This is a genomic window from Leptospira abararensis, from assembly GCF_016918735.1.
Taxonomy (GTDB): Bacteria; Spirochaetota; Leptospiria; order Leptospirales; family Leptospiraceae; genus Leptospira_A; species Leptospira_A abararensis.
Genome location: NZ_JAFFPR010000010.1, coordinates 1 through 56602, shown reverse-complemented (window position 1 = coordinate 56602; position 56602 = coordinate 1). Strand labels below are relative to the sequence as shown.

Below are 56602 nucleotides of genomic sequence, written 5' to 3'. Positions count from 1 at the left end.
GATTTTCACTTAGAGGGAATCATGGTAGATGGACCTCATTGGGTGGCGGGTCTAGTTCCCCACCCTAATCGGGCGGGGATACCATTATCCATTCTGTACCCGTAAACCACCTTTCCCATCCCAAATCCCCCTTGACCAAAATCAACTTCCCCGATCTCTTTGCCCCACCAATGAAAAAAATCTTACGTATCTTTACCTTCACCTTTCTTTCCTTAGTGGGCATTCTTGTCGTGTTAGTCACGACTATATATGCGTTAAGCTCAACGCGTATGAACAAAAAGTACGAAGTAAAACCTGTTCCCATTCCCAAGTTTTCGAAACCAGTTGACCTAGCTGAAGGGAAACGTCTTTATCAATCCCGAGGCTGTGGAGATTGCCATGACGTTGATGGAAGTGGAAGAACATTTATAGAAGATCCGGCCCTTGGAACGTTTTCAGGATCTAACCTAACATCGGGTAAAGGAGGGATCCTAATAGAGAGTACTGATGAAGAACTAGCCATTGCCATTCGTCATGGTGTTGGTAAAAATGGGAGGGCATTGTTGTTTATGCCATCTACCGACTTCCAAGGAATCACTAATGCGGATATTGGAAAATTAATCGCTTTCCTTCGTTCTTTGCCTGCTGTAAACAAACCACAAGGAGACCTCAAAGCAGGTCCCCTAGGAAGACTTCTTTTTTTAATCGGAGAAATTCCTATTTTTGTTTCTGCAGAGATCATCAATCACGAAACAATTCATCTAACGAATATTACACCTTCAGTTTCCTTAGATTACGGAAAATATGTTGCCTCCACTTGTACGGGATGCCATGGATTTAGTTTGAAAGGTGGTCCGATCCAAGGAGCTCCGCCTGAATGGCCACCAGCTCAAGATATCAGCAAAAATGGTTTAACACATTACACAGAATCTAGTTTCATTCAAACCATCAGAACCGGAAAACGTCCCGATGGTTCAGAGATGAAATTCCCAATGCCATGGAAAAGTTTAGGCCAATTGACCGATACCGAACTCAAAGCACTTTGGATGTACCTACAAACAATATAGTCTTTCATGACTATATAATTCTCTATCAATAGGTAAGTCCGATCTTCCTACTCTTTGGTAAAACTCAGCTCCGTTCCATCACTAAAATCTTTGATGGTTTGGAACTGAGCCACTGAGTTTCCTTCCATGGATTTGGACAACTCAAACAGAAATCCGCTTGTTTTTAAACTATGACTTCCTGGTGACCAGGTCCCCTTAAATTCTCGAGTCTCTTTTTCATTTAACTTTAATTTTGCGGTAAAGTCTTGGCCAGTTCCGATGATTTCTATGCCCACTTTTTGAGGTCCTGATTTTGGATTCCAATACATAGATGACCAATTCCCAACAAAGGTAGTTGGTAACTCTTCCAAAGACATGGCCCTCTTTTTCACCTGGATCTTTGGCTCATTCCAAAACACAGTGTCCGCGAGCATTACCGGGGGTTCCGATGAGCGCTAAAATCGTTACTCAGCCAGTTGACCTGCTTTCATCCTCACTACTTTTGACTCAATTACTACAATACCTTACTATGCCAAGCACCTCCATCACGAACGGCAAACCCTGATAAAAAGCCACCAATCGGAGGGATTGAACCAATGACATGGTCATGAATTGAATAGGTATTTCCAAAAGAAAAACCGGCGGAAATATTATAGAAGACAAAGGTTCCATCAACATTCGGAACATTAGTAAAGTTTAGGCTGTCTCCTGCATAATTGATTACGAACACTGACTGGTTAGTTGGGTGAGTGTGCGCTTTGGGTGCATATAGATCTGGTAAATCATCTGTTATAAAACTATTGATGGTTGAAATACTATTAGCTAGGGTTCCTAACCCTGATTCAAGTTTTACCATCAAAGCATTGAGTGCATTTGTTATAGAATCTTTTGCACTACCTACAAAAGAAGCAACGAGGTCATCCAAGGATCCAATTTTGATACTAGGAGCAAGTAAACTATTAACGATTGAATTTGGACTTAGCTTTGCTGCATTCATTCTTCTCCAATTTCGGAGATCGGAAAGAACTGTGACGGTACCCGAAATATTTCGAACTGAAGCTAATCGAATATCTTCTGGCTCTGCATTTTCTAGAAAAAGTATATCAAAAGCATTGGATCTATATTTAATCGCATAACCAGTAGAATCAAAATTACCGGATGATGTTTCCAGGAATCTGTGACGAACTACTACGATAGAGTCTGCCTCTGGTCTTGAAATTGGTAGGTTTACTATATCAGAAAATTGGATTCTTCTACCTTCACTATCATAAGCTAGTAATGACGAAATATTGATGGAACCTGGTGATGATCCTGGAGTGACTGCTCCTCCATTAAAAATATTTCCAGAAAAAATATCTGCAAATCGATTGATTATCTCTGTAGCAAGTGAGGAATGTTCTATTAAAAAATCCTGTTGATAAATCGGCTTTCCATTCCATGGCCACTCAATTCCGCTTAACTTTGACATAACACCTCCTTAATAAACTAACCAGTAGCGTTGCAGACTTAGAATGCCATCTGACAACTTTTGACCCTTATAAATATCTCCATCGCCTGGTTCAACAGATGAAAGATCTTCGAGTTCTTCCCAAACTTCATAGTAATTCCCACCAATTGTAGTTTTATTTAACATATTTAAAACATTACGTCTTGTTATACGATCAATTGTAGGTATATAGTAACGAACAGAATAGAAAAAATAATCACGTGATGCACAGATACTTCCAATTGGTCCACCCATCACGAAAAGCGAATCTATAAGCTTTTCTGCTTTGATTTCAGATAAACTTTTTCCAGTGATGGTGCTAATCAGAGATCGCTTTACAGAAATAGAAGCTGCTTTCTGTTTATAGCTATGCTCAAAAAGAATTCTTAGTTTATAGTCAGTATCATTCTCGTTATTTTCGCGGTCTCTTTTGGTGTCATAACGATTCCCCCACCAATCTAATCCTTTTCCAGAAGAACTTGAAAATTTGATTTGGTTGTATAGCCAATTGATTCTGACTAACCGTTCCTGCAAAACCATCAGGAAGGCAAAAAGTATAGAATACCATCGAATAGAGTTATGTTGATCTTTCGACTCTCGAATTGAGCGTCTCTGGTTTCTCCAAACATATTGATCAAAATTGAATGTAAAGCGATCGCTCATTAATATACCGCCATAATTACATCAAATTCAGAGCCTTTATAAGCAATTTGACCGGATCCAACAGGTATATCAGTATCGTTGTCTACATCGCAAGATACGGCATCAGGAAATTGGAGGAGTAATGATTTGAAAGAACTTACGATGAACGATTGCTGATCTTTTAGTTCTGCAAAAAAAGTGTCTATAAGCGTTTGTAATGCTGCAGGTGTAGGGATTGAATCTGCTGAGGCAAAATATAATGAGAAGACTTTATTTATAGGAATTGCACCCGCATTTTCAGGAATCACATGAGCTGCACCTCCAGGATTCATTGCTTCACTGTTGAAATGTTCTGAAACTTCATTAAGTTGAGCAGGTGATAACGCTGTGCCATCAGGCCCTAGTAATAACAACTTTACTACTCCGGGTATTCCGAGTGATTTACTAGATTTAAAAACAACTTTTTCGACGAATGTAAAACCGAGTGCGGTAAGAACATACCAATCAGGTGTCCATTCTTGTGAAGTCGCTCCAATTTGAATTTGTCTTAGTCTTTCCCTTACCGTCGCAAGCCGTTCCCTATCTCGGCCTCCAAAATATGGAATTGTATCTGGATTATAAACCACATCAATTTCGGGAATGTAATCAATATGTTCCGTAATGGTGTTAGGTGTTACATTGCCTTCTATTCCAGGCGTGAGGCATTCACAGATTAATTCAATGGTGTATTTACCAGTCGAATCCATAGGAACCAAAGCAGGTAATAATCCTTCCTGTAAAGTTTGGAAACGGATTTTCTTGTCGGTCGTTGCAACGGTATAGCCAACAGGAATTGGAACTTTATACACCGGCTGAACTGATGAGCCAATTCGAATTCGATGTTTTGCAGAAGTGGCTTCTTTCCATTCATCACCTAAATCATTAAGTGACAAGTGAAGATCTTCTTCCTCCATTGTGGAAGGATGTAGCGCATTTTGAAAGGCTAAGAGGTTTTTGTCTATAAAAAGGAATACTGCGTTTGCCAAAGCGCGCAAAAGGGTTCCTGTTTTTGATAGTGGAGACCGTAAGTCGTGGCCCTTAAATAATTCATTCTCGTCTTCTTCAACATAGCGAATGACTTCTCTTTGAACATTTTCCTTTGTAGTAAAAATTATCATTTAATTTACCTATGAATAAACAGCAGTTCCGACAAGATTTCGTTTAGTGCCTGCTGTCACATCAGCCTGAAGAGAATTCCACTCAGCCAATGTTTTATAACCTAGGTTTCCAGAAGCAGTCCAAGTGATTACTTCTCCCTTCCACTCTCTTGCATCAACCGGATCAGGACTAACAGAAGCCCAAGGCCATGGGGTTGCGTCAATTTGTCCATTAAGCCACAAGCCGTTAACTAAACATTCACAAGGAATTGTCCAGGCACCTAGCATATTAAGACCAACATCTCCTACAAATAAATTCCCCCATCCGTCTCTTGCGAAGTGCACAGTATTTACTGCTGGCACATATGCCCAACCTGCAGGAGTCACAACTCTGTTTTCATAGGAAACATTCTCGTAACCTACTAATGATTTTGTTGTTAGTAACATGCTAGCAAGCATTATACCCAGCCTTTCTTCCAAGAGCCAAGATAGTCAATTTCATCTTTATATATAGTGAGAAGGCTTCTTTTGTTTGCACCTGTATCAGGTGTTTCAAGGGAAGGTATGATTATGTTAGGTGGTAATGTTATTGTTCTTCCGCCAGTCGCATCTTGTTTAAATCGAAACACATAAACATCGCCTTCACTCCCTCCTGAAATTTCTGTAAAGGTAACATTGCCAGAAAGAGTGGCCTTAAATGAACGTTTGACGTTAAGTGAGGTGAGCGATACGGATCCGGAAATACTGCCTAAATCATGGATTGTATTATTCCATTTGTCCTTTTCGGAATCGGATACGAATCTACGCGAAGTAGAATCATTCACTTCAGCTGCAGGAATATTACCTGTATTTCTTTTGCCACCCAAAGCAGAATCAACTTCACTCTTTGTGTATGTATCCGACTTATTCGCTTTACTCAAATTTAAACGAAACACAGTTCCTGCAGAAGCTGGTTTATTCGCGATTTCAGAATCAGTATCGTTTACAATATCGGAAACATTGACTTTCCCTGTGGCATAGGCAGCGAGATCGACTGCATTTTCTTTGATGAGGTTTACGATTTCTTGTAAAGTATCAAGATCCACATCATCGGAAGAAATGATTTCATTTATCGTATGAATCTGATCCGCTAATTGTTTAACCGAGTATGCAGATGCAGCTTTGTTCGTAGCTGTAGATGAATGGCTTGTTAGAATATCCAAGACAGTCAATTGCAAAGCATTAATTACATTACCGAGACCGATCTGTTCTTTTGTAACCGAATGCGGATTACTATTATTTGTTTTATGATCGTTCAGCTGGTTAACAATTTCAGAGTCGTTCGAGATTCTTGCTGTTGCCTCATTATTGATTTCTGCCATCAAATCGTTAGAGAGATGTAAGTCTTCGTTTTCCCTTATCAAAGCTTCTTCTGAAATAGATTGAGTTAATAGCTCTTGAAGAGCACCTGAAAGATTTGTGATCAACGCACTTGTGAATGTAGCTATCTTTTCACTAGACCATGTGGTGTTTAAAGATTGTAGTTCATCTTGAATTAATAATCCAATGTTTTGTAAAATTTCTTCTTCAGCAGTTTCGTTTTCATAACCACCAGGGAACGTGCCAAAAACTTGGCAGTAGATAAAAATAAGAAGTTTTTCTGCAAGGTTTTCTCTAGCCCAAAACTTAGCTCGTTCCTTTAGTCCCTCAACTTCGTGAGTTGGAAGGTTATATTTGATCGCAAACTCTTGGATTTTCATAACGAAAGAGAAACCTCCGCATTTGATTTTGTCCGAAAGTATATTCCGATGGGTTTTTGTTTGTCTTCGTTAGTGACCTCAAGTGTGCGAGTATCGATTATTGGGAAATAATCTAGAACCCGTTGGATATCCGCTAAACGTTCTTGAGAAGAAATCTGATCATCACTTCTTAGAAAGATTCTTTGTCGACTGTAGATTTCAGGAAAGTCTAGATCATCAGCGACGGGCATATCGAAAGCTTCGATTAACATAGAAGAAATAATCTCTCGATCCTTATCTAAAATTTTTATTTCCTTACTCTTTTCTTCAAAGAGAAGATCTTTTGTTATAGGGTCAGTTGCAAAATCCACGTTATTACTCTTTTTCTTCTCTCAAGGATCGCAAGGTCTTTGTTATAAAATCCAAGTTCACTGTCCCTTATGTCCTAACTTTTTACGCACTAACCGAATACTTTAAATTTGTTTTATCAATATCAGATGGTACGGCAGGAAACGGGACAGCCTCTATTGCTCCGGCCATAGCACTTTTTAAAGATGCACCTCCATCAAACGGAGTGATTGTGGATGATTTTATTGCTGTATATAACGAATCAACGCTTGCTCGCACTTCATTCATCCATGTTTTCAATGAAATGGTATTCGGTGCAGTAATGCTGCCTGGTCCAATTGTCACACCAGTTGGTTCGATTTTTACTTCTAGCGGAGTAAGGTTTATTTTAATTCCTGTTTCAGATAACTCGTATTTAAGGATTGAACCAATTTGGCCATTCACCTTATCGATTTGATTGAATCCGATCGCAACAGATCTATCAGAACGATTATCTAGCGCAATTACGAGACACTTACTTCCTACCTTCGGAATAAACGGTGGAAAGAATTGAATGTCATCCTTCGGTGCATCTTTAATGATAACAGTCAATAAACCCGGGTCTCCCGTTACCGAATTTGGCTCTTTTTTTATATTCCTTACGGTAGCAATGGAAGGCCAATGGAATGAGAAATTCGCTAGAAAAATTGTTACTAAGTCATCTTCGAGGCTCATTCTGCACCTTTGAAATCGACAACAGATAGGTGGATGTTTTGGCGATACTTAGCATCTTTCGCAGACCATGTTTTTGTTACTTTTTCTACAAAAACATTTTTGGTACGTTTGGAATCATCTGGATCTTCGAAATGAATAATTTCTGAATGTTTTACAGAAGGGGCTCCAAAGGCTTCGAATTTTCCGACCAATCCCTTTCCGGCAATTTCCTTATAAATTGATTTGGCAAGTTCAGTAGCTTCCTTTTGAGATAAACGATCTACATCTACAAAATGCGGATCCCCTTTACCATATCTACCTTCAAGCGTTCTTCCCGTTTCAGTTTGATAGCTTCGAACTACTATGGTAACATCTTTCCCTTCGCGAGTAGAAACTTCATCCTTTATGATATTATGTGTTAACTTAAATCTTTTCGGGAGTCCAGGACTTAGGACTTTAGTTGGATCTTGTGCATAAAGAATCCCACCGCGAAAAAAGACATCAATTCCTCGTTTGTGTAATTGTTTCGCAGCCCAAGCACCACTTCTTCCATTTGTATCCATTGTGATTTTCACACCAGCGATGGCTGGATCCACTTTGATCGCAGTGCCAGAAGGTGAAATTTGCTGGAGATAACTTTCTATACTTGTATTGTAAAAATTTTTTGTTAGTTTCTTCAACTGCATTGCAAACATACCATCTCTACAAACAATCTCTAACGGCTGTTTTGCAGAAACATCTATTACAATTCCTTCGAATTCCAATATTTCGGATTTTTTTAAGAAGCTACCTTCATACCAAGCATACCAGCGAACATCCTGACCTTTTTTTATCAGTTGGGAATTGTATCCGAGTGCTTTTGGGAGTTTAATACGGAGCTCTGACGCATGTTCTTTCCGGCCTTCGATAAGATCCGCTTCTAAAATCTTATGAAGAGTGATGAGGCCAATCTCTAATCGTTGTTTCATAACGAAGGCCATTTTAGTTTAACCTCATTTGTGCAGCTTGAAACACACGTTTATCCACAAGAGCGGGAATAACAATTTCACCTCCTATTAGATATTTTAGAATTTGAGAATTGTTTGTATCTCGAATTAGATGTTCAAAGTGTTCGGTTTTATAATACTTGGCAGATAAATTCGTATACGTATCATTTTGTGTAACTGTATGAATTTGATTAGCTACTGGCACTGCACGCCTTACAAATAATTTTAAACCTTCGGAAAGATCATCATACCATTTGAATCCTAATTTTGAATTGTAGAAAGCGTTATCTTCCCGTAAGAGAGGCCAAAGTGTCCACTCTCCCCAATAGTAAGCAGCGATTCTTTGTAATGTTTCTCCTTCGGTCACGATATGGACTCTTTCATTGCTTTTTCCAGAGATCATAAAGGATTCTCCAAATCAAAAAACGGATTATCGCTGAGGGCTTCGAGTCTGACAGGCAATTCGTGAGCTCGGTCTTCATCCGGAAGTTCAATTTTTGTGAGTAAAACATTCCAAATCCCTAATGCGTTTAATTTTGGATGAATAACTTCTACTGAATCTAATTGATTCCAAACGGCAAGAATTTGTTTTAGCTCCTTAAAAGCCATCACCTGCAATCCCGTGGGGGAAACATATTCAAACTCAATAGTTAAATGCCAATCGTCATAGCCTACAACTTCTTTCGCAGTTCCAATTGCACCTGGGACTTGCGTGGCAGAATGATTTTTTTGTCTATAGCCAGTTACTTTTGTTCCGCGGGGACAAGTGTATGTTCCTATTTGTAACGGATCCAAATCTCCTGCAGTAAAACCTAAAAATGGACCACCTGGTACTGGATCTAAAAGCATTGAATCTCCTATCTATAAAATGCTGCAATGCGAGCTAACTCGTTTTCGAGACTTTGTCCTGCAAATAGGCCAGCCTCTTTGTAACCTTCTTTGCCTACATTGAATATTGCTTTCCCTACAATATTCTCAATTGTGATTTTAAAACTATTCCCACCGATCGGCTTACTGTTGTTTAGCGGATTGGATACATTTATTTTTGGTGCCTCTAATGCTTTAGAATATTCAGCGGGATTCAAATCCATATTCATTCCACCATTTTGGTGGAGTAGTTTTGCAGTTTGATTCAAACCTGCAGCTTTCAAAACATTATTAGAGGATATTGAAGAAGTGGCTGAGATTGGAACGGGAGAAGCCGTTTGTTTTGCAATCCCCAGATAACCAGATTTATTCAACTCTTCGATCTTAGATTGAACCTCGCCAATTTTTGCCGAGTATTCCTGAAATGCCAAGGATCCGGATTTTAATCCTTTCCTTTGGTTTTCCAAGAGTTCTTTAGTTTGGCCAAGTGTTTCGATTTGAGAACGGAACGCAGAGATTTGACCAAGTTCCGCCTCATCATTTGCCCGTTTGTTTTTTAAAACAGAAAGGGATTCTTCAATTCCTTTATAAGTTTGCGATCCACTCATACCGGCTTTGAGCATGTTTTGGCGTTGTTTTTCTAAGGACTTTATTTTTGAATCCGCCTGTCCAACGTTATACTGTAAATCGATTTCTCGTTTACCGGTTTCGTCAGCGAAATATTTCTTTGTCCAATAGTAAGCTTCACGGATGGCTCCGGTGATAGAGTCCCAGTTGTCAATAATGTGGCCCAATGCAGTGATGGTCCATCCAATTGGGCCACTAAGTGCAAGTAGAACGCTAATTAGTTGTTTGTGCTCTTGCCAGGCTGAACTTACCGATGCTGATATCTCATCCCAATAGTTAATAACCAAAACGACAACTGCGATTAAAGCCACTAACGCAAGGATAACGGCTCCAACCGGATTTGCAGATAAGGCAGCATTGAATGCCCATTGCGCAGCCGTTGCAAAAGAAGTTTTCCCTGACAACACAGCATAAACCATGCCTGTTAGAGTAATACTTGTTCTTTCCACACCGAGTAATGCGATGTTAGTTGTTCTTGCAATGGCCGCAGCTCTAACAGCTGCGATTTGACCAAGCAAGGCAACCTTATTCATTACCCAAGCTCCACTGTTATAAAAAACAGCTCCTGTTTCTAATAAAATGGTTCCGGTATATCTGGTATTTGCAACGGCAGCGGCAGCTTTAATTGCAGTATAAGCTTTCATAAATGAGACGTAAGATACCACTGCTCCTAAAAGGGCAAAAAATGGAGGCAATGCGACCAGGATCCAACCAGCAAAAAATCGAAACTTTTCGCTTTCATTCACAAACTCAATCAAGTGTCCAGTGCCATCGGCAATCATTCCAAGAAAACCGGAAACTGGCCCATCCGTTACACTTGCAAAAGTATCACCTAATGCCTTGATAGAACTTGTAACCCGGTGCCATTGTGCTCCTGTGTTGGCTGTCACTGTTTCAGAAGCTGTTTCAAATGCAGAAAAATCCATTTTATTCACGGTACCACCAAGATAGTTGATATCTTGTTGGAGTTTCCCAACGTGAGGCATTAAGTTAAGAATTGTTTTTACGCCTTCTTCTCCAAATGCTTTGATAAGAGTTGGAAGGTCATTTGTAGCATCGATATCTCCAAACTTTGTATTGATCTCTTGTAATACTGCTGGCATCGACTTGAGTTTACCTGTGGCTTCAGTTGCGCTTAAGCCAATAGATTTCATACCGGGTCCAATCTTTGAAAGGAACGCTCTATAGGCTGTCCCTGCTTCTCCCGGATTCATAACGTTTTGTAATCTTCCTAGAACCGCAGACTGTTCTGTAAATGTAACATTGAGTGAAGCTGCAGCGGATCCTAGGCTATTCATCGCCTGGTTCATCGCAGCTCCATCGGTTCTATACATCCGTGCCGCTTCAGTGATTGTATTTCCGACCATTCGGCCAAAATCGGCATCAGACATACCCGAATACATTGTTTTATATTGGTTGTAAGTCATGCCGAATAACTTAGATAAGTCGGCAAACGATCCTTTGGTTGCGATTGCTGTTTTTTTTACTGATTCTGCAAATTTAGGAAGTGAGTCTGCTTGTAATCCTTCTACTGCAGATTTTAAATCATACATCCCAGTTAGGATTTCTGTTTTATCGATTCCAGTTTCAACTGATAGGTGAGAACCGGCTGCAGAAAGTGATTGCACTTCCTCAATGGAAAATCCTAGTGTTTGGAGTTCTTTTTCTAGCTTGGAAGTTTCCATCCTTGCTGAAATCATATTTTTGGAAAAGCCCAGAGTAGTAGCTGCACCCCAAGCCATGATTTTTCCCCATTTTTGGGAAGTCGCGAAACTGCGGTCTATGGATTTTACTTGGTCTTCTGTTAGTTTAACGGAATTGCGGAGTTCATCCCAGTGGTTTTTTAGATTTTGAATCCCACTGGTCATCCCATCCTTAAGACTGAGAACGACTCCTAGTTCGAATGTTTCCATTGCTCATATACCAATGGAAACACAGTAATCATAAAGTTTGCGAAACTTAATCCGTATGCAAGAATTCGATATGCTTTGTCATCGATCTTCCTTGCGAAGTAAACACCAAAAAAAGGAACGATAAGAGCGAGGCATGCTAGATTTATATTTCTATTGTCCCGTGCAATATTGACATGCAAAGCATGGTTTAACCGTTCCATTCGCTCCTTCTGTTCTTTGTCGTTCATATACGTTAGACTAGCTGTGTTTCCAAATAAAGTCAAGAAGGAAAAGATTTCGCAAGACCCCTGTTAACGCCAGCGGCGATGATATCGGCCAACCTATCCTGAATCCAATTAATGTCTTCGTTCAAGTTGACCAAACCTTCGACGTCCATTACACCTGGCATGGTTTTTCCGGGAAAGAAAACATCATTCAGAACTTGTAACTGTACGTAAGTGGCCTTTAAATCCTCCTTCCGATTTTTTAAAGCTTTTTTGCAGTCACCTCTTGGTTAACCTTTGCAAGCTGAAGAAGTTTTTTCGCGAAAGCACTTGCGAGTCCTGGGCTTCCTGAATTTATCCAATTTTGAAAAACATTTGAATTCGGATAAACAGAGCATTCCGAAATGAATTGCAGATCAGCTTCCGTTCCGGTTAGTTTATCTGATCGTTTTTGAATTTTTTCAAGAATTTCTTTTGAAGGTACTCTCATTAGGGCCGACTTCTCATCCGCCTCTAAGAGGTGAAGCCCGCCTAGTGGTTCTAGAAAACGTTTCACAGTGGTGATTGGTTCCTTATACTCCTCAAGAAATTCTTCCGTAACTGGAATGTATTCCTTTGGAAATAGATCCATCGCTGCTTTAAAATCTGTAACCGAAACTGTTTGTTCTTGGCTTAATTCCATAATTGTTTTACCTCCTAACTATGTGAATGTGATAATTGGGTAACTTGTCACTGCAAGATCCAATTCAACTTCTGAAGTATCATCGGATTCCTTAAAAGACAACGGTACCTTAGTAATTGTAACGGCAGGGATTGTGAGTTTGAAATTCCCATCCTCACTTTCTGCAGATGCTGTAACAGGAAATGGTGGAAGTTTTAATAAATCTCCACCCATAGCAATAGCTGCCTGAAACATATACTTCAACTCAGAAAGTTGAAGCTTTAGTTTTGCCGATCTTTTGTAGCTTTTTACAGACCAAGATACAGGCTCTCCACCTTTTCCAAGCTTAAACGCAACTTCCTTCTCGTAATCTAACGAGAATTCAGAGAACTTAATCAGTTCTCTGCCCATAACGTTTGCTGTAAAATTTTCAAAACTCAAACTCTGTGGTAATACATCACCAGGTTTAACACTCATTTAGTCCTCCTATTGAGTCGCTTGTCCGAATTGGGTCGTCCATTGAATGGCATCCAATCTATCTTTGATGAACATTTTGATTGTTGCCGGTAAAACTTTTTGATTTCCAACCTTCTTGATTTTCCCGAATACAATTTCGTGACCGGAAAGCTCTGATTCGCCTGGTTTCTCCATCGATTCCGAAACTGCTTTATCACAGTATGCCTTCACCGCATCCAATCCGCCAGATCCTGAATTTGTCTCTGTATCCATTTTTAAAAATGGAAGAGATGTTTTGTAAATGATACGTTCGAGTTTATTCTTACGTCTCATTTCTGGAATATTCTTAAAATCTGAATCAGCAGCTGCCATGAGGTTGTCACTTGCGATGAAAACACCTCTTTCATCTGGATACATTTGGAGCATCGTTAAACCGATGCTATCCAGTGGTTTCAAGTAAGTGTTATATGCTCCAATCCAATAGCGAATTCCAATAAAGGTTCTCGATTTATTTTTTTTCACCCAAGCTGCACTTTCGTTTACACGACTAGCGGCAATTCGAGCAGAAAGGAAAGTCGCAGCGTTTCGATAAATTTCATTTGCTTCAGAAATTTCTTTTGCGGCATTCCAACCACCGGCAGACTCAATACCGCCAGCAATGTACCGGCCTTCGGCACTTACTACACAGACATTCTCACTTCTGAAGGAATCCCATTCATCTTGAATTCTCTGGAAGTAAGCAGGAACCGTTTCAGCGACTGGAGAAGTTAGTTTTCCTTCAACTTCAAGAACTGCAAACAGGCGAAATAATTTCTCGTTACGCATTTCCAAAAGCAATTGTCCGATGGCCACCGCAGTTGCGCGATTAACACCTTTTATTACGTGAATGAAGTAGAAGGGGTTATCGGCTTGGTCCAATTGTTTCAATGAATTGACACATTCCAAAACACTAGCCATTGATGCAGAAGGTGCATTGATAATAAATGTCCAAGTATCACCCACTTTAAAAGTATCTGCAGGTGTTGTGGCATTCGTGAAGGTGGCTGATGCTCCAACAGCAAGTGCAATCACTCCACTGAGTGGCAAAATCACAGGAGGCGCAAAATTAACTCCACCGTCTTCTGATTTACGAACCTCTGCAGCTCCGAGTGCTCCTGCTTTCGTAAAACGTAAGACCACTTTTCTAGATCCAGTTGGATTACCGCTGACAGTAGGTGCAACAGCTGAACCTGTGTTTGTTTCAGATGGAATTGCAGGTTCTACTGTTCCAACCGTATCACTAGCAGGTCTACCTGCAAGAACTGGTACGGGAACTTCTCCAGCAGCTTCATCAAATTCTTCGAAATGTTGTTGGAGAGAATCAACAAGTGGCCCTTGTCCAAAATAATCTTTCGCTTCTTGTGTCGAAAAAATTAGTTTGTATTTATTCGGTTCACCTAATTCAGCCTCTCCAATTTTAGCATGGATCCGATCTTCGAATCCTTCCGAATTATTAAGGCCACCACTTTGGTGCGTTGTTGTTACTGAACTTAATGCCATTTACTCTCCTCCTTTTGCGCCGACAAAAAATATGCACTTCATTTTAAGATCCGGTGTTGAGCACCTAACTCTCAAGACGGTAAGGTTTTCCAGTCCTGCTAGTTTTAGCTCTTTTGTTTTTACCCAAACCGCTGAATCATTTAATTCAAATTCAAAAGGAGCGGGTTCATCCTTTTTTACGTTTGCTGATGAACTAGTTTCGGCCCAAACACCATGAACATGCAATAGCTGAATATTTGTTAGTTCAGCAATCGGAAGCTCCTTGGGGCCTGCAGCCTGTGTTAGTTCGATTTTAAAATTGTCCATAGCTTCCTCGCAATCATGCGAAGAAGATACATCCACAATATTTTTTTTGAGTATGGCCCCATCAGGGATCCTTACTAACTGAACGGTCGTTTGAATTTGATAACGATCCATTATTTCCTCTCAATCTGAACAGGTTCTTGAATCTCTAGAGTGACTCCTGCTAACGTCTCTTCTTCTTCTATTGTATAAAGACCATCCTTGAAAATGATTTCAAAGATAAGTTTGTAATAACCGTTTTGTGCTTCAGGATCATCAATCATATTGGTGATTCCTGAACGAATTTCAAACGGTATCTCTTCTGTTGTCTTTGCATTTCGATGGGTTGCAACATACAGCAAACACTGATCAAGCATTCCTCGATCAGATATGGAACTTACTACATCCAGAGATGGATCGCCAAACCAAAAGTCTACGGTATACTTGATTTCTTGTTCAACATTTCTTACTGCATTCTTAAAAAATTTTCCTTCTGGACGAACGATAGTAGACAACCGATGTTTCCTATTTTTCCATTTGCGGTTAGTCGACCCATTGTATTTGATCACCGCACATGGAATTGAATCCTGCAAATCATCAAGTTTTGGAACATATTCAAAAACTTTATCTGCAGGAATAATTGGAGACGGTGTTTGATCAAGCTCTGTATCCAGATCTTCAGGAACCGCAACACAACTGGCAATCATCGATTTGATATAAGCGATATGATGTGCTTTCAATTAAAGATCTCCGAAATTGCCTTTAGATAATTTTCTTTGATTGGCTCAATTGAATCTTTCATAGCAGGGCGAACATGAGGTCTTTCTTTTATCCCACCAGCTTCGTATCCAAACTCTTGGGCACGTGCTTGTGGTGCATTAGTACCAACTTCGTATGTTTCACTGTCATGCTTTCTGATCTCATAACTGGAAGAATATTCACCGTGAGCGATTAGGATCAAAGGAGACAGTCGTTCTCTTTTTTTCCGTGCCTTTGTTTTCTCACTTAACGATGGCCAGCTGGTTGCATATTTTTGACTGCGAATCCCCTTGGTTATATTTGCTTGAAGAATCGCTGCATTCTCCGCTTGCGTTTTCCCCAAGATTTTAGAACCTCTCTTGGCTGCTTTAGCAAGCATTGGCCCAAATGAGTCGGTAACTGACATCATACAGAGTTCCCTCCGGCCTTTGGTTTGTAGATTTCTATCCGTATAACAGAAAATCCATCAAGCTCTTGTGCTGGATGAATTGTAGAGATTAACCAATGTTCATAGGTATTCTTTAGGTTTTCTGGTAAGGCCACTGCTGAACGTAAAATCCTGCATTCCTGCGTGATCAGAATGTCTTTAAGTTCTTCCGTGAGAACTTGACAGATAGCAGAGTATGTTTGACGTTCGCCTACAGATTTGTCTTCATCTGACCGGGTCCAGATCCAATTGCAATCGATACTTCCAATTGGCTTCCAAGTGATATCCTTTTTAGAGTTTAATCCTTGTTTTCCGGCCTGAGTATCCTTAGATAAAATTGTAATAGTTGCATTCGTTGTGCTTCGAAAGCCTCGGTCCAACATTGATCGGATGCTCATATGATTTATGCCACTCCTTCAAAAGGGGTGGGAAGTTTTCCAAAAAGTATTTGGTATGCTTTGTTTCTTAAGCCTGCAGCAATTTCCCCACGTTCTTCCGCACTCATTCGAGAACGTTTGACTTTCGTTCCTTCAGATCCACCAGAGGAAACTTCTTCCGGATTAAAACTGTCGTCATAACCGAATTCTTCCGCGATCTCCGCCTTGATGAGTAAGAGCTCTGCTGTCAAAACTTTTGGACCATATGGTTCTTGTGAAGGAACAGGGAATCCCCAATCCTCAATTTTATTATGGGCAAACAAAGCACAGGTTTCTAAAAATGATTCAAATGGAGAAGGTAAACCTCCTTCTGTTGAATCACTCAAATCCAAATCTTTTCCTCGGACTCGAATTATTTTTTTAAGTTCCTGTACTTTGTGTAACATATCAATTTTTCCTAGCGATGAACTATATTCTTAAAATAGAAAAATCACCATTAGGTGGATGGTGAAACATTAGAAAAACTAGATACGGTTTGTTATATGTTAGGTTTCTTTTCGTTGTTCTATTTGGTTTTCCACCAGATGTTTTTGAAATTTTTAGATTGCTGTAACTCTCAAGAAAGTTCTGATCAAAATCAATTTGATCTAAATTTTTCTCTACGATTCCAGTATGGAAAACCGCAGTTGATTCGATAGAAATCGAATGCACCGCAGTTTTAGATTGTTTGGTTTCTGTTCGATTAGCGAAAATGTTTGCAGTTGCGAACAAAAAAATCGCCAAAAGAATTGTCGTGATTTTTAACTTCATTTCATCCTCCTGTCTAAATGAAATTGCGATCTGGCTATTCGCCAGATACTTCTGTTACTTTTAAGCTTTCTTGTTCTTTTGAGCACAGCTATTTGAGAAAAGCTTTGCGAACTCAAAGTCGTATGAAATCACACTTCCTTGAATTTGCTCTCGGATGAATTTTTCACTTTCAACTAGCTGACCAGCTGCATCTTCAATAAGTTCTAGAGTTAAGTTCTTATTCCAAACAAGAACAGAATCAGCATCCATCTCTTGGTGAGTCTTCCAAACGATTCCAAAGAAACCTGCAACCTCTCCATCTTTTAGGAAACCTTCCAAAACGTTTACAGATTGGAATTGTTTGAAATTCGTTTCATCCGTAAGAATTTTTTCCAAGAATGCTGGATGGACCACTGCGTGAGTATATTCAGCTCCCTTGGTTGGATTCAAAAGTAGATTCACTAGATCGGAATATTTCCAAGTGGAGGTGGCTGTTTCAGTCGCAACGATTGCAGTATTTGCATTTCCGTCACCTTGCTTAATCACTTGCAATGCTCGATGAGTGATTTGTTTAGATAGGTTCCAACCAAATACCTGAAAGATATGTTGCGCTTTTAAAACCTGAAGTCGCTTTAACGCATCATAGGTGAAGTCAATTTCGATACCGACTTTGCGAGTAGAAATTGCGTTTTCCTTTGTTGCGATAACGGCTCGTGGAAATTGGGATCCTTCTTTTGATTTGGCCTTGGCCTTAAGGTCGGATGCATTGATATCAAGGGCCACTGATTTGGCGGAACCTTGGGTAACTCTTGTTTTGACACTATGAGTATCATCGAGTTTAACATCCAATTTCCCAGAGTTCATTCCAAGGTAAATGTTTTGGTTGATAAACTCAGGGAAGAGAACTTTTGACATTGGAGATGCCTTGATGAAATCATCTACAGCGAAATTTGCCTTACCGATTGGAATGTCATTGGCCATCAATTGGCGCTCAAAGGCAGTCAGATCTTTTCCAATTGGATTTGCTGGATCATAACCTGCCTGAACCTCCTTTTGCTCGAGGAATTCATTCATTGACATTCCTTCGGATTTTGCGTCTGCGTAAATGCCAGCGTCTAATTCTAGCTTAACGAGACCTTCTTTTGTTTTTGTGTCTGCCATGTCTTCCTCCTTACAGAATAAATGTGAACTTGCTTGCGCTAGAATCGACGTTGACCACTCGGACGGATAGTCCGCTTGCAGCGACTTTTAGTTTCCCTGCGGCGTCACTCTGAACTGTTATCAACCCAAGTGTTGGTGCCGCACCGGAATACTCAAATTCCAGCATTCCAGCCACTTTCACGGCTGCAATACCAGGTTCAACGGACGAGAGTTGACCAAGGGGAATATCGTTATTGGCAGCTACTCCCACCGTTTTGTTTGCTGAAATTTTTACAGCTTTTCCAACATCAGCTTGAGTGAGTCCACTTTGTTTAAGTGTTATTAGCGTTGGAGGAATGACTCCAACAAGACCTGGGTCAAAAGGATCATCAGATAGTCCCATTACTTTCCTCCTATTTTATAGTTACCGGCGTTCTTTTTGGTTTCTACAGCCGTTTTATCATTTTCGGAAAACTCACTCGATGCCCGAGTTAGCTGGTCCGAACCACAGGATCCACATTTGAGCGGATGTTTCTCTTCAAGCTTTGCGCCGTATTGAGCGCAAAAAGCCTTCACCTGTTCCATGTTTGCAGATTGAATCATTTTTTCGATGATTGGATCTGGTTTGTTTGATGTGAACAACCGATAGGCGGTAAGTGCTTTTTCCACGTAAGACTGCAGTAACTTCTTTGGCTCTTCGAGAAGAGTTACCACTTCAGAAATTTTCGAATCAAATTCGAAAGTCTCAGGAAAAGTTTCTAAACCGAATATCTTAGAAAATTTTGCAGTCGTTGAGACCGCTTGATCTTGTGAAAGTTCAGCGGTTTTGAGTTTCCCGTTTAGGGATTCGATGTTTTGCCCCGCTTGTGAAAGCACAGCCTCTAGTTTTTCTGACGGTAGATCAATAAACTCACCCTCCCCAACGGACAGACCGAGTTTTTTCATATCTACCCCCAGAGTTGTCAAAATAGCGCGTTTAATTTGCGGCATTTCTTCATTCTCCTTAGGGTTTTCTTCTTCAAAATGAGTGCTATTTACAGAATGGAATTTTTTTGCAGTAGGATCAGCACCTGCAGCAACGAGAGAAGTTTCTGGGATTTTTAAGATTTTAGTGGCGATCAAACGAACAATCTGACCGTCCACTTCTTCACCTAATCGCCAATAGAAGCCATCCAAATCAACGTGTGACCGTTTAAATTGAAAGATGATTCCAACGGAATTGGAATCAATCAATGGAGGATCTGTTTGTAAACGTGTTACAATTTCAGGAGCAATGTTCTTAAAAATACGAAACACTGCATCAATTCCATTAACTCCTGTTCTATTTGAAAAAACAGGATCTCTTGTTGCCCCAACGGAATTTCTCACATTTGTTACATGATCAGTATAGATTTTTGTTTTGAAAAGGTTCGTAGCTTTTTCAAGAACGCCTTCCTCGCTAAAATCAACCCACCAACCTGGTATGAGAACCATCGACAACATTCGAAACATAAATTCTGCATATTCATTGGTCTCCGCGATCGGAGAGAACTTTGCAGAGTTTTCGCCTTGTTTGTTTTCGATCTGCGCAACAAGATTGGAACGACACTCTACGCGAGCAGTTCCTGAATTGTGTATCAGTAAACCGTTCTCAAGTTTCGCCCAACCTTCCTCGTTAAATTTTAATGTTTTAGTCTGTGCACTCACAATAGTTAAATTCTATGTGAGCGAGTCTTTGATAAAATAAAAGTACGAAATCTTGGCAGTGACCTCAAGTGTCTCTTATGTCCTAACTTTTTTTGTATTACTTAAGTTTTGAATCGTGGCCTCGACCACAACAGGAACATAGTTGGTTTGCTTTAGTCTCAAGTCGTTTTTTGTTTAAGTAATCCTGTGCTTCCGAAATTAGAATCCGCGTAGACCTTTCAGAAAGCTCATATGCGGGGATATTTCCGCGATCTATCTCTCTATATATGTGTTTGGCACTGACTTCACAAAGACGTGCAAAGTGCGGAACCGTATAAAATAGTTTAGAAGTCTCCTTCGATAGTTTAATTTTTCCTTTAGGTTTATTCATGATCACCTAACGGCCTATCATAAAAAAAATTATTGTCAAACTGATTTTAGAGACATAGAATACTTTTGAGGACAATTAACATGGGTGAGGTAAAAAAACTATCCGCAGAACATTTAAAAAAGATATGGGCCACTGCAAATGAAATTCATATATCGAAAGAACAGCTAAAGCAGATTGTATTTGAATCTGTAAAAGAAGATTCTATTTCAAACTTAACACCCGGCAAGGCCGTACTAGTAGTCGCACGGTTGAACGAACTAAGAAATGAATATTTTTCTAATCGAAAGAAAAGCAAACTGGAACTATTAAGATATAAACTCCAAAAGAGATCTTATTCTCAATTGATTAAAGCAAAAGAAATTTGTAATGAGATCAAAAAAGCGGGAAAAGAATTTGATTTAGACCAGTTTGCACAGCGTCAATATAGCAAACCGTTTGATCTATTAACACGAGCACAAGCGGCAAAACTCATTCAAGCCCTTTTGGTAATTCAGTCCCGTTTGCTCTCGAATTTTTAATATATGCTATTTCTTCGTAATATGGTGGACGATCAAGATTGCAAACCCATTTATATTCTTTTAAAAACAAGTTTAATTTATGGAGAGTTTCGATCCTCAAAGCATCAGTCGCAAACTCTTTATAGAAATGCCGCATACTTCCATCGGGATTCTCAACGTATATTCTAGTAGGATCATTATCCGAAGTTGCTTTTTCTAAAGCTTCATTACGTGGCAATGTACCTAGATTTGGGCAGGCGTTTTCCAATCTGTTTTTATATACAGAAAAATAATTTTTATGCACCCATTCTAAACTACTATTCCAAAGATCATAAACAAGAACGATCGGATTTAGAAACGCTATAAAAACAAATGCGAACATAATAAAATCCTTTTATTGCAACCTAACGAAAATTTAGTTCTAAAAAAATATTAGGTAAAGCAAAAATTCTTAACCTTTCTAGACAAAAACCTTGCCAATTGTCCCTGGGGGAAATTATACTAAACAGATAATTAGGTATGAAAATGTTTGATGTCAAGGAAGACGAATATGAGATTTGGTTGAGTGAAATAGGAGCCAGCCTAGATAGGCTGGTTCACAGTTTAATGACAGAGGATATTTTTTATGAGAAAATTAGAGAGGAAACTGCCAGAGAAATCCTATTCATGTTCAGCCTGAGGAAATAAGAATCCCCAAAGAGATTGAACGTATTTTCCTTTAGGGTAGGGCTTAAATCTCCAACTATCAAAACCAAAGATTGGCTCCACAGCTAAAACCACCGGAATCCAACTCCAAAATCCCCACAAAATAGGAACATCTGCATTTTGATAAAGCCTCATTGGCAACCCCATATAGATTACATATATTGAGTCTTTCATTAGTTCTTCGTCCGTAACGTCTTCAGCTAGTTTTACAAAGTCCATAGTGCTCATAATTAACAAAATCGGTTTATGGCTTGGAACGGCTAGATATTTTTATGGGAATTCTAATAAGATAGGTTAGAAAAAAAGTAGCTGAATCAGCCTCGTTCATTAAACGCCCGCTGATCCAAACTACCTATCTAAATCCCACTACCTAGGTGGGAGGTTTGTATTTGCTTTTATGAATACTTAACTTGAAAGCTTCAAGACCATATTCATGAGCAAATACTCGCCTCTTCAATCCACGGTGGTAGTATGACTTAACGAAGATTATGACATAGTCGTCTTCATTTTTCATCATGTTTCTACCCTCCTTCCTCTTGGCCCCGAGTAGGGCCTAAAGGGGATTAAGGTTTCGTAACCTCGAGACGATAATATTATTGACGAGAAGATTATGTTCGTCTAAATAGTCAGTACACACTAACAATAAATAAGAACGTAACCCCGGGCGCCATAAAACTAAATGCCTCGGCTTTGACCAAAACCGGGGGGAGAGCCTCAAGGTTCCTCTCCTCGGAGTTTTTCGGTTAAAGGCTTTTCTGTTACTCAGCTCACATAAAAAGCGACAAGCACTCTTCTATATTTGCTGCCAAATGCCTATTCTGATTCCAAGGCAAGCCCAAATTTTGTCAATGAGAAAACCCTTAAAAAGAAAGGAAATAAGAGACAGGATACCCCGCAAAAAAAGATAGGTCACTTTAGATATTTTTAAATTATGTCTCGTTAAATTCGATTACCATTTCAGTGACCAATTTCCTATTAAAATTAGGGAAAAATTTGGAATCTATTTTTTGTTTCCCACCAAAAATCGACTTTTCCTTAATGAATTTGAGGAATTCGAATATTTAGCTTACCTCTTCTATATTTGTTAGCTGGTTAAACATCATTCAGCAATGGGATAATTTATTGTTATGTGTTGAGTGTAATTATGTCGCAATGTATAAGTGACATAAGAAGTTATTTTTCTAAGGTTTTAGTCTGTTAGAAAAATAAAAAAATTATTCTTTGCCTAGCAGCTTCTTCACCAAATTTCTCACGATTTCAAGGCCTACTTGATCCGACTTGGCTAGTTCCCGTATCCCTTCAATCGCCTCTGCTAAAACCGGATCGACCTTGGTTTGGAAATGCTGAGCTCTCAACTCTTCTAATTTAGAAATCGAATTATGTATTTCCGCGGTAGTCGGGCGAAACATTTGACCTTCTCCCGCAAGAAGCCAATCGAGATTCACGTTAAATTCCTTGGAAATTTTCGTTAATGTTTCTTGCGATGGCAGATTTTTCCCGTTAATGATCTCGCTTACAAATCCCTGGGACACACCAATCCTAATCGCGAAGTCCTTCTGAGTGAGGGAAAGGGATTTTATGAGCTCTCGAAACCTATTCCCCACCGAACACCTCAAGGTCACAAATAAAAAGAATTGTGACCTTTAAAAAAAATAGCAATTGGCGATAATTTGTGCTTGTCATATTCGTAATTAGCGATATTATCGCTAATAGTTAATTATTGAGTATATCGGCACAGACGGGGGTCAATCCCGAACTTTTGGGGGAAGAAATTTATGAACAAAAAAATTAGTTCAATTTTGGCGGAAATTGGAAAGGAGCAACAGGGAAACGAGAATTGTCGGACGATTGATGATCTGGATTCAGAGATCCATCATCTACCGATAGAACTTGGATCTATCGTGGATGATTACGATGAAGATGCGGACGGCTCAATACTCAGAGAAGCACTCATTTCGAATGCAGCGATGATTGTTGGGATTATTGCTGCCATGGATGAGGCTAACTAACGATGGCTACTACAAAAAAAAGCTATTACATCCCTAAAGCCCTTCGCGAAGATGCGAAGCGAGAAATTAGCTATCGTTATGGTTCTGTATCAAAATGGGCAGAAACATTAGATTTGAATTATAATTATCTAACACAAGTGTTAAATGGTCTAGCACCTTGTTCTGGTAATTACGCAATCTCCTTGGCCAAAGAAGGACTTATACCATCTGACAAAGCGAAGGTGTCCAAGTGAGTTTGGTTGAAAAGTCTCGCGGCCCTAAGCTCCCCCTTAAATTGCAGTTATTTGCTAAACCGGGGAAGAGAGTTAGTGATTTAGCAATGCGAAGTTCAGTAAGTCATAGCTTAATTTCGAAAGTGTTAAATGGCCACAAAACTTCCTCTCGCGTTGATTCGATACTTCAAGCCGAATGGGGTATCACGATAGAAGAAGCACGTTCTATCTATAAAGAACATAGAGAGCGAATGGAAAGCGGAAACCCTGTTACTACTCGCGAGGCGTTCGAATTCAAACAATCGATTAACTACAGACAGGCGCTAAAATCTGGAAAAACTACGAAAACCTGGGAAGAGTACCTCGCGGTAATGGATCAAATTTCTTGGCCTACTTTTCAGTATGCATTTATGCAACGCGGGGTTTCCGCATGAACAGCGAAAAAGATCCGAACGAAATCGTGAGTGCGATTCAGCTTTATCGAAAGCTCTGGCAGAAACTACCTCTATTTGTTAGAGCCACCTTGATTGGAATATCAGTCGCATGGGTGATGTTTGGTTTATATTCGGGTGATTTTTCTTCACAATACTGGGATCAATCTACGAGAGGATCATTTCTATTAACCGTTCAGTTGTTGGTCTTGCTATATTTGTTCATTACTTCAACCACGGAGGATTCCTTATGAATCCTTCTGTTTTAGATACAATAACAAAGAACGCTCGGATTTATTTTGAAACGAACACTGACCGTGGCGAATACACAAACGGTTTTGTGGAAGGATACAAAAGCTTAAAGCAAACTAAGAATTCAGAACCAGCAGACCTTGGTTATGACCATGGAACAAAACAAAGACAGATGGAAGAACGTAAGGCGAAGGAACGCCACAACAAGGGGAAATGAGATGGTGCGAGTTACTGGTTTAGTTTCTGCCTCCTGTAAAATTTCGCCAAAGAATGTTTCGTACACACTCTCTGGTGACTTGCGAACCCAACTTACACTAAAACGCATTCAATTGGTTCGGAAAAATGACCTTCCCCCCTATCAACCATATTTAAAAGATCGAGAGGATCACTTTGGAAAATTTGCAAACTTAGTCTCTCGAATTGGATCGTTAGGTTATGTGATGAAAGATGGTTCAAATAGAGAAATTGCACAACATCTTATTTATCTCGCGGCTCATGCTCTTTCTTGGGCAGAGAATTACGTGGAGGATCTTCCATGACCATTGCTGAACGAATCTCATTTCTGCGAGGAGCACTCTGGCTGAAATATGCAGAGCAAGCGATTAAAGAAATTGGAAGAGGTCGGCAAAACCGCAGCAAGGTACACCGTAGGATTGCAGAACTTGCGATCAACCGCGCTTCGATTGAACAAGCTTTTATTGAAGACATGAACGAGATTGCCGACTTTGCCGAATGGCAGAATGAGAAACTCGTTGAGGAAAGATTAGGTGGAAAAAATAGATGAGCAACAAATCAAAACCTTTTCGACATCGGCATCAAATCAAAAAGCTGAGAGCTCTTATTCTTTGCGGTCTTTCGGAAACTCGATTCAACTCTTTCTGGGATTCACTTCTCGATTTAGAAAAAGAAAGATTTTCGAGCAAAGAGATCGCCTCACTTGCTCAACTAAAAGTAAAAGAACTCCTTCCATTGAGCAAAGCGAAAATGGAGGAGTATGTGAAAAATCAGAATGTGAAAACAAATCAAAAAAATTTTTTGGAGGTGTTCCGATGAGAACACATTTTTACATGCAGCCACCACTGCTTCACTACAAAAAACAAACATTAGTCGATCGAATCCTTTCGTTGGTGATGGGAGAGTGATGTGGGAGAAGTAACAACTAAAACTAGTATATCGCAAAAATCCTCTGCTTTGATGTTGTCGACTATCGGTCGTTCAACTAAGACTCATCCTCTTGAGGTCGCTGTAGGAGAAATTTCAACTCTCTACATGTTTCTTGATGAGAAAGGTTTATTCGGGGAATACGAAGAGTTTAAAAATGGATTGGTTATTTCGTTAAGAATTGAGGGAGAAAATGAGCAAAAACACCAAAAACAACAAAGTAAATAAAGAAAAAAAAACGGAACCTGTGGCCACCAAGGGGAAGAAGACAGACGAGAAGAACTCTAAAGCAAAAGCCAAAGTTTCGGAAGAAACTGTAGAAACCCCGGCTGCTCCGAAAGAGGAATCCCCAAATTCTCTTGCACGTCAAGAGGTTTCTGATTTGAGTACTGACAGACATACGCGACTCAATCAATTGATGCGTACCATCCGAGTTTCTTCGGATATGTTAAAAGCTGCTCAAGAAAATATCATGATTGCGTTACATGAAATCAATCGCGATCAGCTTTTTTTGTTAGCTGAATGCGAAACCATGCAAGCTTTCGTTGAGGAACACACTGAATTCCATTGGTGGAAAGTTTCAAAATACCTTACTGTCGCAGAAAAATTACTCACTTCTGAGGTAAACAAAAAGGTTCTTTCCGGGAGAAGTGAGACTTCGCTCATCAAACTTGTTGAAGGCATGAAGGAAGATAATGCTTTATTTCAGGAAGGTGAAGTCCATTTCCCTGACGGAAGAATTTTGAGTCTTTCTGATTATGAAAAAGAAATCCAGTCCAAACAAAACAAAGAAACAGTTAAACTCCTTAAAGAAAAAAATACCCAAATTTCTAATCTGGAAAAAAAGGTCGAAGACAAGGAAAAAATAAACTCTTCATTTGATTTAAGAATTAAAGAACTTCAGGAAATGTTAAACGATCAGACTCATGAGACCGGCATTCCCCCAGAAGTACGTAAGGCATTTCGGGAAAGAGAAGCTCTTGCAGTAATTTTGAAAAATGCTGTCAACGGAATCCAGGAGCATGCAGATGTTCTTAAAGTCGCCCATGAATCTGAGTTAAACGAACTGGAACATAGCACAGAAAATGGAAAGATAGTAAACATCTTCCTTGTAACTATCCAAGGAATCTACACTTCGGTCTTTGAATCTTGGCAGGATTGTCTTCCTGTTTCTACGGAAAAGGATCTTTCGTGAAACAATTAGATATTGGAATCGTAATGCCCCTTTTTCGGGATTGGAAACTCGCAAGAGAGCGCGGTACCCGTTCCGAGATTGGGCAAATCGTTAAAAGAGCGGTCGATTCCCTTGGTCTAGCGAGACCACAGGTTTACAACATTTTCAACCGACTTTTGGAAGGAGAGTCTATCTTTTCTGTTGCAAAGGTTGAAAGAAAGAAAACTGGATCAAGGCTCGGAGTTGCAGAAATTGCCTTAAGAGAACTTGAGATATACGAGATCACAAAACTCATGTTTGCAGGTGAAGTGCAGCATGAACAAGCAAAGACTGGAACCGGTAAAGATAGAGATCTTCGCACTGTTGGGTTTGCCTTGAATCGAAAGTATGGTAAGTCAATGGAATTCGCCATCGAACAAGCCGAACGATTGGGAACGATTCGTAAGGGAGTTTGGGATCGTTTTAAACTAGGAAGGGCATTAAACGAACGAGGCATAACTCGTAAACAAATGGGGAAACCATTGGCTTCAGTGACCTGGATGGCTACATATGCAAATCAGTTTTGGATGTTTGATGCATCACCACTTAACGCAGTTTATTTGGAACCAGGTAAAGATTCGAGGATCTCTATTCGCCCGGATATTGAATCTGGATTAACGAGAATCTATGAAGGATCGAAAGAGGCATCTCTGCGAAAGGTTCATATCTATGTTGCTGTTGATGTGTATTCAAAAGCCTTCTATGCTTACGCATATGCACCAATTGCGAAAGGAAAAGATTCAACACATGGAGGTGAAAATTCAACAGATTGGCATGACTTCCTTTGTCGGGCCTTTTTAGAAAAAGATGACGGATTTATCCCGATCCAAGGAACTCCTGAAAGAATTTATACGGACAAACATACGGCATTCGAATCTCTTTCTGGGTTCTTCTCTCGCTTAGATATCATCCAAGAATCTCACTTTCCAGGTCACTCTAAGGCCAAAGGTCCAATCGAAAGTCGGATTTCTGCAATCAAACGTTGCTGTGAAACGATGGCAGTGAAGGGAATGATTCGTGATTTAGATGAATTCAACCTCCTATTGTATCGGTATCAAATTTCGCGAAATGACAAATTAAAGTCATATGAAAAGTGGCTGAAGTCTGCCAACGAAAAACCAATCAAATCCGTTTCCAAACAGAACCTAACAGATGCCTCAATCAAAGAAGAGATTAGAAAGATCAACGCATACGGTTGTATCGAAATTGAGGCAACGCAGTATCTCTTGCGCTATCCGAATGGACAGGTCGTTTCAGATAGAACCAAAGAAGTTGTTAAGATATACAGAAACCCTCGGAGCGGTTTTGAAGTTCTCACAACCGATGGTATTCGTCTCTCAGCAGATCCTGCAGGGCCTATTGGAAGAGAGCCTGGAAGTTTTAAAAACGTTGGTGATCGCAGTGGACTTACAGAAACCAACCGAATAAGAAACAGAAAGAAAGTCCTGTCATCAGCAAAAGCCGTTGAAAAGACTCTGATCCTTTCGGATGCACTTCCTAATTTACCAGAGATTCCTTATGGAAAATTACATGTATCGAAAGAGCATCGCCAGACTCACACACCAATGGCTCCTGAAAAATTTGAAAGTACCGACGATGCATTTGAATGGATGCTTAAAGAACTAGGCCACTCAGAAGACTCACTTGAAGAACTTTCCATGAAGCTTGCGGATGAACGGGATGAAAATCTTTCTATAGGAGCAATCGTATTGCAGTTGTTAAGATCTGCAAAGCGAAAGCTGGGATATATCCCATCACAAGAAGTTTACGACACGATCGAAATAATACGGGACACATTCCCAGAGGTTAGCAAATGACAGATGTTATAAAATATCGGCCCAGCTTCGTTAATACGAAAAATACTGATACAATTGTAAGGCTCGCAAAAGAAGCGGTAAAAACTAACTCTTGGTTGGTAGTAGAAGGAGAAGTTGGCGATGGGAAAACATTTATGTTTAACCAAATTAAATCCCTACTCGAAGCAAAAAAAAATAAACACATCATCGTGAATGCAGGACCCGTTTGGGAAAGCTCGATCTCTGGAATTTCTATACCATTTATCGCGCGGCATATGATTCGAGCGATACGTCCAGCAGAGAATATTCCAGGAAATCAAAACGAAAGATATTTCCGCTTACGCGACTTGTTGCTTTGGGTAGAAGAACAAAACCGCAAAGTAGTCTTGGTTATTGATGAGGCCCAGGCATTACGCTGGAGTGGTTTCCGCGATCTTAAAAAGCTTTGGGAATTATCATCACCAAACCAAAGTCATTTATTCTCAATCATCATGTTTATGAAACCTGAAACAAGGTTATCGGGAATACTCGATAGCCCTGAGATAGGCCATCGTGTATTTTCTTTCCGCAGTAAACCGCTTACAAGAGTCGAACTTTTGTCAATTGCAGAACAAGGATTCAATATTAAGTTTCCACAGGGGAAGACCGGAGAAAAAGCGAAGGAACTTTTTTACTCAAACCTTTCATCCAAGAATCCGCTTTCTGTAGAAAATCTCATCAAGTCAATTTCCTTCTCATATCCTGAATTTCAAAAAGACGGAGTTGTGCGTGAGAGTTATTTGCGAAACGTAATTTCCGACGGAATTCGTACCATGATGGAAAGGTTAAGGATTTCAAAAAGAGAACTCCGCCGAAGAATCCAGGATGATTATGGAAAGGATTTTGATAATAGAAAAATCGAAGAATCACTATTTCATCCAGGAAAAAACCCAAAGGATGAATCAATCGCAAAATCATCGTTAGATCGTATTTACAGAGAGCGAACTGGTAAAAAATCTCCAGTCCTCTCGTCAGCAGAAGTCGAGTGATCATATTTTAGTATAAGGAGACAATCAATATGCCAGCTAAGAAAAAACAGGCAAAGAAACAAAGCGCAGCGAAGAAAAAACGGAAGTCCGTTCCTCCTGCACAAATGGTAAAATCAACCTCTAAGGGGGTCGTTGTCGACGCAAGTCAAGGAGCTTCTAATGCTCAGTAAACGTCGTCAAAATCTTCTTTCATTGATGCCGGACAATCACTATGCGGATCAAGAAGAACTTGAAAAAGGTATCGAACTGCTCGGCAGAGTATCTCGCTCTCGAAAGGATTTAATTTCTTCAGCGGATAACAAAATCGCAGCAATTAGAGAAGAATTGAAGGAAGAACTTGTTCCTTACGATCAAAAAATCGCACACATTGCTTCAGGAGTGAAGTTTTATGTGGGAGAGCATCGGGATGAACTTTTTCCAAATTTTCCTGCAAGAAAAACTGCGAAACTTGTATCCGGTAGTCTGAAAATTCGTCGTGTTCCACCATCAATCAAGACAAGAGCGACGTCTGAATTTTTGGAATCGATTGTTAAGAAAGGAGGATTGTATACAAAATTCGCTGAGCTAGTCTCTGCGCTTTCCAAAAACTTTCTCCGAGTCAAATTGGAATTAAACAAGGATGCAATCCTTGCCGATCCATTAGGCTCCAAAAATTCAATCGGTATCGAGTTGTCTGAAGAATCAGAAAGGCTATACATCATTCCAGCTGAAGTCGATGCGGAACATGATGTTAGCGCAGGAGAAAAATCCTCTGCAGCTTAAAAAAGAAAAGACACAAGGGACAAGTATAACGATAATTTGTTGGATACTTGTCGCAATCTGTAATACGTCTCTTGTGTCGTATTCTAAAGCTACTCAAAGACGTGCAATTAACATGCACGTTATCAATGGTGATAACGCAGAACAAATTGCTGCCATTCTCAAAGCAGAACATCCCAAAATCACTTCAAACACAATTCGAACTTGGCTCGAAAAGCGAGATGATGCAACAGGAACATCTCCTCAAGAAGACCGACTATTAATTGAAAGTCATGCGAGAAACACTGCACTGAAAGATGCAGAGATTAGTTTGACATCCATCAAAATCGATACGGTAAAAGCTTTTCGATCTCTCAAAAAACAAGTATTTGATGAAAATGGCGATCTCAAAGTTTCCTTTAAATCTGGCGAAGGAGCCTGGAATACCTTTCGCGGTTTAATGAATGATATGGAAAAGATGCTTGAAAAAGAACGAGAGCGTCTTGAACCAGAGGAAATCGCCAAGGGAATCAATCGAGCAATTCGTAAGACAGCTAAACTGTCAAAATTCTTGGATTCAAATCCAGATGTCTTCAGACAATTTTTTCAAAACTTAAAACTCGAAATTACAATCTCAAAAAATTTGGATATTGCCTTCATTGAGGAGACCTCGGAACGTGAAGGCTGATAGAAAAAAGAAACAAACTGCATCAGCGACGGAAAGGTTTTTCGATGAGATCGATAGTATTGTTACTCAAACTACCAGCCTTTCTGGTGTTGCTGGTACAACTCTTGAGGAATTCCTTTGCCAAAATATTCTTGTAAAAGGGCCTTTTGGCCAGCTGGTTCCATTTTCATTTGAAGGGTATGCTTTCTGGAAATGGATTACTAGAGTTTCTCAAAACCATCCTTATCTTGTTTTTCTAAAAGCAGCACAGGTTATTTTTAGCACTTGGATGTTAGGTCGACTAACATGGAAAGGTGCAGGAACAAGTCTTAAAGCCGGATTATATTTCCCAGACGATACATCGATGAAAGACTTTCATGATGATCGAGTGGTTCCTTTTTTACAAAATTGTAAAGTTCTCCATCAGTATTTAAAAGAAAATCAAACCGATAACAATCGTACTAAAAAGCTTGGGGATTTTACTTTAGCTCTGCGTGGAACATGGACAAAGCGTGGAGTCAAAACGATCGACTTAGATGCTGTTGGATTAGATGAAGTCGATGAACACGATGAAGAAAATATCGAATTCGTGCCCGACAGACTACTCGCATCAAAACTCGGCTGGATGATGTTAGGTTCACAGCCAAGTTTGCCTAATGTTGGCATTCATGCTGAATTTTCAAACTCGACTCAGGGATTCTGGCTGATTCGGTGTGGGTGTGGGGAATGGAATAACTTAATCGAACGTTGGTTGTCTGATCACGATTCGATTTGGGGATTTAAAGATAAGGATTCAAAAATCCAGCCGGTACCGGGATCAGTATTTTATGCGTGTGCAGGCTGTGGAAAACCAATAGACAACCAAAAAGGTGAGTACGTAAATAAAATCCAAAAGCATGATCATCACGGATTTCAGCTTTCTCAATTGTGGACACCGAACGACCCTTCCCAATTGTATAAACGTCAGTTAAATGCAAATACTTCTGCAAAAAGAAAAGCTTTTTGCATTTCGGTGATCGGTTGGCCATACTCATCCGATGAAGAGCAGCCTCTTCAAAAAGAAGATATCGAACGCTGGCAATCTGATTTTGTGCTGCAGGATGGCTGCCAATATTTCACGTTTCATGGCTTGGACCAAGGTGATACTATTCATGGAGTATTTGGTGAGCCGACAACTGATGGACGTATCAAGATTATTGGCCTTTATAAGGGCCACGTAATAAATGAGATCGATTACTATAACTCCATTCAACGTTTCAACGTATATTCTGGAGTAATAGACGCGATGCCAAATAGGAACTTCTCGATGAAGACAGCATTGAAGTTCCCGGACAACATTAGAATTCAATTTTTTTCTAAAAAGTTTTCAGAAAGAGAAGAAATCCTTCCTGGTTCAGAATCAGTTGGGGTCATACAAGTTAACCGTGATGTCTCGCTACAGGAAACTGTTGATGCAATTAAAGCCGGTCTATTTCTCTTCCCAGATCCAAAGCGGTTACCTCCTGCCGATCTAGCTCTTTACGAGGAATTTAAGTTTCACCTAACAATGTTAATTCGTGAGCGCGGTGAGGACGAAAATGGAAAAGCACTATGGGGATTCAAGAAAAAGGTTCCGAATCACTTTGGAATGGCATTGAATTCATTACGTTTGGCATTTGAGACACAATCGGAAAGTGGTGGGAGTTATGGCGGAGGAATCGGTTGATGAGTTTTTGGAATAGAATAAGAAATAGATTTTTTGACAACGGGGTGTTTCTCCCTTTTGCATGGGCAAACGATAGAAAGAAACTAAAAGAAAATAAGGCCGAGATAGAAGCGTTTCTAGCTGAAGCAGTGACGGAGGACAACCCATCTGACGATGTGAGGTTGATTAAAAAATTAGCACGTATCTCCCCGGAGTTATCACAAGCAGTTAAACGTGCACTCACTCTAGGAAATACCGGCTTAGAATGGGAAATCGATGCGGACGAACGGAATAAGTCAGCGATGCTCGCTGAAATAAATTTATTCTTCGATAGCCAACCTGGCATAACAAACCGTCTTCTTCGGCAAACAATTGTTTGTGGTGCAATTTCTGCAGAGTGGATACCTTCAGTAAATATTGATTCAGTTGAATCAATACGCACAGTACCTGTATCAAAAATAATTTTTAAAAGAGACGTCTCATTGGAAACGGGGACTGTGAAGTTCTTACCCTACGAACAGACCAAGCTCGGTTACAAAAAACTAAACGAAATACAATACATGTATCATGCTATTGAAACTGATGAAGATTCCCCTTATGGGATTCCTCCGTTTTTCTCTGCCGTTCCTCACGTAGGCAGCCAATTCAAAGCCCAATCCAATATGGAAAAACTTTTGGATAAGTGGGGGTTACTTGGATTCATTGTTGCGAGTTTTCCGAAGCCTCGACAGTTACCTGGAACAGATGCTGCTGCTTACGAACAGCAATTAAGTGAACATTTAGCAAAGGCTCGTGCTGCTTTTGAAAAGAATTCCTCATCTGGTTTCATGGCAACATACGACGGAGTCAAGACTGAACATTATGCCCTAACTGATGGAGCTCGCACCGGCGGTTATGATTCTATAACAAGAGGGATAGAAGAAAAGGTTTCTTCTGGGATAGATACTGATTTGTTTCTCTTGGGCAGATCCTATTCGGTTACTGAGTCATATGCAAAAATCTCAGGCAAGCTGTTCCTGTTGAAGTTGAAAAATATTGCCTACCCTACAAAGCTTTTTTTAGAACAAGCTATCCGATTTCACCTAACAGCAAAAGGTTATTCATTTCGATCCGTCTCTGCGAAATGGGGTAAATCTATCACTTTAGATCCGAAAGGAGAAGCAGAATCAACAAAGATTTCAAACGAAGCAACGAAGATCCACTATGATCTTATTAGAGCACAGGTTGCAGATGGATTGATTGCTCCAGATGTGGGAGCAAAACTCCTCGGTTTTGACAAATGGGAAGAACCATCCAAATTAGAAAAACAGTCTGCCAATGGGCTCTCTTTCTCTGAAAAAAAAAAGTCCGGTAAAGAATCGATGATTTATCTAGAAGAACATACATCCAATTGTACATGCGGAGACCTAAATCAATTTGTGGAGCTCGGTGCTTGGTCCAGTGAAGAAAAAAAAATCTACCAGGCAATTGAAGATTCTTTCGCTGAGAATTTCTATTCAACGTATGAAGATAAAGTAACCGGAGTTCTCAAAAGGATCCGTAAAACGGATATAACTAAAGAGGATGCGGTAGAAAAGATCCTTGATCTGATCGAACAGGAACTTGGAGATCTGCCGGACGAATTGGAACGTGAATGGAGAAAGGCAATCTCTGATGCATGGGATGCTGGCCAGGAATTTCATAAAGGAAATGATGGGAAGGACATTAAAGCTCCAAAGGTAAATGCAAATAAGCATGTTCTAGATTTTTTCAATAATGCTTATAAGTTTGATGTCGGAAAACAATTTAAGAAAGAAAATGATATCAACGATATCCGCTCTGCAGTAGAAGCAGGATTAGAAACTGGCTCTGTCGATTCCGTAATAAAAAATCTCCAAGACAAATTATTAGGAAGAACACAAACATCTTCGAAAGATGAAAGAGAAGCCCTTCGCAACAAACTGGACAACATAGTCCGTGGACAGATCTACAGGGCGAGAACATTCTCTCGGATTAAACGATACCACCAAACGGGAATTGCGCGAATTGAGTATGTAGCGGTGATGGATGAGCGAACTTCTTCACTTTGTGAATCACTAAACGGAAAAACCGTAGAAGTGAAAACGTTGATTACATATATCGATGAATTTACTGAAGATGATCCAACTCGCGACGGCTTTTGGAAAGAAAGACAGAACCCTTCTGAAAAGGAAGCAGAAGGATTTAAGGATCTTTCTGGCGATGAGATCATGAATAAGTTGAAAAACAAAGTTTCACCTTTTCACCTAAGGTGCCGAACCACGACCGTCGCTTATTTCGAAAGGAGACGTTCATGACAACAACTTTCATTCCAAATGAAATCAATGTACATGACAGAGTAAGATTTTATTCTGAAGCTTTTCCTAAATATGCACCGCTCCATGTTTTCAATGGAAGCATTTACGGTGAGTGGAGACTTGGACAAAATTTCAAAAACACATCTGATTATTGGGGTGCTTATCCCGAACAATACCTACCTCGTGCAACTTCGCTCTTCCCTGAGAAGAAAGAAGTCTTACACTTGTTCTCTGGTAAGACTCCAGAAGGGAATTACCTTCGAATGGATAAAAACCCTTCAAACGGATCCGAAATTGTTGGTGATGCAGAAAAGCTGTCCTCTTACGCAAAAATCTATAAACCCGACGGTTTTGATATCATTTATGCGGACTGCCCTTATACCAATGAAGATGCAAATCATTACGGTTATTGCATGATCTCACGGCCTAAGGTTCTTCGTGAGTGTTGGAAAAGCCTACTCCCTGGTGGCCATGTAGTCTGGTTGGATCAAGTAGTCCCACAATGGTCAAACGAAGATTGGTTTCTTGAAGGAATTATTTATATGTTTATATCAAGCAATCGAAGAGTAAGAGCTGTTAGTATTTTCAGGAAGGTAGTTGTATGAATTTATTTCTCACAGGATTTTTGCAGGTTCTATTCGTCTGTGCGAATACCTACATGATCAGCAAACAAAAGTATATGTGGGTATTAGTTTTCGGATTTTTGATTTCATTCATCTGGTCTTGGAATGTTAGAAAGATTGCCTTCGGTAATATTTTTGATCGTATCAAGTATTCCATTGGTTCTGCAGCAGGTGGTGGAGTTGGATTATTTGTTTCAGTTCTAATCTTAGGAGATAAATAACATGAAGTGTTTATCTATTAGGCAGCCTTGGGCTGAGGCAATTGTTTTAGGTTTAAAGCCGTTAGAAAATCGCGATTGGTATACTAACGTTAGAGGTGAAATTTTTATCCATGCAGGAAGAACCTTTGACAAAGATGGATTAGCCTTTCTCCAAAAAGAGTTTCGTTTATTCCTAGGCAAAACAGAATCCGATTTCTTGTTAGGTGGATTGGTAGGGAAAACGGAGATTGTTGATTGTATCAAAAAATCTACTTCTAAATGGTTTTTTGGTAAATGGGCATTTGTGATGAAGAACAGTAGAAAAATTGAATTTGTTCCTTACAAAGGGCAACTTGGATTCTTTGAGGTTTCACTATGAGTGAAGAGGTTGATAAAGAATATAAAATTCTCCAACGAGAAGAAAAACTTTCAGCAAAGTTTTTTAAGGAAAACGGATACAAATTAAGACAGATTAAATGTTGCAAATTTTGCAAACACGTTTCGCGCTCAACTGTTTCGGATCCTTATATTTGTGAGAAGGCAAATCCTGATGGTAAATTTCAGACTTCAAGTGTGGATTCGTTCGGTTATTGTAATTCTTTTAAAAAATTAGGACAAAAGAGACAGTAAACGTATGCTAAGTATTATTGGGATTGCACTCTACCTAGTCGAAACTATATTCTTGTATAGTATTATGCTTTCTAAACTATACAACGGAGACTGTCTTAAAATCCTTCCAACAATTGAGAAAAACTCAATTGATGTTATTCTATGTGATCTTCCCTACGGAACTACAGATTGTAAGTGGGATAAAATCATCCCGATGGAATCATTATGGTCTGAGTACCATCGGATTACAAAACCGAATAGCCCAATTCTCTTATTCTCATCTCAACCATTTACCACATATTTAATAAATAGTAATCCGAAACAGTTTCGTTATGAAATCATATGGTATAAAACCAAAGCATCAGGATTTCTTAATGCACGAAAAATGCCAAATAAGAGCCATGAGAACATTGTTGTTTTTTATAAAAATTTACCATATTACAATCCAGTTAAATATGAAATAGATCCACGCTATCAACGAAAAGGTAAGCAAGTAGGATCCAACAAAACCACTCTTTTTAACATTAGAGGTGAGCGAAGCGAGAACTATCAATACCTAGATGATGGTTCTCGATTTCCAGATTCAGTTTTGTGTTTCCCTTCTGAATCACGTCCGGGCCAACACCCAACAGAGAAACCAAATTCGCTTCTACGATTTTTACTAAAGTCTTATGCAAAACCAGGCTTCACGATCCTTGATAATTGTATGGGTAAGGGTAATACTGGAATAGCCTGCGCTGAACTTGGGTTAAACTTTATCGGAATTGAGCAGGATAAATCTTATTTCAAAGATGCAGAAACTAGGATCCGTCTCGCTCATCAAAGAATAAAATTGGGGTTATCATTATGGACGGAATAGAGAAACAAACTGTGATATGTTGTCCTAATTGCAAAAATTCATTTTCGGAGCAATCCTTGCCGTACGAATTGCAACTATCAATTGCAGAAGACTTATGGATGAAACATTGCGAAGAGATGTTTAGGAAAGGTGGTCGGCCCAAAAAACTTGAGAACCTTCCATCCTATATTCATACGCCAAGGATTAAGGCTTATTATGAAAAACTTGAGAAAAGAATTGAAGCAAGAAAAGAAAGGACATAGCGGACAATCAAAAAAATCAAAGTGTCTGCCAAATGAAGCGATTTGAAATATAATAGATAATGGAATTCGTTCAATACCTTTCAGTTTGGGAGAGAATCTCAATCATTGCACTTTGCTTCTTAACCATTTGGGCAGCATTGATTGCATTTTATCGATTAATAAAACGGGCCACAAACTGGCTCCAAAATCGCAATATCAAATTAGGAAAATCAGAGTTTCTTAAAATTGAAAAAACAACTTCTACTTCATTTGTCAGTTCAAGCGAAAAGGACTTCACTATTCATCCAGTCTTTTCTAAGATCGAAAAATTCTTACGAGTTGATTTAAAGTCAATTTCACTTGGTAACAGTTTTCGTGATTTAGTTGTTAAGGATATGGCTTCTGTGACCTGGATCGGACACTCAGATATGCTATTGAAAATTATTCAGGAAACAAAGTCTTGTACCAACTTCCTGCAGTTTAAAAAAGTGATTTTTAGAATTCTTACTGATCGAGTCGAAGAGCTCAACAAGGATCTACTCGCAGAGGGAATTCCTCCTCTAGTGATAGAGAGATATTGCCAAGTTATTAACCTATTTAATGTCCAGTTACTCGCGAATATCGAAGAAATCGATAGGAACTTAGATCGAGACAGTGCCGTTGATTCAGTCTTTCGCTACGTCTCAGCTATACTAACAACTGTTCATCATCAATTCATATTTCTATTCGGTTCTATTAATGGAAAACTTAAAGGCTTAACTTATAAGGGGGTTACTTACAATGAATAAAGCGATTTCTATTCACACATGGTTTCGAAACCAACGAAGAAACACATTCTTCAAAGACCTCCGATTCAGTATAACGTGTTTTTATACGTCTGCCTTAATATTTCTTAGTAATTGGTTAGGTAAGAATGCAGTCTCTGATGAATATGCTGAAGAATACATCGATGATACTGAGGCTAATGTCGGCAAGCCTGGAATCGCTGAAGTGGTAATGTCTAAATTTAAGTGGATCACTGGAAGATCCGGTGCCTGGTGGTTGGTACATAAGGCTGCGATTACTAAAAGACTTCGTGAAGCAGGTTACAGCGGTGAGGTTATTTTTCGAGATGGGGATGGTAATTGGGAAGAAGTTTCCGAAGCTTTATCATCGTTTGATTCTCCAGTAATCATTGGAACGAAAGGTCTTCCTGGTATTCCTGCAGGTGGTGGTCACATTCTAAATATTGTAGATGAAGAGGATGACTGTTGGGTCGTAAAAGACACATGGGGAAATGCTACAACTAACTATAAGGATACGAACGGTGAAAATGTTCGATATCCAAAAGAGTGGTTTCGGAAATTCACCGAAACAAATGGAAAAATCAGAATCATGTATTTCAAGGAGGCTGCATGAAAAAGATTCGCTTAAAAAATCCAGCTGATCGTCAGCTTTCTGTTCTTAGCTTTGCGGGGGGAGGATACCTCGCTATCACTAGTTTACGGATCCTGATCGAAATTGAAAAAGTTTTCCAGTCAATCCTTCTTGATCGATTCGGTGAATTTGAATTTTTAGAAACTGGTAGTAAGAGTTTTCCATTCCACAGGTTATTTGATCTCCTATCTGGTACGTCGACTGGATCAATTATTGCAATGGCTCTTCGATCAGGCTTAACACCAACACAAATTCTGGAATTATATTTAGAACATGGACAAAAAATATTTCCAGGAACAGTTTCCCGGTTCTGGAATAGATTTATCGTTCGAGGAATTTTTTCTGGCCAGGGCTTGTCGGCTCCAAGTTTATCAAGCGAACCATTGTTAGCCTTACTAAAAGCAACCCTTGGAGAGACGACAATTGGAGAGATAAACAAAAATGGGCGTGTGATGGTTATCGGAATCGATTGTGAGACAGATAACACATTACATTATAAATCTTGGAGAGATGAATTTCAAAATTTATCTGCTTACTTGGTAGTCGCTGGTTCTTGTTCTGCAGACACGTATTTTTCTCCGACAGTAATAGAGCAAAAAGATAAGACTTATTACGTTTCTGATGGCGGGACATCTGGGGCCAATGATCCCATTCTGGATGCTATTGTGGAAACTTTTAAGTTTCAAGAAAAAGAGATTTCAGTGGGAAGCCTGGACAAACTTCTTTCCTCTCTTTCAGGCCGAAGACTCTCAATTTTAGAAACAATTCGAACTCTTTTTGGTGATAGTGTACTAGCTGCATCTATTGGAACTGGAGAACGCGCTACTCCCCGAGATGGAAAAGAAATGTTGGACTGGGGAGCCGCACAGTTAGTTACAAATGGTGTCCTTCCGAGTGCACTTTTAAAACGACCGGAAAGACATGCGAGGAAATTAGCATCCTATCTGGTGGACCAAAACAATTTTTACAGTTTCAACACTCCGTTCATGACAGCCAAAGAAACGATGGATGATGCTTCTGATTCTCAGGTGAAATCAATGTTATACGACGTTGATTTCTGGATTGATCAACCTGCAACAAGATCATACATAAACAACTTCGCAAATAGATTGGTTGATTTATTGGAAGAAGTGAATCATGTCTGATAACATAGATCCAAAAACTTGGGACGAATTTATAGAAACGGGCCTTTTCTTATTTGTAAATTCGTTTCTTCATATTTTTGGTTGGGCCATCGTTGTGGAATATGATGGAGATATCAACAATCGTTCTGTAAAGAAAGCTTATCCGGCGCGTACAAAATTCAGAGGTTTTTCCGAAGGAAAGGTAGAAGATGCCTACCTTCGGACAGCTGAATACTTAAAACAAAATTCAGCAAAACTTCTCGATGAAATAAAAGAAACTGGCTGAGGAATTGCCAATTTTCAAGTTCAACACGTATTATATCCTAAGTAAAACTTAGGATATTTCACCTACTACCGACTAACAACAAATAATAGATAATTAGTTTTTTTCTTAAACCGTCCATTTTACTCAATAAATCCTAAGAAATCTTAAATTCAGTAACGATTTTAGCGCTCATCGGAACCCCCGGTAATGCTCGCGGACAACACAGATACAAAATTAGAATCTTTCGACTCCGAACCAAATTCAGATTTGGAGCGAACGGTGTATAAAAACAAATCTCCCGATTGCCCCGGGAAGGTTTCAGTAAAGGATGTTTTTTTAGAATCTACTCCAGAAACAAATTCCAGTTTTCCTGATTTCCCAGCTTTCACCTGTTTGCGATAAATATAATATTCAAAACTATCTTTCACAGAATCCCATTTCAAACTGACAAGTTTATCTTTTCCGATTGGATTTGAATTTAATTGTTTGGGTGGGGATAAAGTCACACCACCAGCTCGTTTTGTTAAACCCGGATCTGTTTTCCCAAAGGCTACTTCACTTGGTTCCGCATAACCAATGTCATTTGCAGCAATTACTGTATATATATATGAATTTCCATTCTGAATGATTGGATCTGAGTCTGTAAAACTTGTTCCAGACATTTCAAACTGTCCAGATGGTTCGGCTCTTTCATCAAACCGATATAAATAATATGTTTTTGCCCCAGGAGCTGCATCCCAATTTAAAATAATTTTATTTGCATAGTCTCCACTAGTTGCAGTTAAATGGCTGACTTGGTTCGGTAATAAAGTTTGATCAGCGACATCGATAGCCAGCGATTCACTCCAAGTCCCTGTTGGTTTTGATTGCACAAGTGCATTGACTCGATAAAAATTGGTCTCCCCTAGTTTGGGAGAAGGATCTATAAAATTCGCGGTTTTGGAGCTTCCAATATTTTTCCATTTCAAAGAAGAATCGGAACGTGCAATGGTATAACTTGAGGCTCCATCCAATTCGGACCAACTCAGTTCCACGTTCGGTGTATTTCCATTTACATAAACTGTTCCAGTGAGGCCGGCCACTTGGCCAATATTTCCATTTGCCTGAGGTTCAGCTGCGGTGAATCCCTCCACTTCCAAAGAGGCAACAGAAACTTCCTCGGAACCCACGGATAGAATTCGATATACATAGGTTGAGTTAGGTGATACATTTAGATCAGTAAAACTTGGTTTATCAGCATAAACTAAATCATAAAATTCAGATTCTTCTTTTCTTTGAACTAAATAAGCAACTGCCAAATCTTGGTGGTTCCAAGTTAAAACAACTTTTGAATCAAATTCTCCTTTAGATACATTGATTTCTGTTGGTGGAACAATCTGTTTTTTTACTGGTGCCACCACCGTTGGTGTGTTTTGTGGGGCTGGTTCATCAATGATGGCATAAGTCTCTTGTCCCACTTTGGCAAGCATAGAATAAGATACCCAACCAAATCCCTTATCTCCCCAACTGGTTCCCCAAGAGTTTTGTAATTTAAAGGCGCCTTTTTTACCTGATTTGGATTTTTTATTGTCATCATATCCAACAATTGTCATGGCATGACCACCATAACTTTGGCCACCATTTTCATCGTAAATGGCAGAACCTTTTACTTTATAAAAAGCATCATCAATGATCATTCCGACCATAACTACATTTTTACCAGCTAATACTCGTTTAATTTCATCTGGATTTTTAAAGTTTAATCTAGAGAAAGATTTGATTTTGTATTTGAGTGCTTCTTTTTTAGAACTTTGTGATGGTTGCGAAAGATAATCTTTATCGGTGTATGGCATACTACTCCAAGGAGCCACACCACTTGACTTTAAAAACTCCATTGTTTTATAATAATACAAACCTTTGTCTTCACCCCCATTCTGTTGGTTGTATATAAAGGCTGGAGAAAAAACAAAATTGCCCTTTCCGCCAGCAAAAGGAGGATCATATTCTGAAACTTGTCCTTTATTTTTTAACAGATAGGATTTGATCGCATAACCAGTTGCCCATGCCACACAACTATTTTGTCGGCCTTGATTACCCACAGGTGGCATTTGGGAAGATAAATCGATCGACTTTGGTAGTTCCTCAAAAGAGTTAAAATCTCTTTTGAGGGGAATACTATCTTGGATTTCTTTGGAACTAGGAATGTATCCGCAAGAAAATGTTCCCGGTTTACATCCAGGAGACCGTACGCTACTCGGATCAAATTCTTCACCTAGAATTGCGCTCGCAAACAAAAACAAGATTCCAGCGATCATTCTGATTAATTTCAAATTCATGGTTTCATCCTCTCTATGATCTGTATGATAGTATTTTTTTGTTTCCAATTTGGGTCTTTACGATCCTCTAAAAGATAGTAAAACCTTGATTTGGTGGAACCCAACTGGAACGAGACAAAGTTATAACTGACACCGGTAATGGTATCTGTTGGCGGAGATTCAAACGAAAAGGTTTCGATTCCTGTTTTGGAAAGTTTTTTCATCCAGGATTCATAGACTTTTAAGTTTACATCCTTTGTTTCGTTTAGAATTTGTTTTTCTGCTCGAGAAAATTTTCGTGTGAGTGTTATTTTATTTTGTCCGGCAACCAATCGGTATTTTTTTCCATACCGAAACTCAGGGGCAACGGCACCAGAACTTTCTTCCCAAACCAGTTCCATTGATTTTAAGCTCCCCTTATGATTCTTTAGATTCCAAAAGGGCGTTTGGATATTTTTGGTTTTGGGGAGGGAAAATACCATCATCCCAGGAAATAAAACCAAACAAACAACGAATGCGACTTTTGAGTTTGAAATCAAAGTGGATCGATCTCATCTTGTTTTCTTACGAAAACAAGACTTTTTTTAGTGAAAAACAACGTTCGAAAGAGGAACTGATTCTTGTTGTTTGAAGTACTAACTATTGGCAATTTCTGCTTTGAGCCATTTTTTTTCGCCGATCGATTTCTTCATATTCTCGATAAGAGCCACTGTGATATTGGTATTGAGTTTCACCATATCGGGATCCTGGGCAATGACAATCATCTCATCAATCAGGTAATCAATTAAATTTTCAATAGACTTTTTTCCCGATGGATCAGTGGCCATAGCTACCGTTGCTTGTGAAATAGCCGAATAAATGGTCAAACTAATTTGTTTGGTTAAATTGGCCTGCATCTCTTTGGGAAGAAGAGAAATAGGTTTCATATTGGCAGAAACACGTTCTGACACTTCGGTTACTAAATTTTGAATTAACGCTTGCAAGTTGGGATTCTGGGCCGACTTGGCAATATTTTTAATCGCCACTTTTTTTAGTTCATCTCTATTTTGATCAATGGCATTCACCAGTTGGTCAAGGGAGTTTCCAGACTTCACTTCATTTTGTGTTTCAGTCAGGATTTGAATGGTAACAATATCCGAGATTTCTTCTTTGATGATATTGGAATAATACCGTAAAGTTCTACTAATCAAATCATTCCCTAAAATACGAGTGAATTGATTGGTTTGTAACATTAGATAAATTTTATACACACGTACTAAACGGAAAAAACGGAACGGCGCAAGTGGGATGAGTCCCAAAACATCATACCAATGGTAAATAGGATATAAAAACCAAGCTATATAGGATTTATTACGAATGGCGATTAGCCAACTAAGGATAAATTCTGCCAAAAAGAAAAAGAGGAACGGAGCATCTAACAATAAATAGTTGTTCACAGGACTTCCATCAGAAGAAATTGCCCGATAATAATTAAGTGCAAAATACTCTCTAAAATTTGAATTAAAAAAATCTATTTTTTGTTCGAGTGACCTGTTTTGGTCCCGCCAAAACCAAGCAAAAGCCACAACAGTCGAAGGGATTCGATCTCGGTTGAGTACAGGATCTAATTCTTGTCTTAGTTTGATATCACGAGCTTTGGTTTTATGAGTTTGGTATTCCGTTTTGATACCGGTTTGGATCTCAGATAAAAATTTAGTTTGTCCTGACATCGCAAATGGATTTGATTCCACGATCTCTAACATTCGTTTATCCATCTTTTGCAAAATGGATAAAATTTCTTTCGACTCGTTTGCTTCAACACTCAGACGATTGATAAAGGCATATTTTTCCGAAAGTTCACTGAGAGTAGTAATTTCGTCCGTCTCTTCTAAAACACTAAAAAAATCATTCAGTTGGACCAAGGTTTCTTCGACTTTCTTTCTGCGGATTTGGACATCCTCAATTTGAATTGCCTTTTCAAATTCGGCGTATAAGAATTCAAACCTTTCATTGGATACTTGTGATTTTAATGATGTGAGAACTTTATAAATTTCTTCTCTAGTGACTTTTCTTTGATTTTCTCTAAAACTATCATCTCGCAGTTGAGTGAGGTATTTTAAATCATCCACCAAATCGGTGTAAGCTGTTGTGGTTCGATGGGCTTCAATGCCGAGAATTGGTTTATCATACAAAGCTAATATTTCAGGAAATTTATGAAAGTAAAAGGGCCGTAGACTCAAATAACTCAAATCAAAAATGATAAGGGCTAAGTTGCCGAGGACAACAAAAACCATGGTTATGTCCCAAAGTAATGGAATTCCTAGTTTGTGTTTTTTGATCAAAGCCCAAGATATCATAAATTCACCAAGGGCAGTAACTCTGCCCTATCCTTTGTTTACATATTACGGCGGTATTGGCCTCCCACTTCATACAATGCATGGGAGATCTGCCCTAAGGACGCCACTTTCACTGTTTCTAGTAACTCGTGAAAGATATTTTCTTTCGCACGCGCCACTTGTTTTAATTTTGTAATGGCATCGGTGGTTTTGGCTCCATTTCGGTTTTGAAACGCCTTCAAATTTCCAATTTGAGTTTGTTTTTCTTCGTCGGTCGAACGAATGACTTCCCCTGGGATAACGGTTGGGGAACCTTTGCTGTTTAAAAAAGTATTCACACCGATGATGGGATATTCACCGGTATGTTTTAAAGTTTCATAATGAAGGGATTCTTCTTGGATTTTATTCCTTTGGTACATCCGCTCCATGGCACCAAGAACACCACCTCTTTCGGTCAAACGGTTGAATTCAGTTAAGATCGCAGATTCGACAAGGTCTGTGAGTTCTTCGATGATAAAAGCACCTTGTAATGGATTTTCATTTTTAGCAAGACCTAACTCCCGATTGATGATGAGTTGGATGGCCACAGCCCGGCGAACGGATTCTTCTGTTGGTGTGGTGATCGCTTCATCATAAGCATTCGTATGAAGGGAGTTACAGTTGTCATAAATTGCGTATAACGCTTGCAAAGTGGTTCTAATATCATTAAAATCAATTTCTTGAGAATGGAGAGAACGACCCGATGTTTGGATATGGTATTTTAACATCTGCGAACGTTCATTGGCTCGGTATTTGAACTTCATGGCTTTGGCCCAAATCCTTCTTGCCACTCGACCAATTACGGAATACTCAGGATCGATTCCATTGGAAAAAAAGAAGGAAAGGTTCGGAGCAAATTCGTTGATGTCCATCCCTCGACTTAAGTAATATTCCACATACGTAAATCCATTGGCCAAAGTAAATGCCACTTGGGTGATGGGATTGGCTCCTGCTTCTGCAATATGATAACCACTGATGGATACCGAATAAAAATTCCGCACTGCATTTTGAATGAAGTGTTCTTGGATGTCTCCCATCATCTTTAAGGCAAATTCTGTGGAGAATATACAAGTATTTTGGGCCTGGTCTTCTTTGAGTATGTCCGCTTGCACCGTTCCCCTAACTTGCGATAGTGCTTCTTTTTTAAGTTTTGCGTATACATCCAAAGGAAGGACTTCATCACCTGCGACTCCGAGGAGCATGAGTCCCAAACCATCGTTCGTTTCCGGCAAAGGCCCATCAAAACGGGGAACCGGTTGTCCTTTGGATTCGTAAATTTTTTTGATTTTGGAACGAATCTCATCTGTTTTTCCTTCGGCCCGAATGTACTTTTCACAGGCCTGGTCAATGGCTGCATTCAAAAAGAAAGCAAGTACCATAGGTGCTGGCCCATTGATGGTCATAGAAACGGAAGTGGATGGATCACATAAATCAAACCCAGAATAGAGTTTTTTAGCATCATCGAGTGTGGCGACATTCACACCGGAGTTACCAATCTTTCCATAAATATCCGGACGAATGTCTGGATCTTCCCCGTATAACGTAACGGAGTCGAAGGCTGTGGACAATCGTTTGGCAGGCATTCCCGAACTCAAATAATGAAATCGACGGTTGGTTCTTTCCGGTCCCCCTTCTCCTGCAAACATACGAGTCGGGTCTTCCCCACTTCGTTTGTAAGGATAAACCCCGGCAGTGTATGGAAAAAATCCCGGAAAGTTTTCTTGGTAAGACCATTGTAGTATATCGCCCCAATCCACAAAACGAGGAGTGGCAATTTTTGGAATTTTCAAATGACTAAGAGAGATTGTATAATTCTCTACTTTGATTTCTTTTCCACGCACAAAATAGGAATACTGTTCCTTACGATAGGATTCAATTTTCTCTAACCAAGTTTCTAATATATTTCGCGAATCCAAAGACAAAGCGTCCCATAACATTTGAAATTCGGATTCTAGGTCAGTGATTGGTTTTCCTTTTTTGGAAAAAACTGCAATCGCACCTTTCAATTGATAGGCGGATCTAGCAGTCTCCGCTTCCTTAGCGATCCACTCCGCATTGCGATCAATTTCTTCTTTGATTTCTGTCAAATACCGAACACGGTCGGGTGGAAGGACAACGGATGCTTCTCTTCCAATTTGGTTTTTTAAATACTTCGATTTCCAATCCAGTTGGCATTTTTCAATCACAACTTCGATAAGATGTGCATAAAGTTCATCGGTTCCTGCATCCTGAAACTGTGACGCAATGGTTCCGTAGACTGGCATCACATCAATGGGATCGTTGAATAAATTCCGCGAACGTTGGTATTGTTTTTTTACATCTCGGAGAGCATCGAGGGCTCCCCGTTTGTCAAACTTGTTGATAGAGATGACATCTGCATAATCGATCATATCGATTTTTTCTAATTGAGTGGCCGCACCATACTCTGGTGTCATCACGTATAACGATACATCGGCGACTTCTGTAATTTCCGAATCACTCTGTCCAATTCCGGCAGTTTCTACGATGATAAGATCATACCCGGCTGACTTTAAAATTTGTATGGCACCTTTGACACTCCGGTTGAGGGCAATGTTTGCTTCCCTAGTGGCAAAAGACCTCATATAAACTCGTTCATTAAAAATCGAATTCATTCGAATCCGGTCACCAAGAAGCGCCCCCCCTGTTTTTCTTTTGGATGGATCGACCGATAAAATAGCAATGGTTTGGTTGGGAAAATCATGTAAGTAACGACGAACGAGTTCATCAGTCAATGATGATTTACCGGCACCACCCGTACCCGTAATTCCAAGAACGGGAATTGTTTTTTCAGGAGGGGGAAATTCTAAATTGATGGAGTAATTAGTTTTTTCTTGCAAAAGAGAAAACTCCATCTGTGTGATGGCTTGCCCGAGGGCTAAATAATTTTTCTTTTGGATTTGTGACGCCAAATCTCCGTTAAATGAGAGTGGTGTAGGAAAATCTGATTTTTGGACCACATCGTTAATCATCCCTTGCAGGCCAAGAGTTCTTCCTTCATCAGGAGAATAGATATGCGCCACACCATATTTATGTAGGACTTCAATTTCGGAAGGAAGGATGGTTCCACCGCCACCACCAAACACTCGTATATGACCTGCCCCTTCTTTTTGTAAAAGGTCAATCATGTATTGGAAATATTCCACATGACCACCCTGGTAACTCGTGATGGCAATTCCTTGGACATCTTCTTGGATGGCACATTGGACTATCTCTTGGACACTTCGGTTGTGGCCCAAGTGGATCACTTCCACCCCGCTCTGTTGCAAAATCCTACGCATGATATTGATCGAGGCGTCGTGGCCATCGAAGAGAGAGGCCGCCGTCACAAAGCGAATTTTGTTTTGGGGGGAGTAGGCAAGGATTTCGGACGTCATAGAGAACAACGTTCTAGAATGATTGTTACGGATTCAATTGGAAAATGTGACGGGAATGACATAGCTCGTGAAACTATGCCATAATTTTTCCGAATGGTCGAGACTAAAGTATGGATTCCGCCTTTTTCATCAGTTCTCGGACGCGGTTTTCCAGGATTTCTGTCAGTTCTTTGGCCGCTTTTTTCTCTGGTCCCGTGGGAAACTCGGACGGGAGGATGGGTTTGCCAATGAGGTAACGAATTTTTGTTTTGAATGCATCACCAGTCAGGAAAGCCTTGGGTTTGGACATATTAGTCGCCCCCACAATTCCCGAAGGAATGATCGGAACCCCAGCCCGGATGGCAAGTTTTGCCGCCATCGCTCGAAAAGATTGGATTTCCCCTGTTTCCGACCTAGAACCTTCGGGATAAATAGAAAGAATTTCCCCTTCTTTCATTAGGTCCACCATATAGGTTTCCAATTTTTCGTAGTACTCCATCGCAGCCCGTTTGTCCATTTCTGAATCCTTGGCAGCATTGCGAATGATAGGCATACTTCCCCAATTGATCAGATTTTTTTTCACCACGCTGCCAAGAGAATTTAACAGGATTTCAATGACCGGTTTTGTCAAACTGAGAGGAGGATATTGGAAAGGAGAGTTTTTATGATTGATGATGGCCATAATCTCTTCCTGTGGGTGGAAAAGTTCATATTTGCCTAAATAGACAATTTTACGTTCCGCATAGGCGCCTTGGACAGGAATGTCCAAATAATCCGTATGATTGGAGATGATGAGTGCCCCACCGGACTCTGGGATATTTTCCGATCCAGTCACTTTGACATCATAAATGAGTTCCAAAAGGTTACGGAGGATGGTTTTGGGCACTTCCCGAGGGATGACAAAGAGACTTTCTAAAATATCAGCGGCGTTTTGGTTGGAATCCATAGAATCATCACATATTTCAAAATAAAACTTTATGAAATCAAGTTGGATTTTCATCTTAGATAGGAAATTCCTATGAAAGAACTCCTCCTAGCACAGAACTCCCTTTGGTTCTCTTCCCTACCCCTGGATTCCCTACATATTTGGGACCCAACACTCGGTGGAGTTTTTCTCACCATCTCCACAATCTGCCACTACCTGGGAGGAAGTAGTTTTTTCCTCGGTTTGATTTCTTTTGTTTATATTTACTTTCGGCCCAAACTTGCTTTCGAACTCTCGCTGGGGCTTCTCACATCGGCTGTGATGGTTTCTCTCTTAAAGTTCTATTTAGAAAGCCCAAGACCTTTTCCTTATCCAGAAGCTTTTGATGAAAAAGCATTTGGTTTGCCATCGGGCCATGTTTATTCAGCTGTTGTCGTCTGGGGATTGTTAGCTTACAGAATTCCCAAACTTTGGTTTCGAATTGTATCCATTCTCATCATCCTATTTATGCCATTTTCTAGAATGTATCTTAAGGTTCATTATTTAGGAGATGTCAGTTTAGGATTTGGACTCGGTATCCTACATTTAGTGATTCTCATTTTTTTACTAAACAAATTCTATCAAAAGGATTCCAAAAAGGTTTTCTTAGAAACGGAAAAATACAGAACCTTAGGTCTACTTGGAATTGTTGTAACACTTTCCCCAATCTCTTTGGATTCCATTTTTCTTTCGGAAGAACACCACCATAGTTTGTCAGGAGTGCTTATGGCAAGCGGAGCCCTCGCTGGTTTTTGGCTCGGAATTCTTTTTTATCCAAGATTTAGCAAACGCGAATTTTTAGATTGGTCCCTTCCCCCATTTAGTTTCTCCTTCGGAACTAAAGAATTCCGCATTTTTTGGAATACGGTTCTTGTTCGTTTGTTAGTATTAGCCATTGTGATCTCGTTATTTTATGTGTTACCCGGAATATTCATCAAAAAATCCATTTGGAAAGATGATTTGTTTTTGAGATACATTCGTTACTTAGTGGTTGGATTTGCCCTTGTTTTCCTTGTCCCTTTGGTTCTGCAAAAAATCCAAAAAGGAAAGTTTTTGCAAAACTAATACATGCAAAAATTAAAAAAGATATTTCAGATTTTAAAAACGGAACTAATGAAAGAAGGAGTCCTAAAAAACTCCATCTTTGTTAGTAGTTCTAAAGCCATATCCGCCATCACCAATTTGGTGTTTATGATTTATTCCGTGAATTTGTTAAGCAAAGCAGAAAACGGAAAACTCCAATACTTTTTAGGTTTTTTACCCGTTGTATTGGCGGTTGCTGAATTTGGCCTTCCGAATGCCCTTATCAAATACATCTCTCCGATGGCAGAACGAAAGGAAAATCCAGGCGCAATACTCAATGCATCACTAAGGATTAAATTTTATTCCTTCGTATTTTTGTCGTTAGTATGTTTCGTTGCTTACATTACTGGGGATGAGAATTATTTCGTCCTATTACTTCTGTTATTCGGTGGGATTATTATTTCTTTTATCTCCTACTTCGAAAGTCTTTTTGTTTCTTACCGCAAGTATAAATCTTTGTCTCTCTGGAATCCACTACCCAACGTAGTTCGTTTGTTATTGTTAATTTATTTTTCGGAATCCAGTGTTCATGCACTAACCTATATGGATATTTTAGCAATCTTCTGTATTGCTCCGATTTTTGTTTTGTTTTTATTTTTTATATTTTTTGGTAAAGAAGAAATTTCTTTTACGGCAGAGTTTTCAGAGATTCGAACGAACGAAAAAAAACTTTTACTTTTTAATCTATGGGCTTTTGCCGCTTCTATTTGTGCCATCCTATCAGACAGATTGGAAATTTTCTTTCTAAACCAATTCCATCCCCCGGAAATTGTTGCCGATTACGGAACCGCCTTACAACTGTTTAGTGGATTTATTATTATCCTCTCTACATTTAATTCTATTATTTATCCAAAACTAGCGCGACTTGCAGAAACGGAAGAATTCCCCACTGTCCTTAAAAAATCAGTTTTTTTAGGGGGAATGATTGCCATTGCCCTATCCCCTGGAATTTTACTCGCTGAACCCATCTTAACATTGTTATTCGGAACAAAGTACACCAATTCCATCTCAGTTTTCAAAATCCTATACCCGAATTTTTTATTACAATTGGTATTTGCACCCTTAGGAACAGCCCTCTTTGCCTTGGGATTGCCAAGACTTCTGGCGGGACTTGCCCTTCTCCGATTATTGTTTGGTGCCATCTTTGACTATTGGATCATTCCCGATTGGGGTGCTAATGGAGCCGCTATCTCACTCTTTCTTGGTCAGATTGTTTCTTGGTTACTGTTGACCGGTTATTTTATGGCTTACTTTCGGAAGTAACAAACTCATACATTTTTTTATAGTGAGTTTCTAATACAGCCCATTCATTTGCAGAAACATTGCTACCATACAATTTCATATAGGCTTCTTTGACTGACTTCCCTTCGGCAAGGAATTCCTTTAGTTTCAAAATGACCATTTTCAGTTGGATGGAATCATTTTGAATATCGTAATCTCGATTAATTTTGGTTCCAGAGGAGATTTCAAATTCCCGAACAAAAATTTCCGGCAATCTCAAAATTCCATAACCCTCTGTGTGATTGGTTCGAAACTCAGATCTTGTTTTTGCCCAAGCGAGTAAAAACAAAGACGGATTGGGCGGATATCCACCTAACAAACTACCATCTGGAAATTGTAACTTTTGCGAAAATCGTACAATTGCTCTCGAAAGTTCTTTTTTTCGACGAACAGAAAAACTCGTTTTTTCCACTTCTGTCAAATAAACATAAATTACGGCTTCTTCTTTACTATGGTCCGTCTTTTCAAAAAACCGACTCAAATCCTGAGAAAAACGAGTGTCAGCTTCCTGATAAGAAAAAATAACCAACAGAAGAGGGAAAATGAGAAGAAATCCATGTCTGTATTTCAAAAGTATTTTCTTCATCCCTACAAGTATCGGGATAGTTTCCCTTCTCTTTCTTTCTTTTTTTTCTACCCTTTCTGCTCAGTCTTATTCCGACTCCGTTATGGATGACGACCGTGCAAATCGAAATTTTGGTCGCGTCGTTGTAGGAGAACGGATCCAAAAAATTCCGAAGTCTTCTGAAAAACTAGGCTTCGGGGTTCAAACTGAGCTCATCACTGGAGGAAGGTTCCAATCTCAAAAAGGGGGCCTGGATTCTGAAAAAGCCAATCGTTACTACACCCAAGGGAATGTAACCACCCCCACTCTCTTTTATTATGCAAGTCAGGGCTGGAATTTAGGTATCCTTCTCGCACCACGAATCACCCTCTCCGAAGGCCGAGTGGTGGAAAAGGAAGTTCGCACCATTTATGATTCGGAAGCCACAGCCCTTCTTTCCAAAGAAATTTCTGGAATCCAGGTTGCCGCCGAAGTTGGCCGAGGGTTCAACAGGTTGGATCGGTATGGTTTTTTCTTTGTAGGAATGGCCAATTTTGGGACTTTATCGATTTCGCATACTTCTGGCTTTCACATAACAGGAATTCACTTAAATGCAAAACCGGAACTAGAGAATTGGTTTGGGCCTCCTTGGATTGGATACCGTAGAGAAATTTACGGAGGGTTTATCAGTTCCGAAAAAACATTATTCTGGGAAGAGTTTCGTTTTTTCCATTACGTATATTCCGATCCCAATCACAATTCAAATGGACAAATTCTATCGGGCCAAAGGACTTCTGGGCGTTATTCCTATAGCGGAATGGAATTCCAATCACGAAAATTTTTGGAAACTTGGGCAGTCGATCTAGCTGGCATTCGACTTTTGGGAGAATCCAAATCCTCCACCAATCCTTGGTCGGAAGAAAAATTAGCCACCAATTCCTATTTGGGTTATTTTTCCCTCCATTCAAAGTGCGAAAAATTCAGTTTTGCCTTAGCGGGTCTTATTACCAGAAAAGATCAAAAGGATCGATTAGATTCAAATAGCAACGGTTATGCGTCTAATTTTGCCGAACCAAAAGTGTTAGGTGGATATTCTTCTTTTCTATTGTATCAATCTTTGGATTTGATCCATCCACCGCAGTTTCGAGATGTTCCGACAAAAGAAAATCCTAACTTTGAAAACAAAGGAAATCGAATTTATGGAATCCAAATGGGCATGGATTGGATTTCCTTTTTTCGTACGGATCTATTTTTCAACCGATCAGATTCTGTTATGGGTAAAGGATCGGAAGTGATAGGCAAACTTAGTTTTTTAACCAATGAATATGGTAAGTTATTTGCACAAATGAGTGCCTCTTATACAATGATGGACCCAAATACAACACGTGTTTGGATTACAGAACCATTTACAGAAGAGGAACCCAAAAAAGAATACATTCGCTTTTATCTTTCTTTAGGGACACAGTTTTAAGATTGCATTAGCTTGTACCAAGTTTTGAAAAATCGAACTTCGTTACCTTTTTCATTATAAACAATCGAATCAATGTTCATCTTAGCAAGAAAAATCCCTCTTCCGCTCACTAAGTTGGCTGCGGGGTTGATTACTGGATTTGGAATTTGGCTGACAGCAAATCCAGTTCCTTCATCACGAATCACGATGGTAATTCCGACATCATCCATGGAAATTTCCACGAACACAGAAGTATTATTTTCTGCACAACGCGAATCCACTAACTTAAAATAATCTTCATTTGCTTCCAGACATTCTTGTTTTTCTGCATAACTGACACCGGCAACACCATGTTCAATGGCATTTGCCAATAATTCATACAAAACAATTTTAATAGAAATTAAATCTTCCTGAGTTGCAAGCGGAGAGTTCAAGATTTGTTTTACAATAAATGCAATATAAGAATTTAATTTTTTGATTTGAGGACGAAGTTTGATTTTACAATCAGCACTAAACTGTATGATCTCACCGCTATTGAAGAGGAGAGTTAAGTCAACATCAGCATTTTCAAATTTTTTAATTCGAGAACGGAGAGCTTCCATTCGAAAAGGCTTTAAGAAAAAATCAACAGCCCCCATTCTAAAAACATCAATTGCAATTTGAATGTCACTATCACCGGTAATGACCAAAAATGGAGTTTGGTTACCATCTGCTCTCAGTTTTTGTATGAATTGAATCCCATTTAATTTTGGTAAGCTGATATCAGAAATAATAAGATCGAATGTATTTTGATTAGAGATCGTAAGTGCTTCTAGTCCATCAGAAGCAAGAGTGACATTAAATTCATCTTTGAAGTATTCCCAGAACAATTCACGGATTGTCTCTTCGTCATCAACAAAAAGGATTTTCATAGAGTGGAGTCTTAGAGTAAAGAGAACTCCAATCTATAACAATTGTAAATCTATTTTTGGATTTTAGTCTTCTAAGTTGTAGGAACGGCCCAATTTATAAGTCAATTGTAACTCTTGTTGGAGGTCCAAAATCTCTCTACGAGTAAAAAAAGCAATCTTCCCACCAGAAAGCTCAAACGCATAGTAGGCGGTATCCTCCGACTGGAGTAGGGTTTTTAATTGGCTGAGCGATGTGACCCGTGTTCCGTTTACCTTCTCTAATACTAAATCCTGGAATTCCTGGTATCCTAGGTTCCCTTCTAGGGGGAAAACACGACTCAAAATCACTATCTTTTCCCGAACCGGGTGGACTTTCTTCTGATAGTAGTCGGAAAGATAAACTAGTTTTTTCTCCGACTTCAACCGATATTCCGAACCAAACTCTTTCAAATACGCATTGGTAAGTTCAGTAAAGAAAAACCCACCGACAATCAAATATAAGGGTTTTCTTTTTTTTGCTTCTTCTGGAATCAAAAAGTCATTGGAGTCGTAGGCTCTCAAATCATAACTCACATCTTGGTTTTGAAAACTTCGATGGAGTTTCAATTTGATTGTCTCACCTAATTCACGTAAACTGCCATCTGATTTTCGTAAAATCAAATCATATACTTTATCCGTTCGATCCCAATCATCTATTTTAGAAAGCGTGGTTGAGTTGATCTCTGTGATTAAATCTCCCGGAAACAAATTGTATGCCGGCCCCACTCCAGGCACCACTTCGGTTACGAGCAGTGGATTGGATATACTTTTGGAATAATACTCACGTTCGGAAGGAGTTAGGTTGATATCAAAAACTAAACCTGGGTGAGGAAAAGGTTTTCCACCTGTTTTGTAGAAAGTTTCCACATATTCTGTCGGAATCAAATATTCAGAAATGGTAACGCCACATAACAGTTGATTTTTGAAGAAAAAATCAGAATCTTCTGTGCCTTTTTTTTCAAGTAAAAATACTTTGATTGGTGTTTTAGAAAAGGGAAGGAATACATAACGTGACTTTCCCGTTGGGCAATTTTTATTCGAAGTTTTTGAATCCAAAACCACTGGTTTCGGAAGTTTTGGGATCTCTTTTGTTTCCAAAAGAAGAAAACCCGTTTCTTCATCATAAGATTTAATTCCTAACTTAGGAATGGAATAATCGAAAGATTCAAATTCAGCAAAGACTGGATTTTGTTTGGGAAGTGTGACACCAAAAAAAAGACCTTTCCCTATATAAATCAAATTTAACTTTCGAGAGAAAGGTTCTCCCACAAGCCAAGGATTTTGATGGCTTGTCTTTTGGAAGGTAACTCTCGATTCGATCACACGTTTGTCTTCGAAGTCTTCTGCACCAAGAGAAAGTAAGGTGGCAAAAATTAAAAAAAATACAAACGCAGATTTAAAACTCTTCATAATTCGCACCATATCTTTTTTTAACACGTTGGTTCATTTGATAAACAGACTCAGGCCTTAACACAATCGGTAGATCCATACCTCGAAACCTAAGGACAATAAATCCCTTTTTCCCATCTTTCCAAATGGTTTTAAATTCATTTAGATCTTTCGGTACGCGACCGTTAATCGACTCAACTACTTTGTATTTATACTTTTTGTATTTAGAAGTTTCGGGGTCATTAAATGTATAACTGAGAACAATATCCCGAGTGGTATACCTGTACAACAAATCTTGGATAAAATAACTATAATGGTATTTTAAGGAACTATCCAAGTCGCCGTCTTCGGAATGAAAAAAAGACCGAGAGATGGGTTGAAATACAAACCCAGCCTGCAAAAAATAATCTTCGGTAGAATCTCTGTACAAATCCAAAGCATAATTTTTCTGGAGATTCACTTCGGCATCATAACGTTTCCCGGCACGGTAAAAACTCACGGTCACTTTTGTATTCAGTTGTTTGTTTTCGATCCAATCGATAATGAATTCTTTTTTGTTGGACTGTGAAATTTCTCCATCATTTGTGAGTGGCAAACTATCGACTGCCGTTACAAAATCTTTTTCTTTTAAAACTTTTGAAAATGTAGAAGAAGGATAAATTCGATTCACAAAAATCCCTGTTTTGTCAGAAGGGACTTTCATTGCTTGTTTTAAACTTTTTGGATTTCCATTTTGGAAAGTAAATCCGATATTAGGAAACCCGTCATACTTTCCGTCAGCTATA

Annotated in this window: 67 protein-coding genes; 29 read left to right on the top strand and 38 right to left on the bottom strand. The window is 39.4% G+C overall.

Annotated features, from left to right (window positions below):
* Positions 1–269 precede the first annotated feature (269 nt).
* On the top strand, positions 270–1046 hold the full coding sequence (locus tag JWG40_RS03970) for a c-type cytochrome (RefSeq protein ID WP_205284559.1): 777 nt from the start codon (positions 270–272) through the stop codon (positions 1044–1046).
* A gap of 47 nt (positions 1047–1093) precedes the next feature.
* Here JWG40_RS03970 and JWG40_RS03965 read toward each other — a convergent pair whose 3' ends face one another.
* The 25 genes from JWG40_RS03965 to JWG40_RS03845 form a co-directional block, all read right to left on the bottom strand.
* Positions 1094–1459 (bottom strand): hypothetical protein, encoded by a 366-nt coding sequence (locus JWG40_RS03965; RefSeq protein WP_232369157.1) that lies wholly within the window; start codon positions 1457–1459, stop codon positions 1094–1096.
* Positions 1460–1539: 80 nt separating this feature from the next.
* A complete protein-coding gene (locus tag JWG40_RS03960; RefSeq protein ID WP_205284599.1) occupies positions 1540–2493 on the bottom strand; it encodes a hypothetical protein in 954 nt (317 codons plus the stop codon).
* Positions 2494–2502: 9 nt separating this feature from the next.
* Positions 2503–3174: a hypothetical protein gene (locus tag JWG40_RS03955; protein WP_205284558.1), complete on the bottom strand. Its 672-nt coding sequence runs from the start codon at positions 3172–3174 to the stop codon at positions 2503–2505.
* Complete coding sequence (locus tag JWG40_RS03950; RefSeq protein WP_205284557.1) at positions 3174–4310, bottom strand: baseplate J/gp47 family protein; 1137 nt, start codon at positions 4308–4310, stop codon at positions 3174–3176. The genes JWG40_RS03955 and JWG40_RS03950 overlap by 1 nt, the downstream gene beginning before the upstream one ends.
* 9 nt (positions 4311–4319) lie before the next feature.
* The gene (locus tag JWG40_RS03945; protein ID WP_205284556.1) at positions 4320–4736 is read right to left on the bottom strand and encodes a hypothetical protein; all 417 of its coding nucleotides are present in this window, start codon (positions 4734–4736) and stop codon (positions 4320–4322) included.
* Between the two features lie 11 nt (positions 4737–4747).
* The gene (locus JWG40_RS03940; RefSeq protein WP_205284555.1) at positions 4748–6028 is read right to left on the bottom strand and encodes a hypothetical protein; all 1281 of its coding nucleotides are present in this window, start codon (positions 6026–6028) and stop codon (positions 4748–4750) included.
* Positions 6025–6378, bottom strand: coding sequence for an LIC10183 family protein (locus tag JWG40_RS03935; protein ID WP_232369156.1), 354 nt, complete (start codon positions 6376–6378; stop codon positions 6025–6027). Before JWG40_RS03935 ends, JWG40_RS03940 begins: the two co-directional genes overlap by 4 nt.
* A gap of 82 nt (positions 6379–6460) precedes the next feature.
* Positions 6461–6946, bottom strand: a complete 486-nt coding sequence (locus JWG40_RS03930) for a hypothetical protein (protein ID WP_205284554.1) — start codon at positions 6944–6946, stop codon at positions 6461–6463.
* 119 nt (positions 6947–7065) lie between these two features.
* Entirely contained in the window at positions 7066–8028 is a 963-nt protein-coding gene (locus JWG40_RS03925; protein ID WP_205284553.1) for a late control protein, read from the bottom strand.
* A 1-nt stretch (position 8029) separates the two neighbouring features.
* Positions 8030–8437, bottom strand: a complete 408-nt coding sequence (locus JWG40_RS03920; RefSeq protein ID WP_205284552.1) for a LysM peptidoglycan-binding domain-containing protein — start codon at positions 8435–8437, stop codon at positions 8030–8032.
* Positions 8434–8883: a DUF6046 domain-containing protein gene (locus JWG40_RS03915; protein WP_205284551.1), complete on the bottom strand. Its 450-nt coding sequence runs from the start codon at positions 8881–8883 to the stop codon at positions 8434–8436. The genes JWG40_RS03920 and JWG40_RS03915 overlap by 4 nt, the downstream gene beginning before the upstream one ends.
* A gap of 8 nt (positions 8884–8891) precedes the next feature.
* Positions 8892–11441 (bottom strand): phage tail tape measure protein, encoded by a 2550-nt coding sequence (locus tag JWG40_RS03910; RefSeq protein ID WP_205284550.1) that lies wholly within the window; start codon positions 11439–11441, stop codon positions 8892–8894.
* The gene (locus JWG40_RS03905; protein ID WP_232369155.1) at positions 11423–11641 is read right to left on the bottom strand and encodes a hypothetical protein; all 219 of its coding nucleotides are present in this window, start codon (positions 11639–11641) and stop codon (positions 11423–11425) included. Before JWG40_RS03905 ends, JWG40_RS03910 begins: the two co-directional genes overlap by 19 nt.
* 265 nt (positions 11642–11906) lie before the next feature.
* Entirely contained in the window at positions 11907–12326 is a 420-nt protein-coding gene (locus JWG40_RS03900; protein ID WP_205284548.1) for an LIC_10177 family protein, read from the bottom strand.
* Positions 12327–12344: 18 nt separating this feature from the next.
* Entirely contained in the window at positions 12345–12782 is a 438-nt protein-coding gene (locus JWG40_RS03895; protein ID WP_205284547.1) for a hypothetical protein, read from the bottom strand.
* Between the two features lie 9 nt (positions 12783–12791).
* Complete coding sequence (locus tag JWG40_RS03890; RefSeq protein WP_205284546.1) at positions 12792–14300, bottom strand: DUF2586 family protein; 1509 nt, start codon at positions 14298–14300, stop codon at positions 12792–12794.
* Positions 14301–14717, bottom strand: a complete 417-nt coding sequence (locus tag JWG40_RS03885) for a hypothetical protein (protein ID WP_205284545.1) — start codon at positions 14715–14717, stop codon at positions 14301–14303.
* Entirely contained in the window at positions 14717–15322 is a 606-nt protein-coding gene (locus JWG40_RS03880) for an LIC10173 family protein (protein WP_205284544.1), read from the bottom strand. The genes JWG40_RS03885 and JWG40_RS03880 overlap by 1 nt, the downstream gene beginning before the upstream one ends.
* Positions 15319–15750 (bottom strand): phage virion morphogenesis protein, encoded by a 432-nt coding sequence (locus tag JWG40_RS03875; RefSeq protein ID WP_205284543.1) that lies wholly within the window; start codon positions 15748–15750, stop codon positions 15319–15321. The genes JWG40_RS03880 and JWG40_RS03875 overlap by 4 nt, the downstream gene beginning before the upstream one ends.
* A complete protein-coding gene (locus JWG40_RS03870) occupies positions 15747–16166 on the bottom strand; it encodes a hypothetical protein (RefSeq protein ID WP_205284542.1) in 420 nt (139 codons plus the stop codon). Before JWG40_RS03870 ends, JWG40_RS03875 begins: the two co-directional genes overlap by 4 nt.
* Positions 16167–16171: 5 nt before the next feature.
* Positions 16172–16591, bottom strand: a complete 420-nt coding sequence (locus JWG40_RS03865) for a hypothetical protein (protein WP_205284541.1) — start codon at positions 16589–16591, stop codon at positions 16172–16174.
* 22 nt (positions 16592–16613) lie between these two features.
* A complete protein-coding gene (locus JWG40_RS03860) occupies positions 16614–16955 on the bottom strand; it encodes a hypothetical protein (protein ID WP_205284540.1) in 342 nt (113 codons plus the stop codon).
* Between the two features lie 60 nt (positions 16956–17015).
* Positions 17016–18095 (bottom strand): phage major capsid protein, encoded by a 1080-nt coding sequence (locus tag JWG40_RS03855; protein WP_205284539.1) that lies wholly within the window; start codon positions 18093–18095, stop codon positions 17016–17018.
* A 10-nt stretch (positions 18096–18105) separates the two neighbouring features.
* Positions 18106–18477, bottom strand: coding sequence for a hypothetical protein (locus JWG40_RS03850; protein ID WP_205284538.1), 372 nt, complete (start codon positions 18475–18477; stop codon positions 18106–18108).
* Entirely contained in the window at positions 18477–19760 is a 1284-nt protein-coding gene (locus JWG40_RS03845; RefSeq protein WP_205284537.1) for a hypothetical protein, read from the bottom strand. The genes JWG40_RS03850 and JWG40_RS03845 overlap by 1 nt, the downstream gene beginning before the upstream one ends.
* A gap of 450 nt (positions 19761–20210) precedes the next feature.
* Between JWG40_RS03845 and JWG40_RS03835 the strand changes: the two genes are divergently transcribed.
* A complete protein-coding gene (locus tag JWG40_RS03835; RefSeq protein WP_205284535.1) occupies positions 20211–20648 on the top strand; it encodes a phage protein GemA/Gp16 family protein in 438 nt (145 codons plus the stop codon).
* Here the strand turns inward: JWG40_RS03835 and JWG40_RS03830 are convergent.
* The 3 genes from JWG40_RS03830 to JWG40_RS03820 form a co-directional block, all read right to left on the bottom strand.
* Entirely contained in the window at positions 20599–21009 is a 411-nt protein-coding gene (locus JWG40_RS03830; protein WP_205284534.1) for a hypothetical protein, read from the bottom strand. The genes JWG40_RS03835 and JWG40_RS03830 overlap by 50 nt on opposite strands.
* 278 nt (positions 21010–21287) lie before the next feature.
* Positions 21288–21551, bottom strand: coding sequence for a hypothetical protein (locus JWG40_RS03825; protein WP_205284533.1), 264 nt, complete (start codon positions 21549–21551; stop codon positions 21288–21290).
* A gap of 995 nt (positions 21552–22546) precedes the next feature.
* Positions 22547–22936 (bottom strand): helix-turn-helix domain-containing protein, encoded by a 390-nt coding sequence (locus tag JWG40_RS03820; protein ID WP_205284532.1) that lies wholly within the window; start codon positions 22934–22936, stop codon positions 22547–22549.
* A gap of 171 nt (positions 22937–23107) precedes the next feature.
* Here JWG40_RS03820 and JWG40_RS03815 point away from each other — a divergent pair, with 171 nt between their 5' ends.
* From JWG40_RS03815 to JWG40_RS03700, 24 genes are all read left to right on the top strand, one after another.
* Positions 23108–23341 carry a hypothetical protein gene (locus JWG40_RS03815; protein WP_205284531.1) on the top strand — a complete coding sequence of 78 codons (234 nt, stop codon included), beginning with the start codon at positions 23108–23110 and terminating at the stop codon, positions 23339–23341.
* A gap of 2 nt (positions 23342–23343) precedes the next feature.
* Positions 23344–23574 carry a hypothetical protein gene (locus JWG40_RS03810; protein WP_205284530.1) on the top strand — a complete coding sequence of 77 codons (231 nt, stop codon included), beginning with the start codon at positions 23344–23346 and terminating at the stop codon, positions 23572–23574.
* An 86-nt stretch (positions 23575–23660) separates the two neighbouring features.
* Positions 23661–23987 carry a hypothetical protein gene (locus JWG40_RS03805; RefSeq protein ID WP_205284529.1) on the top strand — a complete coding sequence of 109 codons (327 nt, stop codon included), beginning with the start codon at positions 23661–23663 and terminating at the stop codon, positions 23985–23987.
* 247 nt (positions 23988–24234) lie between these two features.
* A complete protein-coding gene (locus JWG40_RS03800; protein WP_205284528.1) occupies positions 24235–24453 on the top strand; it encodes a hypothetical protein in 219 nt (72 codons plus the stop codon).
* Position 24454: 1 nt separating this feature from the next.
* Positions 24455–24775, top strand: a complete 321-nt coding sequence (locus JWG40_RS03795; RefSeq protein WP_205284527.1) for a hypothetical protein — start codon at positions 24455–24457, stop codon at positions 24773–24775.
* Entirely contained in the window at positions 24772–25020 is a 249-nt protein-coding gene (locus tag JWG40_RS03790) for a hypothetical protein (protein WP_205284526.1), read from the top strand. The genes JWG40_RS03795 and JWG40_RS03790 overlap by 4 nt, the downstream gene beginning before the upstream one ends.
* Positions 25004–25378: a hypothetical protein gene (locus JWG40_RS03785; RefSeq protein ID WP_205284525.1), complete on the top strand. Its 375-nt coding sequence runs from the start codon at positions 25004–25006 to the stop codon at positions 25376–25378. The genes JWG40_RS03790 and JWG40_RS03785 overlap by 17 nt, the downstream gene beginning before the upstream one ends.
* 1 nt (position 25379) lies before the next feature.
* Positions 25380–25625 carry a hypothetical protein gene (locus JWG40_RS03780; protein WP_205284524.1) on the top strand — a complete coding sequence of 82 codons (246 nt, stop codon included), beginning with the start codon at positions 25380–25382 and terminating at the stop codon, positions 25623–25625.
* Positions 25591–26592 carry a hypothetical protein gene (locus JWG40_RS03775; protein WP_205284523.1) on the top strand — a complete coding sequence of 334 codons (1002 nt, stop codon included), beginning with the start codon at positions 25591–25593 and terminating at the stop codon, positions 26590–26592. The genes JWG40_RS03780 and JWG40_RS03775 overlap by 35 nt, the downstream gene beginning before the upstream one ends.
* Positions 26589–28427 (top strand): integrase, encoded by a 1839-nt coding sequence (locus JWG40_RS03770; RefSeq protein WP_205284522.1) that lies wholly within the window; start codon positions 26589–26591, stop codon positions 28425–28427. The genes JWG40_RS03775 and JWG40_RS03770 overlap by 4 nt, the downstream gene beginning before the upstream one ends.
* Positions 28424–29434 carry an ATP-binding protein gene (locus tag JWG40_RS03765; protein WP_205284521.1) on the top strand — a complete coding sequence of 337 codons (1011 nt, stop codon included), beginning with the start codon at positions 28424–28426 and terminating at the stop codon, positions 29432–29434. Before JWG40_RS03770 ends, JWG40_RS03765 begins: the two co-directional genes overlap by 4 nt.
* Before the next feature lie 159 nt (positions 29435–29593).
* The gene (locus tag JWG40_RS03760) at positions 29594–30196 is read left to right on the top strand and encodes a host-nuclease inhibitor Gam family protein (protein WP_205284520.1); all 603 of its coding nucleotides are present in this window, start codon (positions 29594–29596) and stop codon (positions 30194–30196) included.
* A 73-nt stretch (positions 30197–30269) separates the two neighbouring features.
* Entirely contained in the window at positions 30270–30860 is a 591-nt protein-coding gene (locus tag JWG40_RS03755) for a hypothetical protein (RefSeq protein ID WP_205284594.1), read from the top strand.
* Positions 30850–32544 (top strand): phage terminase large subunit family protein, encoded by a 1695-nt coding sequence (locus tag JWG40_RS03750; RefSeq protein WP_205284519.1) that lies wholly within the window; start codon positions 30850–30852, stop codon positions 32542–32544. The genes JWG40_RS03755 and JWG40_RS03750 overlap by 11 nt, the downstream gene beginning before the upstream one ends.
* The gene (locus JWG40_RS03745) at positions 32544–34838 is read left to right on the top strand and encodes a structural protein (protein WP_205284518.1); all 2295 of its coding nucleotides are present in this window, start codon (positions 32544–32546) and stop codon (positions 34836–34838) included. The genes JWG40_RS03750 and JWG40_RS03745 overlap by 1 nt, the downstream gene beginning before the upstream one ends.
* The gene (locus JWG40_RS03740; RefSeq protein ID WP_205284517.1) at positions 34835–35443 is read left to right on the top strand and encodes a class I SAM-dependent methyltransferase; all 609 of its coding nucleotides are present in this window, start codon (positions 34835–34837) and stop codon (positions 35441–35443) included. Before JWG40_RS03745 ends, JWG40_RS03740 begins: the two co-directional genes overlap by 4 nt.
* On the top strand, positions 35440–35682 hold the full coding sequence (locus JWG40_RS03735) for a hypothetical protein (RefSeq protein ID WP_205284516.1): 243 nt from the start codon (positions 35440–35442) through the stop codon (positions 35680–35682). Before JWG40_RS03740 ends, JWG40_RS03735 begins: the two co-directional genes overlap by 4 nt.
* A gap of 1 nt (position 35683) precedes the next feature.
* Entirely contained in the window at positions 35684–36040 is a 357-nt protein-coding gene (locus JWG40_RS03730; RefSeq protein ID WP_205284515.1) for an ASCH domain-containing protein, read from the top strand.
* A complete protein-coding gene (locus JWG40_RS03725) occupies positions 36037–36291 on the top strand; it encodes a hypothetical protein (protein WP_205284514.1) in 255 nt (84 codons plus the stop codon). The genes JWG40_RS03730 and JWG40_RS03725 overlap by 4 nt, the downstream gene beginning before the upstream one ends.
* A gap of 4 nt (positions 36292–36295) precedes the next feature.
* Complete coding sequence (locus tag JWG40_RS03720; RefSeq protein ID WP_232369154.1) at positions 36296–37129, top strand: DNA-methyltransferase; 834 nt, start codon at positions 36296–36298, stop codon at positions 37127–37129.
* A 301-nt stretch (positions 37130–37430) separates the two neighbouring features.
* On the top strand, positions 37431–38138 hold the full coding sequence (locus JWG40_RS03715; RefSeq protein WP_205284513.1) for a hypothetical protein: 708 nt from the start codon (positions 37431–37433) through the stop codon (positions 38136–38138).
* A complete protein-coding gene (locus tag JWG40_RS03710) occupies positions 38131–38748 on the top strand; it encodes a hypothetical protein (protein ID WP_205284512.1) in 618 nt (205 codons plus the stop codon). Before JWG40_RS03715 ends, JWG40_RS03710 begins: the two co-directional genes overlap by 8 nt.
* A complete protein-coding gene (locus JWG40_RS03705; protein ID WP_205284511.1) occupies positions 38745–39911 on the top strand; it encodes a patatin-like phospholipase family protein in 1167 nt (388 codons plus the stop codon). Before JWG40_RS03710 ends, JWG40_RS03705 begins: the two co-directional genes overlap by 4 nt.
* On the top strand, positions 39904–40176 hold the full coding sequence (locus tag JWG40_RS03700) for a hypothetical protein (RefSeq protein ID WP_205284510.1): 273 nt from the start codon (positions 39904–39906) through the stop codon (positions 40174–40176). The genes JWG40_RS03705 and JWG40_RS03700 overlap by 8 nt, the downstream gene beginning before the upstream one ends.
* A gap of 161 nt (positions 40177–40337) precedes the next feature.
* On the opposite strand, the gene JWG40_RS03695 is transcribed toward JWG40_RS03700, so the two are convergent.
* The 6 genes from JWG40_RS03695 to JWG40_RS03670 form a co-directional block, all read right to left on the bottom strand.
* On the bottom strand, positions 40338–42470 hold the full coding sequence (locus JWG40_RS03695; RefSeq protein ID WP_232369153.1) for a C1 family peptidase: 2133 nt from the start codon (positions 42468–42470) through the stop codon (positions 40338–40340).
* The gene (locus JWG40_RS03690) at positions 42467–42850 is read right to left on the bottom strand and encodes a permease (protein ID WP_232369152.1); all 384 of its coding nucleotides are present in this window, start codon (positions 42848–42850) and stop codon (positions 42467–42469) included. The genes JWG40_RS03695 and JWG40_RS03690 overlap by 4 nt, the downstream gene beginning before the upstream one ends.
* A gap of 16 nt (positions 42851–42866) precedes the next feature.
* The gene (locus JWG40_RS03685; RefSeq protein ID WP_205284598.1) at positions 42867–43004 is read right to left on the bottom strand and encodes a hypothetical protein; all 138 of its coding nucleotides are present in this window, start codon (positions 43002–43004) and stop codon (positions 42867–42869) included.
* Between the two features lie 80 nt (positions 43005–43084).
* The gene (locus tag JWG40_RS03680) at positions 43085–44785 is read right to left on the bottom strand and encodes a hypothetical protein (protein WP_205284509.1); all 1701 of its coding nucleotides are present in this window, start codon (positions 44783–44785) and stop codon (positions 43085–43087) included.
* Between the two features lie 38 nt (positions 44786–44823).
* A complete protein-coding gene (locus tag JWG40_RS03675; RefSeq protein ID WP_205284508.1) occupies positions 44824–48198 on the bottom strand; it encodes a methylmalonyl-CoA mutase family protein in 3375 nt (1124 codons plus the stop codon).
* 103 nt (positions 48199–48301) lie between these two features.
* The gene (locus JWG40_RS03670) at positions 48302–49123 is read right to left on the bottom strand and encodes a lysophospholipid acyltransferase family protein (protein ID WP_205284591.1); all 822 of its coding nucleotides are present in this window, start codon (positions 49121–49123) and stop codon (positions 48302–48304) included.
* Positions 49124–49195: 72 nt separating this feature from the next.
* Between JWG40_RS03670 and JWG40_RS03665 the strand changes: the two genes are divergently transcribed.
* Both JWG40_RS03665 and JWG40_RS03660 read left to right on the top strand, forming a co-directional pair.
* Positions 49196–50206 (top strand): phosphatase PAP2 family protein, encoded by a 1011-nt coding sequence (locus JWG40_RS03665; RefSeq protein ID WP_205284507.1) that lies wholly within the window; start codon positions 49196–49198, stop codon positions 50204–50206.
* A 3-nt stretch (positions 50207–50209) separates the two neighbouring features.
* Complete coding sequence (locus JWG40_RS03660) at positions 50210–51487, top strand: oligosaccharide flippase family protein (protein ID WP_205284506.1); 1278 nt, start codon at positions 50210–50212, stop codon at positions 51485–51487.
* Here JWG40_RS03660 and JWG40_RS03655 read toward each other — a convergent pair.
* On the bottom strand, positions 51465–52091 hold the full coding sequence (locus JWG40_RS03655; protein WP_205284505.1) for a hypothetical protein: 627 nt from the start codon (positions 52089–52091) through the stop codon (positions 51465–51467). The two genes, JWG40_RS03660 and JWG40_RS03655, sit on opposite strands and share 23 nt — an antisense overlap.
* Before the next feature lie 82 nt (positions 52092–52173).
* On the opposite strand from JWG40_RS03655, the gene JWG40_RS03650 reads away from it, so the two are divergent.
* Positions 52174–53520 carry a hypothetical protein gene (locus JWG40_RS03650; protein ID WP_205284590.1) on the top strand — a complete coding sequence of 449 codons (1347 nt, stop codon included), beginning with the start codon at positions 52174–52176 and terminating at the stop codon, positions 53518–53520.
* On the opposite strand, the gene JWG40_RS03645 is transcribed toward JWG40_RS03650, so the two are convergent.
* The 3 genes from JWG40_RS03645 to JWG40_RS03635 all read right to left on the bottom strand — a co-directional run.
* Positions 53517–54410 carry an ATP-binding response regulator gene (locus JWG40_RS03645; RefSeq protein ID WP_205284504.1) on the bottom strand — a complete coding sequence of 298 codons (894 nt, stop codon included), beginning with the start codon at positions 54408–54410 and terminating at the stop codon, positions 53517–53519. The two genes, JWG40_RS03650 and JWG40_RS03645, sit on opposite strands and share 4 nt — an antisense overlap.
* A gap of 63 nt (positions 54411–54473) precedes the next feature.
* The gene (locus tag JWG40_RS03640) at positions 54474–55838 is read right to left on the bottom strand and encodes a PDZ domain-containing protein (protein ID WP_205284503.1); all 1365 of its coding nucleotides are present in this window, start codon (positions 55836–55838) and stop codon (positions 54474–54476) included.
* A partial coding sequence (locus JWG40_RS03635; RefSeq protein WP_205284502.1) for a PDZ domain-containing protein occupies positions 55825–56602 on the bottom strand: 778 nt, incomplete at its 5' end. The genes JWG40_RS03635 and JWG40_RS03640, both read right to left, overlap by 14 nt.

Bases quoted from the DNA above. Each gene is read 5' to 3' on its own strand.
- JWG40_RS03970 (WP_205284559.1), top strand. From the start codon at position 270: ATGAACAAAAAGTACGAAGTAAAACCTGTTCCCATTCCCAAGTTTTCG.
- JWG40_RS03965 (WP_232369157.1), bottom strand. From the start codon at position 1,459: ATGCTCGCGGACACTGTGTTTTGGAATGAGCCAAAGATCCAGGTGAAA.
- JWG40_RS03960 (WP_205284599.1), bottom strand. From the start codon at position 2,493: ATGTCAAAGTTAAGCGGAATTGAGTGGCCATGGAATGGAAAGCCGATT.
- JWG40_RS03955 (WP_205284558.1), bottom strand. From the start codon at position 3,174: ATGAGCGATCGCTTTACATTCAATTTTGATCAATATGTTTGGAGAAAC.
- JWG40_RS03950 (WP_205284557.1), bottom strand. From the start codon at position 4,310: ATGATAATTTTTACTACAAAGGAAAATGTTCAAAGAGAAGTCATTCGC.
- JWG40_RS03945 (WP_205284556.1), bottom strand. From the start codon at position 4,736: ATGTTACTAACAACAAAATCATTAGTAGGTTACGAGAATGTTTCCTAT.
- JWG40_RS03940 (WP_205284555.1), bottom strand. From the start codon at position 6,028: ATGAAAATCCAAGAGTTTGCGATCAAATATAACCTTCCAACTCACGAA.
- JWG40_RS03925 (WP_205284553.1), bottom strand. From the start codon at position 8,028: ATGGCCTTCGTTATGAAACAACGATTAGAGATTGGCCTCATCACTCTT.
- JWG40_RS03920 (WP_205284552.1), bottom strand. From the start codon at position 8,437: ATGATCTCTGGAAAAAGCAATGAAAGAGTCCATATCGTGACCGAAGGA.
- JWG40_RS03915 (WP_205284551.1), bottom strand. From the start codon at position 8,883: ATGCTTTTAGATCCAGTACCAGGTGGTCCATTTTTAGGTTTTACTGCA.
- JWG40_RS03910 (WP_205284550.1), bottom strand. From the start codon at position 11,441: ATGGAAACATTCGAACTAGGAGTCGTTCTCAGTCTTAAGGATGGGATG.
- JWG40_RS03905 (WP_232369155.1), bottom strand. From the start codon at position 11,641: ATGGAACGGTTAAACCATGCTTTGCATGTCAATATTGCACGGGACAAT.
- JWG40_RS03900 (WP_205284548.1), bottom strand. From the start codon at position 12,326: ATGGAATTAAGCCAAGAACAAACAGTTTCGGTTACAGATTTTAAAGCA.
- JWG40_RS03895 (WP_205284547.1), bottom strand. From the start codon at position 12,782: ATGAGTGTTAAACCTGGTGATGTATTACCACAGAGTTTGAGTTTTGAA.
- JWG40_RS03890 (WP_205284546.1), bottom strand. From the start codon at position 14,300: ATGGCATTAAGTTCAGTAACAACAACGCACCAAAGTGGTGGCCTTAAT.
- JWG40_RS03885 (WP_205284545.1), bottom strand. From the start codon at position 14,717: ATGGATCGTTATCAAATTCAAACGACCGTTCAGTTAGTAAGGATCCCT.
- JWG40_RS03875 (WP_205284543.1), bottom strand. From the start codon at position 15,750: ATGATGTCAGTTACCGACTCATTTGGGCCAATGCTTGCTAAAGCAGCC.
- JWG40_RS03870 (WP_205284542.1), bottom strand. From the start codon at position 16,166: ATGAGCATCCGATCAATGTTGGACCGAGGCTTTCGAAGCACAACGAAT.
- JWG40_RS03865 (WP_205284541.1), bottom strand. From the start codon at position 16,591: ATGTTACACAAAGTACAGGAACTTAAAAAAATAATTCGAGTCCGAGGA.
- JWG40_RS03860 (WP_205284540.1), bottom strand. From the start codon at position 16,955: ATGAAGTTAAAAATCACGACAATTCTTTTGGCGATTTTTTTGTTCGCA.
- JWG40_RS03855 (WP_205284539.1), bottom strand. From the start codon at position 18,095: ATGGCAGACACAAAAACAAAAGAAGGTCTCGTTAAGCTAGAATTAGAC.
- JWG40_RS03850 (WP_205284538.1), bottom strand. From the start codon at position 18,477: ATGGGACTATCTGATGATCCTTTTGACCCAGGTCTTGTTGGAGTCATT.
- JWG40_RS03835 (WP_205284535.1), top strand. From the start codon at position 20,211: ATGGGTGAGGTAAAAAAACTATCCGCAGAACATTTAAAAAAGATATGG.
- JWG40_RS03830 (WP_205284534.1), bottom strand. From the start codon at position 21,009: ATGTTCGCATTTGTTTTTATAGCGTTTCTAAATCCGATCGTTCTTGTT.
- JWG40_RS03825 (WP_205284533.1), bottom strand. From the start codon at position 21,551: ATGGACTTTGTAAAACTAGCTGAAGACGTTACGGACGAAGAACTAATG.
- JWG40_RS03815 (WP_205284531.1), top strand. From the start codon at position 23,108: ATGAACAAAAAAATTAGTTCAATTTTGGCGGAAATTGGAAAGGAGCAA.
- JWG40_RS03810 (WP_205284530.1), top strand. From the start codon at position 23,344: ATGGCTACTACAAAAAAAAGCTATTACATCCCTAAAGCCCTTCGCGAA.
- JWG40_RS03805 (WP_205284529.1), top strand. From the start codon at position 23,661: ATGCGAAGTTCAGTAAGTCATAGCTTAATTTCGAAAGTGTTAAATGGC.
- JWG40_RS03800 (WP_205284528.1), top strand. From the start codon at position 24,235: ATGAATCCTTCTGTTTTAGATACAATAACAAAGAACGCTCGGATTTAT.
- JWG40_RS03795 (WP_205284527.1), top strand. From the start codon at position 24,455: ATGGTGCGAGTTACTGGTTTAGTTTCTGCCTCCTGTAAAATTTCGCCA.
- JWG40_RS03790 (WP_205284526.1), top strand. From the start codon at position 24,772: ATGACCATTGCTGAACGAATCTCATTTCTGCGAGGAGCACTCTGGCTG.
- JWG40_RS03775 (WP_205284523.1), top strand. From the start codon at position 25,591: ATGAGCAAAAACACCAAAAACAACAAAGTAAATAAAGAAAAAAAAACG.
- JWG40_RS03765 (WP_205284521.1), top strand. From the start codon at position 28,424: ATGACAGATGTTATAAAATATCGGCCCAGCTTCGTTAATACGAAAAAT.
- JWG40_RS03760 (WP_205284520.1), top strand. From the start codon at position 29,594: ATGCTCAGTAAACGTCGTCAAAATCTTCTTTCATTGATGCCGGACAAT.
- JWG40_RS03745 (WP_205284518.1), top strand. From the start codon at position 32,544: ATGAGTTTTTGGAATAGAATAAGAAATAGATTTTTTGACAACGGGGTG.
- JWG40_RS03740 (WP_205284517.1), top strand. From the start codon at position 34,835: ATGACAACAACTTTCATTCCAAATGAAATCAATGTACATGACAGAGTA.
- JWG40_RS03735 (WP_205284516.1), top strand. From the start codon at position 35,440: ATGAATTTATTTCTCACAGGATTTTTGCAGGTTCTATTCGTCTGTGCG.
- JWG40_RS03730 (WP_205284515.1), top strand. From the start codon at position 35,684: ATGAAGTGTTTATCTATTAGGCAGCCTTGGGCTGAGGCAATTGTTTTA.
- JWG40_RS03725 (WP_205284514.1), top strand. From the start codon at position 36,037: ATGAGTGAAGAGGTTGATAAAGAATATAAAATTCTCCAACGAGAAGAA.
- JWG40_RS03720 (WP_232369154.1), top strand. From the start codon at position 36,296: ATGCTAAGTATTATTGGGATTGCACTCTACCTAGTCGAAACTATATTC.
- JWG40_RS03715 (WP_205284513.1), top strand. From the start codon at position 37,431: ATGGAATTCGTTCAATACCTTTCAGTTTGGGAGAGAATCTCAATCATT.
- JWG40_RS03710 (WP_205284512.1), top strand. From the start codon at position 38,131: ATGAATAAAGCGATTTCTATTCACACATGGTTTCGAAACCAACGAAGA.
- JWG40_RS03705 (WP_205284511.1), top strand. From the start codon at position 38,745: ATGAAAAAGATTCGCTTAAAAAATCCAGCTGATCGTCAGCTTTCTGTT.
- JWG40_RS03700 (WP_205284510.1), top strand. From the start codon at position 39,904: ATGTCTGATAACATAGATCCAAAAACTTGGGACGAATTTATAGAAACG.
- JWG40_RS03695 (WP_232369153.1), bottom strand. From the start codon at position 42,470: ATGAATTTGAAATTAATCAGAATGATCGCTGGAATCTTGTTTTTGTTT.
- JWG40_RS03690 (WP_232369152.1), bottom strand. From the start codon at position 42,850: ATGGAACTGGTTTGGGAAGAAAGTTCTGGTGCCGTTGCCCCTGAGTTT.
- JWG40_RS03685 (WP_205284598.1), bottom strand. From the start codon at position 43,004: ATGAGATCGATCCACTTTGATTTCAAACTCAAAAGTCGCATTCGTTGT.
- JWG40_RS03680 (WP_205284509.1), bottom strand. From the start codon at position 44,785: ATGATATCTTGGGCTTTGATCAAAAAACACAAACTAGGAATTCCATTA.
- JWG40_RS03675 (WP_205284508.1), bottom strand. From the start codon at position 48,198: ATGACGTCCGAAATCCTTGCCTACTCCCCCCAAAACAAAATTCGCTTT.
- JWG40_RS03670 (WP_205284591.1), bottom strand. From the start codon at position 49,123: ATGGATTCCAACCAAAACGCCGCTGATATTTTAGAAAGTCTCTTTGTC.
- JWG40_RS03665 (WP_205284507.1), top strand. From the start codon at position 49,196: ATGAAAGAACTCCTCCTAGCACAGAACTCCCTTTGGTTCTCTTCCCTA.
- JWG40_RS03660 (WP_205284506.1), top strand. From the start codon at position 50,210: ATGCAAAAATTAAAAAAGATATTTCAGATTTTAAAAACGGAACTAATG.
- JWG40_RS03655 (WP_205284505.1), bottom strand. From the start codon at position 52,091: ATGAAGAAAATACTTTTGAAATACAGACATGGATTTCTTCTCATTTTC.
- JWG40_RS03650 (WP_205284590.1), top strand. From the start codon at position 52,174: ATGGATGACGACCGTGCAAATCGAAATTTTGGTCGCGTCGTTGTAGGA.
- JWG40_RS03645 (WP_205284504.1), bottom strand. From the start codon at position 54,410: ATGAAAATCCTTTTTGTTGATGACGAAGAGACAATCCGTGAATTGTTC.
- JWG40_RS03640 (WP_205284503.1), bottom strand. From the start codon at position 55,838: ATGAAGAGTTTTAAATCTGCGTTTGTATTTTTTTTAATTTTTGCCACC.